52 protein-coding genes (1 of these 52 running past the window's edge) are annotated in these 56,243 nt (G+C 72.0%); 33 read left to right on the forward strand and 19 right to left on the reverse strand.

What is annotated here, in order from left to right:
- The 4 genes from QOZ89_RS27160 to QOZ89_RS27175 form a co-directional block, all read left to right on the forward strand.
- Window positions 1-249 (forward strand): amidohydrolase family protein (locus QOZ89_RS27160; RefSeq protein WP_312626150.1); only part of this gene is annotated, 249 nt, incomplete at its 5' end.
- Entirely contained in the window at window positions 246-1,439 is a 1,194-nt protein-coding gene (locus QOZ89_RS27165) for a thiolase C-terminal domain-containing protein (protein WP_071047586.1), read from the forward strand. The genes QOZ89_RS27160 and QOZ89_RS27165, both read left to right, overlap by 4 nt.
- Complete coding sequence (locus tag QOZ89_RS27170; protein WP_071047585.1) at window positions 1,439-1,885, forward strand: Zn-ribbon domain-containing OB-fold protein; 447 nt, start codon at window positions 1,439-1,441, stop codon at window positions 1,883-1,885. Before QOZ89_RS27165 ends, QOZ89_RS27170 begins: the two co-directional genes overlap by 1 nt.
- 51 nt (window positions 1,886-1,936) lie before the next feature.
- The gene (locus QOZ89_RS27175; RefSeq protein WP_071047584.1) at window positions 1,937-2,731 is read left to right on the forward strand and encodes an alpha/beta fold hydrolase; all 795 of its coding nucleotides are present in this window, start codon (window positions 1,937-1,939) and stop codon (window positions 2,729-2,731) included.
- Between the two features lie 208 nt (window positions 2,732-2,939).
- Here the strand turns inward: QOZ89_RS27175 and QOZ89_RS27180 are convergent, their stop codons facing one another.
- The 4 genes from QOZ89_RS27180 to QOZ89_RS27195 all read right to left on the reverse strand — a co-directional run bounded on the left by QOZ89_RS27180 (window position 2,940) and on the right by QOZ89_RS27195 (window position 7,419).
- A complete protein-coding gene (locus QOZ89_RS27180; protein ID WP_241841575.1) occupies window positions 2,940-3,923 on the reverse strand; it encodes a ferredoxin family protein in 984 nt (327 codons plus the stop codon).
- Window positions 3,924-3,939: 16 nt separating this feature from the next.
- Window positions 3,940-5,034 carry a TIGR03619 family F420-dependent LLM class oxidoreductase gene (locus QOZ89_RS27185; protein ID WP_312626160.1) on the reverse strand — a complete coding sequence of 365 codons (1,095 nt, stop codon included), beginning with the start codon at window positions 5,032-5,034 and terminating at the stop codon, window positions 3,940-3,942.
- Window positions 5,031-6,536 (reverse strand): aldehyde dehydrogenase, encoded by a 1,506-nt coding sequence (locus QOZ89_RS27190; protein WP_071047582.1) that lies wholly within the window; start codon window positions 6,534-6,536, stop codon window positions 5,031-5,033. The genes QOZ89_RS27185 and QOZ89_RS27190 overlap by 4 nt, the downstream gene beginning before the upstream one ends.
- Window positions 6,537-6,657: 121 nt before the next feature.
- Window positions 6,658-7,419: an SDR family NAD(P)-dependent oxidoreductase gene (locus QOZ89_RS27195; protein ID WP_071047581.1), complete on the reverse strand. Its 762-nt coding sequence runs from the start codon at window positions 7,417-7,419 to the stop codon at window positions 6,658-6,660.
- 264 nt (window positions 7,420-7,683) lie between these two features.
- On the opposite strand from QOZ89_RS27195, the gene QOZ89_RS27200 reads away from it, so the two are divergent.
- The 11 genes from QOZ89_RS27200 to QOZ89_RS27250 all read left to right on the forward strand — a co-directional run bounded on the left by QOZ89_RS27200 (window position 7,684) and on the right by QOZ89_RS27250 (window position 17,082).
- Window positions 7,684-8,679 carry a thiamine pyrophosphate-dependent dehydrogenase E1 component subunit alpha gene (locus tag QOZ89_RS27200; RefSeq protein ID WP_083418299.1) on the forward strand — a complete coding sequence of 332 codons (996 nt, stop codon included), beginning with the start codon at window positions 7,684-7,686 and terminating at the stop codon, window positions 8,677-8,679.
- Window positions 8,676-9,665 (forward strand): alpha-ketoacid dehydrogenase subunit beta, encoded by a 990-nt coding sequence (locus QOZ89_RS27205; RefSeq protein ID WP_071047579.1) that lies wholly within the window; start codon window positions 8,676-8,678, stop codon window positions 9,663-9,665. The genes QOZ89_RS27200 and QOZ89_RS27205 overlap by 4 nt, the downstream gene beginning before the upstream one ends.
- Window positions 9,662-9,901: a lipoyl domain-containing protein gene (locus QOZ89_RS27210; RefSeq protein ID WP_071047578.1), complete on the forward strand. Its 240-nt coding sequence runs from the start codon at window positions 9,662-9,664 to the stop codon at window positions 9,899-9,901. The genes QOZ89_RS27205 and QOZ89_RS27210 overlap by 4 nt, the downstream gene beginning before the upstream one ends.
- A 2-nt stretch (window positions 9,902-9,903) precedes the next feature.
- Window positions 9,904-10,779 carry an SDR family NAD(P)-dependent oxidoreductase gene (locus QOZ89_RS27215; RefSeq protein WP_083418298.1) on the forward strand — a complete coding sequence of 292 codons (876 nt, stop codon included), beginning with the start codon at window positions 9,904-9,906 and terminating at the stop codon, window positions 10,777-10,779.
- Entirely contained in the window at window positions 10,776-11,135 is a 360-nt protein-coding gene (locus tag QOZ89_RS27220; protein WP_071047576.1) for a nuclear transport factor 2 family protein, read from the forward strand. The genes QOZ89_RS27215 and QOZ89_RS27220 overlap by 4 nt, the downstream gene beginning before the upstream one ends.
- Complete coding sequence (locus QOZ89_RS27225; RefSeq protein ID WP_071047575.1) at window positions 11,132-12,607, forward strand: amidohydrolase family protein; 1,476 nt, start codon at window positions 11,132-11,134, stop codon at window positions 12,605-12,607. The genes QOZ89_RS27220 and QOZ89_RS27225 overlap by 4 nt, the downstream gene beginning before the upstream one ends.
- A complete protein-coding gene (locus QOZ89_RS27230; RefSeq protein ID WP_071047574.1) occupies window positions 12,604-13,782 on the forward strand; it encodes an aromatic ring-hydroxylating oxygenase subunit alpha in 1,179 nt (392 codons plus the stop codon). Before QOZ89_RS27225 ends, QOZ89_RS27230 begins: the two co-directional genes overlap by 4 nt.
- Window positions 13,779-14,600 (forward strand): SDR family NAD(P)-dependent oxidoreductase, encoded by an 822-nt coding sequence (locus tag QOZ89_RS27235; protein WP_071047573.1) that lies wholly within the window; start codon window positions 13,779-13,781, stop codon window positions 14,598-14,600. Before QOZ89_RS27230 ends, QOZ89_RS27235 begins: the two co-directional genes overlap by 4 nt.
- A 46-nt stretch (window positions 14,601-14,646) precedes the next feature.
- The gene (locus QOZ89_RS27240; protein WP_241841573.1) at window positions 14,647-15,057 is read left to right on the forward strand and encodes a nuclear transport factor 2 family protein; all 411 of its coding nucleotides are present in this window, start codon (window positions 14,647-14,649) and stop codon (window positions 15,055-15,057) included.
- Between the two features lie 143 nt (window positions 15,058-15,200).
- Window positions 15,201-16,442, forward strand: coding sequence for a cytochrome P450 (locus QOZ89_RS27245; protein ID WP_071047572.1), 1,242 nt, complete (start codon window positions 15,201-15,203; stop codon window positions 16,440-16,442).
- Window positions 16,443-16,641: 199 nt separating this feature from the next.
- Window positions 16,642-17,082 carry a cupin domain-containing protein gene (locus QOZ89_RS27250; RefSeq protein WP_083418297.1) on the forward strand — a complete coding sequence of 147 codons (441 nt, stop codon included), beginning with the start codon at window positions 16,642-16,644 and terminating at the stop codon, window positions 17,080-17,082.
- 3 nt (window positions 17,083-17,085) lie between these two features.
- Here the strand turns inward: QOZ89_RS27250 and QOZ89_RS27255 are convergent, their stop codons facing one another.
- Window positions 17,086-17,529, reverse strand: a complete 444-nt coding sequence (locus tag QOZ89_RS27255) for a VOC family protein (RefSeq protein WP_071047571.1) — start codon at window positions 17,527-17,529, stop codon at window positions 17,086-17,088.
- A gap of 176 nt (window positions 17,530-17,705) precedes the next feature.
- On the opposite strand from QOZ89_RS27255, the gene QOZ89_RS27260 reads away from it, so the two are divergent.
- Together QOZ89_RS27260 and QOZ89_RS27265 are read left to right on the forward strand one after the other, a co-directional pair.
- A complete protein-coding gene (locus QOZ89_RS27260; RefSeq protein ID WP_071047570.1) occupies window positions 17,706-18,896 on the forward strand; it encodes a cytochrome P450 in 1,191 nt (396 codons plus the stop codon).
- 71 nt (window positions 18,897-18,967) lie between these two features.
- Window positions 18,968-19,627 (forward strand): TetR/AcrR family transcriptional regulator, encoded by a 660-nt coding sequence (locus tag QOZ89_RS27265; RefSeq protein ID WP_397428850.1) that lies wholly within the window; start codon window positions 18,968-18,970, stop codon window positions 19,625-19,627.
- 87 nt (window positions 19,628-19,714) lie between these two features.
- Here the strand turns inward: QOZ89_RS27265 and QOZ89_RS27270 are convergent, their stop codons facing one another.
- Window positions 19,715-19,906, reverse strand: a complete 192-nt coding sequence (locus QOZ89_RS27270; protein WP_071047568.1) for a ferredoxin — start codon at window positions 19,904-19,906, stop codon at window positions 19,715-19,717.
- Window positions 19,907-20,453: 547 nt separating this feature from the next.
- On the opposite strand from QOZ89_RS27270, the gene QOZ89_RS27275 reads away from it, so the two are divergent.
- The 10 genes from QOZ89_RS27275 (at window position 20,454) to pepN (ending at window position 35,851) form a co-directional block, all read left to right on the forward strand.
- Window positions 20,454-21,530 (forward strand): Zn-dependent alcohol dehydrogenase, encoded by a 1,077-nt coding sequence (locus QOZ89_RS27275; RefSeq protein WP_071047567.1) that lies wholly within the window; start codon window positions 20,454-20,456, stop codon window positions 21,528-21,530.
- Window positions 21,531-21,692: 162 nt separating this feature from the next.
- The gene (locus tag QOZ89_RS27280) at window positions 21,693-22,943 is read left to right on the forward strand and encodes a metal-dependent hydrolase family protein (protein WP_071047633.1); all 1,251 of its coding nucleotides are present in this window, start codon (window positions 21,693-21,695) and stop codon (window positions 22,941-22,943) included.
- A complete protein-coding gene (locus QOZ89_RS27285; RefSeq protein ID WP_312626184.1) occupies window positions 22,940-26,761 on the forward strand; it encodes an indolepyruvate ferredoxin oxidoreductase family protein in 3,822 nt (1,273 codons plus the stop codon). Before QOZ89_RS27280 ends, QOZ89_RS27285 begins: the two co-directional genes overlap by 4 nt.
- A gap of 108 nt (window positions 26,762-26,869) precedes the next feature.
- Complete coding sequence (locus tag QOZ89_RS27290; protein WP_071047566.1) at window positions 26,870-27,586, forward strand: ABC transporter ATP-binding protein; 717 nt, start codon at window positions 26,870-26,872, stop codon at window positions 27,584-27,586.
- 551 nt (window positions 27,587-28,137) lie between these two features.
- Complete coding sequence (locus tag QOZ89_RS27295; protein WP_071047565.1) at window positions 28,138-29,319, forward strand: thiolase family protein; 1,182 nt, start codon at window positions 28,138-28,140, stop codon at window positions 29,317-29,319.
- Window positions 29,320-29,372: 53 nt separating this feature from the next.
- A complete protein-coding gene (locus QOZ89_RS27300) occupies window positions 29,373-30,497 on the forward strand; it encodes a CaiB/BaiF CoA transferase family protein (RefSeq protein WP_071047564.1) in 1,125 nt (374 codons plus the stop codon).
- A 51-nt stretch (window positions 30,498-30,548) separates the two neighbouring features.
- Window positions 30,549-31,664: an LLM class flavin-dependent oxidoreductase gene (locus tag QOZ89_RS27305; RefSeq protein ID WP_071047563.1), complete on the forward strand. Its 1,116-nt coding sequence runs from the start codon at window positions 30,549-30,551 to the stop codon at window positions 31,662-31,664.
- Between the two features lie 12 nt (window positions 31,665-31,676).
- The gene (locus QOZ89_RS27310; RefSeq protein WP_071047562.1) at window positions 31,677-32,570 is read left to right on the forward strand and encodes an SDR family NAD(P)-dependent oxidoreductase; all 894 of its coding nucleotides are present in this window, start codon (window positions 31,677-31,679) and stop codon (window positions 32,568-32,570) included.
- A 76-nt stretch (window positions 32,571-32,646) separates the two neighbouring features.
- On the forward strand, window positions 32,647-33,216 hold the full coding sequence (locus QOZ89_RS27315; protein ID WP_071047561.1) for a flavin reductase family protein: 570 nt from the start codon (window positions 32,647-32,649) through the stop codon (window positions 33,214-33,216).
- Window positions 33,217-33,367: 151 nt separating this feature from the next.
- The gene (gene pepN, locus QOZ89_RS27320; RefSeq protein WP_312626191.1) at window positions 33,368-35,851 is read left to right on the forward strand and encodes an aminopeptidase N; all 2,484 of its coding nucleotides are present in this window, start codon (window positions 33,368-33,370) and stop codon (window positions 35,849-35,851) included.
- 9 nt (window positions 35,852-35,860) lie between these two features.
- Here pepN and QOZ89_RS27325 read toward each other — a convergent pair whose 3' ends face one another.
- The 3 genes from QOZ89_RS27325 to QOZ89_RS27335 all read right to left on the reverse strand — a co-directional run bounded on the left by QOZ89_RS27325 (window position 35,861) and on the right by QOZ89_RS27335 (window position 41,256).
- Window positions 35,861-37,501, reverse strand: coding sequence for an N-acyl-D-amino-acid deacylase family protein (locus QOZ89_RS27325; RefSeq protein ID WP_071047559.1), 1,641 nt, complete (start codon window positions 37,499-37,501; stop codon window positions 35,861-35,863).
- A gap of 141 nt (window positions 37,502-37,642) precedes the next feature.
- Entirely contained in the window at window positions 37,643-40,246 is a 2,604-nt protein-coding gene (locus tag QOZ89_RS27330; protein ID WP_312626193.1) for a CoA transferase, read from the reverse strand.
- Window positions 40,243-41,256, reverse strand: coding sequence for an LLM class flavin-dependent oxidoreductase (locus tag QOZ89_RS27335; RefSeq protein ID WP_071047558.1), 1,014 nt, complete (start codon window positions 41,254-41,256; stop codon window positions 40,243-40,245). Before QOZ89_RS27335 ends, QOZ89_RS27330 begins: the two co-directional genes overlap by 4 nt.
- Window positions 41,257-41,684: 428 nt before the next feature.
- Between QOZ89_RS27335 and QOZ89_RS27340 the strand changes: the two genes are divergently transcribed.
- The 3 genes from QOZ89_RS27340 (at window position 41,685) to QOZ89_RS27350 (ending at window position 44,234) form a co-directional block, all read left to right on the forward strand.
- Window positions 41,685-42,137, forward strand: coding sequence for a Zn-ribbon domain-containing OB-fold protein (locus QOZ89_RS27340; protein WP_071047557.1), 453 nt, complete (start codon window positions 41,685-41,687; stop codon window positions 42,135-42,137).
- Between the two features lie 5 nt (window positions 42,138-42,142).
- Complete coding sequence (locus tag QOZ89_RS27345) at window positions 42,143-43,327, forward strand: thiolase family protein (RefSeq protein ID WP_071047556.1); 1,185 nt, start codon at window positions 42,143-42,145, stop codon at window positions 43,325-43,327.
- Between the two features lie 88 nt (window positions 43,328-43,415).
- Window positions 43,416-44,234, forward strand: coding sequence for an SDR family NAD(P)-dependent oxidoreductase (locus tag QOZ89_RS27350; protein WP_083418295.1), 819 nt, complete (start codon window positions 43,416-43,418; stop codon window positions 44,232-44,234).
- 468 nt (window positions 44,235-44,702) lie between these two features.
- On the opposite strand, the gene QOZ89_RS27355 is transcribed toward QOZ89_RS27350, so the two are convergent.
- The 9 genes from QOZ89_RS27355 to QOZ89_RS27395 form a co-directional block, all read right to left on the reverse strand.
- A complete protein-coding gene (locus QOZ89_RS27355) occupies window positions 44,703-45,950 on the reverse strand; it encodes an amidohydrolase family protein (protein ID WP_071047554.1) in 1,248 nt (415 codons plus the stop codon).
- Between the two features lie 107 nt (window positions 45,951-46,057).
- A complete protein-coding gene (locus QOZ89_RS27360; RefSeq protein ID WP_312626199.1) occupies window positions 46,058-46,936 on the reverse strand; it encodes a TIGR03619 family F420-dependent LLM class oxidoreductase in 879 nt (292 codons plus the stop codon).
- Window positions 46,933-47,862, reverse strand: a complete 930-nt coding sequence (locus QOZ89_RS27365; protein WP_312626201.1) for an alpha/beta hydrolase — start codon at window positions 47,860-47,862, stop codon at window positions 46,933-46,935. The genes QOZ89_RS27360 and QOZ89_RS27365 overlap by 4 nt, the downstream gene beginning before the upstream one ends.
- Window positions 47,859-48,695: an SDR family NAD(P)-dependent oxidoreductase gene (locus tag QOZ89_RS27370; RefSeq protein ID WP_312626203.1), complete on the reverse strand. Its 837-nt coding sequence runs from the start codon at window positions 48,693-48,695 to the stop codon at window positions 47,859-47,861. Before QOZ89_RS27370 ends, QOZ89_RS27365 begins: the two co-directional genes overlap by 4 nt.
- The gene (locus QOZ89_RS27375; RefSeq protein ID WP_312626205.1) at window positions 48,688-48,897 is read right to left on the reverse strand and encodes a ferredoxin; all 210 of its coding nucleotides are present in this window, start codon (window positions 48,895-48,897) and stop codon (window positions 48,688-48,690) included. The genes QOZ89_RS27370 and QOZ89_RS27375 overlap by 8 nt, the downstream gene beginning before the upstream one ends.
- Window positions 48,894-49,784, reverse strand: a complete 891-nt coding sequence (locus tag QOZ89_RS27380) for an LLM class F420-dependent oxidoreductase (RefSeq protein WP_071047551.1) — start codon at window positions 49,782-49,784, stop codon at window positions 48,894-48,896. The genes QOZ89_RS27375 and QOZ89_RS27380 overlap by 4 nt, the downstream gene beginning before the upstream one ends.
- Window positions 49,781-51,097 carry a cytochrome P450 gene (locus QOZ89_RS27385; protein WP_312626207.1) on the reverse strand — a complete coding sequence of 439 codons (1,317 nt, stop codon included), beginning with the start codon at window positions 51,095-51,097 and terminating at the stop codon, window positions 49,781-49,783. Before QOZ89_RS27385 ends, QOZ89_RS27380 begins: the two co-directional genes overlap by 4 nt.
- Before the next feature lie 65 nt (window positions 51,098-51,162).
- Complete coding sequence (locus QOZ89_RS27390; protein WP_071047550.1) at window positions 51,163-51,360, reverse strand: ferredoxin; 198 nt, start codon at window positions 51,358-51,360, stop codon at window positions 51,163-51,165.
- The gene (locus QOZ89_RS27395; protein ID WP_312626209.1) at window positions 51,357-52,568 is read right to left on the reverse strand and encodes a cytochrome P450; all 1,212 of its coding nucleotides are present in this window, start codon (window positions 52,566-52,568) and stop codon (window positions 51,357-51,359) included. Before QOZ89_RS27395 ends, QOZ89_RS27390 begins: the two co-directional genes overlap by 4 nt.
- A 395-nt stretch (window positions 52,569-52,963) precedes the next feature.
- On the opposite strand from QOZ89_RS27395, the gene QOZ89_RS27400 reads away from it, so the two are divergent.
- The 3 genes from QOZ89_RS27400 to QOZ89_RS27410 are packed head-to-tail and all read left to right on the forward strand — an operon-like array spanning window position 52,964 to window position 55,013.
- Window positions 52,964-53,155, forward strand: a complete 192-nt coding sequence (locus tag QOZ89_RS27400; RefSeq protein ID WP_071047548.1) for a hypothetical protein — start codon at window positions 52,964-52,966, stop codon at window positions 53,153-53,155.
- Window positions 53,152-54,759, forward strand: a complete 1,608-nt coding sequence (locus QOZ89_RS27405) for a FadR/GntR family transcriptional regulator (RefSeq protein WP_312626212.1) — start codon at window positions 53,152-53,154, stop codon at window positions 54,757-54,759. Before QOZ89_RS27400 ends, QOZ89_RS27405 begins: the two co-directional genes overlap by 4 nt.
- Window positions 54,741-55,013 (forward strand): hypothetical protein, encoded by a 273-nt coding sequence (locus QOZ89_RS27410; RefSeq protein ID WP_198543132.1) that lies wholly within the window; start codon window positions 54,741-54,743, stop codon window positions 55,011-55,013. Before QOZ89_RS27405 ends, QOZ89_RS27410 begins: the two co-directional genes overlap by 19 nt.
- A gap of 307 nt (window positions 55,014-55,320) precedes the next feature.
- Here the strand turns inward: QOZ89_RS27410 and QOZ89_RS27415 are convergent, their stop codons facing one another.
- A protein-coding gene (locus QOZ89_RS27415) for a DHA2 family efflux MFS transporter permease subunit (RefSeq protein WP_071047545.1) crosses the window boundary here: on the reverse strand, window positions 55,321-56,243 show its 3' portion. The gene runs 541 nt beyond the window's last position; only the last 923 of its 1,464 coding nucleotides appear in the window; its start codon lies off the right edge, out of view; its stop codon occupies window positions 55,321-55,323.

Consider the following 56,243-nt stretch of genomic DNA (forward strand, 5'->3'; position numbering starts at 1 on the left):
TTCCGCCGGCAGATCTACGGCTGCTTCTGGTTCGAGGCCGAGAACGCGCGCTACGCCATCGAGCGGCTCGGCCCGGACAACATCCTCTACGAGACCGACTTCCCGCATCCGACAAGCATGTCTCCGGGGCCGGCCAGCACGGCGGTCGCTCCGAACGAGTTCCTGGACCATTCCTTCGGAGACCTGCCCGAGGCGACACTGCGCAAGATCCTGCACGACAACGCCGCGCGCCTCTACCGCGTCCGATGACGGCGACGAACGAGGAGTTCCAGCACCGAGACCGTTGCGCGATCGTCGGGATCGGCGCCACCGACTACTCGCGTGACGCCGGTCGCAGCGACCTGACCCTGGCGACCCAGGCCGCGCTGGCCGCCATCGAGGATGCCGGTCTGACGCCGGGGGACATCGACGGCATCGTCCGTTGCGACATGGACAGCGTCCTGCACAACGACCTGGCCGACTCGCTCGGGATACGCGAACTCACCTACTGGGCCCAGGTGGGGCCGGGGGGAGTGGCGCCGTGCGCCATGGTCGGGCAGGCGGTGGGCGCCATCCTCTCGGGCCAGGCGACGACGGTCCTCGTCTTCCGGGAACTCAGGGGACGGTCGGGGCGCCGGTTCGGGCTGTCCGCGGCGGCCGACGCCAGGGTGGGTGGATGGGGCAGCTACGACGAGTTCTTCGCTCCGTACGGGCTGCTCACTCCCGGGCAGATTTTCGCCCTCATGGCCCAGCGTCACATGATCGAGTACGGCACGAAGAAGGAGGAGATGGGCCACATCGCGCTCACCTGTCGGGCCAGGGCGAACGCGAACCCGGCGGCCCAGATGCACGCTCGCACCCTCACCATGGAGCAGTACCTGTCGGCCCGCCCGATCGCCCGGCCACTCGGGCTGTTCGACTTCTGTCTCGAGACCGACGGGGCCTGCGCCGTGGTGGTGACCAGCGCCGCCCGCGCCCGGGACTGTCGAAAGCCTCCGGTCCTGATCCGGGCGGTCGCTCAGGGCAGCGTGCCCGATCCGCAGCCCGGAATCCAGTTCCCGACCCTGATGCGGAAGTCGATCACCGAGCTGCCGGCGAGTTCGGTCGCTCGCACGTTGTACCGACGGGCGGGCCTCGGCCCGCAGGACGTGGACGTCGCCCAGATCTACGACTGCTTCACGATCACCGTCCTGCTTCAGATCGAGGACTGGGGCTTCTGCAAGAAGGGCGAGGGCGGGCCGTTCGTGGCCGGAGGCGAGATCGATCTCGGGGGCAGCATTCCGATCAACACCGGCGGCGGTCACCTGTCCGAGGGCTACATCCACGGCATGAACCACATCCTCGAGGGGGTCCGCCAGATCCGTGGGGAGTCGACCTCCCAGGTCCCGGGCGCCGAGGTGTGCCTGGTGACCTCGACCCCGCTGCCGCCGGGCAGCGCGCTGATGCTGCGAGCGGCCTGATGGACCGGATCCGACGCACCCACCTCGTCCCGGTCGACGACGATCCCGACACCGGGGGATTCTTCGAAGCGGCCCGGCGCGAGGAACTGGTCATCCGGGTGTGCGCGGGCTGCGGTGCCGTTCTTCACCTGCCGCGCGCCTACTGCCACACCTGTGGAAGCTGGGACGGCCGTTGGCAGCCGGTGGCGGGTTTCGGAACCCTCTACTCGTGGACGGTCGTCGAGCACCAGGTCCACCCGTTGTACCCGGTGCCCTACACGGTGGTCCTCGTCGAGCTCCTGGACGTCCCGTCCGTCCGGTTCGTCGGCCACCTTCCCGGTGCTCCCGCCCTCGTCGCGGGGCAGCGCATGCGGGTCTGGTTCGACGACGCCGTGGGCGTGGTCGTGCCGCAGTGGCAACCGGTCGGCGACCTCGTCCAGCCAAGCACGACGGCCGGCCGCCGCTAGTCAGAACCATCCGAGACAACCATTTCTCGCGTCCCTTTGGAGGCGTCCGACATGCCATTCGCCGACGTTGACGGAGTCAAGCTGTTTTACTCGGACGACGGTGCCGGGGAGATGTCCTTGTTACTGGTGCATGGTCTGGGCGCGGATTCCCACGACTGGATCTTCAACATCCCTGCGCTGGCGGCGTCCCACCGGGTCATCGCTGTCGATCTCCGAGGGCACGGGCACTCTACGGTTCCAACCTCCGGCTATGCCGTCGGCGACTATGTCACGGATCTCGTCCGCCTGATCGATCATCTCGACATCGACCGGGTGGTTGCCGTCGGTCATTCGCTCGGCGGCATGATCGTGGCGCACCTGGCCGTCGAGCATCCCGACCGGGTCCTGGGCGTGGTCGAGGTGGACCCGGCCTACGGCTACGACCCGTCCTGGCCCGCGGGATTCCAACAGGTCGCGGACGCCATCGATGAGCAGGGCTCGGCGGCCGCCGTGCCCGGCCTGGCAGCGTTCTGGACCGCAGAGACTCCGTTGGCCCTGCGCTGCTGGCACGCACGCAAGGTGCTGACCGCCCCCCCGCACATGCTTGCCGACTCGATGCGGCAGTGGGGCCTGCGGCACCCCGCGACCGTCCTGAGCGACGAGGCGAAGACCTGGCTCACCCGTCGGGCCGTTCCTGTGCTGGCGGTCTACGCCGACCCGACCCGGGTCGTCTGGGAGGAAAAGACCTTCACCACGGCGAACAGCCGCGCGGTCGCCTATCCGGGCGCCGGGCACTGGTTGCACCAGGAACGTCCGGAGGCATTCAACGAACTCCTCCTCACCTGGCTCGACAGCGTGCGGCGCTAAAGTCGGTAGCGACGCGAAGGCCAAGCCAAGGAACTCGCCGCAGGTGCCCTTCGAGTTCATAGCTGCCTGACACGCTTCGCTGAAACGGAAGGACCATCTGCGGGGCGGTGCTCGCACCTAACCCAGGGTTTTCGCGAGCCTGGACCGGCTGGTAGACGAGTTCCGCTGTGCTCGCAGCGGGTCGGCACTCAGGGCGACCGCGGCGGGTTCAGCCGCCACCGCCGATGACGAAGGTGCGCAGGGCGAGGTCCGGGGCGCTCTTCGTGGCGTTCTCGGGGGGCTCGCCGCAGATAAGGACCGGAAGGTCGCGGGCGATCGCGACCGTCGCGGTCGCGCGCCCCGGACCGGATGGGCCGTCCCAGGCAAGCTCGACGGCCGCGGAACGGCCATCGGGCGCCACGTCGGTCGTCGCCGAGGTGAGCCGGTGGTCCAGCCAGACCCAGCCGAAGCGTTCGAAAAGCTCACGTTCGGCGACCTGGCCCCACATCCCCAGGGCGGTGGTGCCGCGGTAGTGACCGCGCAGCGGCGGTCTCCCGGCTCGGCGGACGATCGTGTCGAGCACGTCGGTGTCGAGATAACCCCAGGCCAGCCCGTCCGGCAGCGTGAAGCCGGTGGGGGCGAAGCGGTGGCCGCCGGTGTGACTGCAGCGGCGGATGCGCACGTCCGGCCACGCGCCGGCCTCGTCCAGGGCGAGCCGGGTGCCCAGCCGCCCGCAGCAGGCGTCCCGTGCGCCGTGCCCGCAGATCAGCACCTCCGGCGGCGCGGGCCAGCCCCGCCCGTCCGGTGCCTCGACGAGCCGGGCGATCTCGTCGACGACGTTCACCTGGTCGACGACATGGTCGGTGCCGGTGAAGCTGCCCGTGGGAGAACGCCGCCAGATCGTCACGCCCACCCCGGTGCGTACGCCCGCCGTGAGCTGGGCGGGCGAGGCTGACGCCGGCGGCGGCCCGTCGATCGGCGGGCGCACGGCGAGCAGCCGGGCCGGTGGCAGCCCGCGCCGGGCGAGCTCGGCGAAGACCGGCAGCTCGCCTACGTCGCGCGGCCAGGGCGGCGGAGTCTCGACCAGGATGAACAGGTCGCAGCTGAGCGCCGAGCCGATCGGGTCCGCTCCCTGTGCCCGGGTCCAGGGGGCGCACCGGAAGGACGGGGCGAGCCCTGGGGACGTCATTGGCGACGAGGGGCCGACGGTCACGGCGGTCACCTTCCGTTCAGCCGAGCCCGGCCCGGACGGCGGTGTCTCGGGCCGTGGTGTCTCGGGCGGTGGTGTCTCGGACGGTGGTGTCTCGAACGACGGCGCCCTGGGCTCTGGTGCCCGCGAGGGCCGTGGCGGCGAGGCCGCCGCGGTCTTCGGCCCCGCCGTCGCCGGTCATTTCCTGAAACCTACTTACCCACAGGGTGAGGTAGGCCTCCGCCGCGGATGTGTCATCCGGCACTGGCAGCTGGAGGCGCACGTCGGTGACCCCGGCCGCGAGCAGCGCCGGAAGGCCGTCCAGCGTCGCGCCCGGGTCCGGCGTCCCGTCCCGGCCGGGCACGTTCGCGAGCTTGCCGGCGATCCCGAGCTCCAGCGGGTCGCGGCCGAGCGCGGCGACGGCGTCGCGCATCCGGGGGATCGTCTCGACCAGGTCGGCGGCGCGGTCGGACGCCGGCCCCCAGGGGATCCAGCCGGCGCCGAACCGGGCGAGACGGCGCATCGCGCCGGGGTTGACCGTCCCGCTGACCCAGATCGGCACGCCACCCGGCTGGACCGGCTTCGGGTTGAGGTGGATGTTCTCGAAGGACAGCTCGGGGGAGTGGTAGCTGGCCCGGGGTTCCCGCCACAGCAGCTGGCAGACCTCGAGGGTGTGGTCGAGTAGCCGTCCGCGCCGGGAGAACTCCAGCCCGGCGGCCTCGTACTCCTCGCGCTGCCAGCCGATGCCGACGCCGAGGTCGAGCCGGCCGCCGGAGAGCACGTCCAGCGTGGCGGCGCTCTTTGCCAGCACGATCGGCCGGCGCAGCGCGGCGAGCAGGATGCTGTTGGTGAGACGCACCCGCGACGTCATGCCGGCCAGGAACGACATCGTCGTCATCGGCTCGAGGAAGTGGCCGTCCGGCCCGGTCGGCTGCCCGCCGCCGGCCCGGCCGCCGATCTCGGGCCGCGCGTAGTCGTCCATGTGCTCGCCGAAGACGACGTGCTCGCCGGAGAGCACCACCCGGTCGACGCCGGCCCGGTCGGCGGCGACGACCCGGTTGAGCAGCGGTCGCCACGAGCCGGGGTCCGCCGGCGCCAGGGCCAGGTAACGGATCGAGAACTGGGCGGCGCTCACGCGTCGCCGCCCGGCGCGGTCGACGTCGGCGACGCGGCCAGTGACTCGGCCAGCGATACCGGCAGGCCGATGCTGCGGGGCTCCAGGAAGCTCGCGAGCCCCTCCGGTCCGAGCTCACGGCCGAGCCCGGACTGCTTGAATCCGCCGAAGGGCACCAGCGGGAACGGGGGGAAGTCGGCGTTGATGTTCACCGCGCCGGTGCGCAGGCGGCGCGCGACCGCGAGCGCCCGCGCCGGGTCCGCGCTCCAGACGCCGCCCGCGAGCCCGTACGGCGAGTCATTGGCGATCCGGACGGCCTCGTCGGCGTCGTCGAACGGGATGACGCACAGCACCGGGCCGAAGATCTCCTCCCGGGCGATCCGCATCCCGTTGTCGACGTCGCCGAGGATCGTGGGCTCGACGTACCAGCCCTTCGGCGGGTCGGCGGGCCGTCCGCCGCCGGTGACGACCCGCGCGCCGTGCTCCACGGCGTCGCCGATGTAGCCCTCGACGCGGGCGCGCTGCCGCTCGGCGACCAGCGGGCCGATCACCGTCGCCGGGTCGTGCGGGTCGCCGAGCGGGATCGCCGCCGCGGTGACGCCCGCGGCCTCCAGCGCCTCGGCGTAGCGGGACCGGTGCACGAGGATGCGGGTCTGGGCGGCGCAGACCTGGCCGGAACGGTTCATCCCGATGCCGACGACCGTCGGCACGATCGCCGCCACGTCGGTGTCGTCGAGCAGGATGCAGGCGGACTTGCCGCCGAGCTCCAGCGACACTCGTTTGATCTGTTCACCGCACAGGCTCATGATCCGCTTGCCTGCGGCGGTCGAGCCGGTGAAGGCGATCTTGTCGGTGCCGGGGTGGGTGACGAGGCGTTCGCCGACCTGCCGGCCGCCGGGCACCACGTTGACGACGCCGGGCGGGATGCCGGCGTCGCGCAGCGCCTCGGCGAGCACGAACGTGGACAGCGGCGCCTCCGGCGGAGGCTTGATCACCACCGTGCAGCCGGCGGCCAGCGCGGGCGCCGACTTCCAGGCGGCCAGGGTGACGGGCGCGTTCCACGGCACGATCGCGCCGACGACGCCGACCGGCTCCTGGGTGACGAGGCCGGCACGAGGGCCGGCCGTGACGGTCCGCTCGAAGGGGAACGTCGCCGCCAAGCCCGCGTAGTAGTCGAACACCGGCCCCACCAGCCCGGTCTGCGATGCCGGGTTGCTCACCGGGCAGCCGATCTCGTCGACCGTGACGGCGGCGATCTGGCCCGCGCGCTCGGCCAGCAGCTTCGCGGCGCGGGCGAGGACCTCGCCGCGTTCCGCGGGCGTCATCCGCGGCCACGGGCCGTCGTCGAACGCGGCCCGGGCGGCGGCGACCGCCCGGTCGATGTCGCCGCCCGTCGCGAGCGGAACCTCGCCGACGACGTCCTCGCTCGACGGCGAGATGACGCCGAACCGGTCCGGCCCGCTCGGCGCGGCCCAGCCGCCGTCGATGAAGAACGCGTCCCGGTACATCAGTCGCTGGTCCACGCCTGATCGCTTCCCTTCGTCGTCCGCCCGCCGAACACCGGGCCCGCTGAGCACGTCGCCCGCTGAAACGCTGTCTGCCGAACGCCCTGCCCGCCGCCCGGCGCCGCGCCGGGTGGCGCGGTCAGCCGAGCATGTTGATGCCGCCGTCGACGATGATCGTCTGCCCGGTGATGTAGCTGGCGCCCTCCGAGCACAGGAAGCCGACGACCGGGGCCAGGTCGGCCGGGTGGCCGATGCGGCGCAGCGCCGCGTTGCCGAGGCCCTTCTCCAGGACCTCGCGAGGTACCACCTTCAGCGTCGCCTCGGTGTCGATGACGCCCGGAGCGATGGCGTTCACCGTGATGCCGAACGGGCCCAGCTCGCGGGCGAGCGTCTTCGTCATCGTGATGACGGCGGCCTTCGACATCGAGTAGTGCAGCGAGCGGGGAACGGTCGCGTAGACCGAGGCGGAGCTCTGGTTGACGATGCGGCCGAAGCTCTGCCCCTTCATGTGCGGGATCGCCGCCCGGCACATGAAGAACGTGCCGCTGACGTTGATGTCGATCATCCGCTGCCACATGCCGAGGTCGATCTCCTCGGCGATCGCGAAGTCGCGGTTCGCGTAGAGCGCGGCGTTGTTGACGAGGAAGTCGATCGACGAGTGCTCGGCGACGACCCCGTCGACGGCGGCGCGGCAGGCGTCCGCGTCGGAGATGTCCAGGACGAGGGTGCTGGCCGACAACCCGGCCGATAAGAGCTCCTTGGTCATGGTTTCGGCCGCCGGACCGTCGATGTCGGCGACGACGACGTGGGCGCCGCGGCCGGCGAAGTGCCGCGCGTACTCCGACCCGATGCCGTGCGCGGCGCCGGTGATGACGGCCACGCGCCCCGTGAAGTCAGTCATGGGAACCTCTCTCGCTGCCGGCCAGACAGAATGCAAGGGTACCCTTGCATAGAAACCGCCTGCAAGGGATGATGCGTCCCGGCGGGCGACGCGAACCACTGACGCGGCGCGGTCACCGGCCGCGCCGGCCCAGCCCCGCCCGCGACGGATGGCCCGGAGACGGCATCGCCGGGAGCCTGCCTCGCGGCTGGCGGCTCGCGAGTGCCGTCGCTCATGGACCGGGCGGAACCCTGAGCCGTGCACACGGGGAAAGAAGCAGGGTTGATGAACAGAGAGCAGGACCTCGAGGCGTTACGCCGGATGCTGCGAATCCGCCGTTTCGAGGAGGCGGCTATGGACATCGTGCGCAAGGGCCAGGGCATAGCCGGCTCGGTGCACATCTGTATCGGCCAGGAGGCGGCGATCGTCGGATCGTGCCTGGCGCTGCGCGACGACGACTACATCGTCGGCTACCACCGCTCCCACGGCCACCCGATCGCCAAGGGCGCGCCGCTCGGCCCGCTCATGGCGGAACTGATGGGCCGGCGTACCGGCGTCTGCCACGGCAAGGGCGGCTCGATGCACCTCGCCGACTTCGGCGTCGGCAGCCTCGGCGAGACGGCGATCATCGGCGCGGGCATCCCACAGGCCGTCGGCGCCGCGTACAGCGCCCGCGTGCGCGGCACGGACCAGGTGGCGCTCGCGTTCTTCGGCGACGGCGCCGCCAACATCGGGTCGTTCCACGAGGGGCTGAACCTCGCCTCGGTGTGGGGCCTGGGCGTCGTTTTCGTCTGCGAGAACAACCTGTACGCGATGTCGACGGCGCTGGCCGACACGATGGCGAGCGAGAGCATCGCCGCCCGCGCCGCCGCCTACCGGATGCCGGGTGTCGTCGTCGACGGGCAGGATGTCGCCGCCGTGTTCGACGCGGTGGACGCAGCCGTCGAGCGCGGGCGTTCCGGCGGTGGCCCGACCCTCGTCGAGGCGCGGACCTACCGCTACCGTGACCACGCCGAGTACGGAAACATGGACCTCTCCCACCGCCCGCCCGACGAGGTCGAGCACTGGCGGTCGCGCGACCCGGTCGAGCTGTTCCGCGCCCGGCTGCTCGCGGACGGCGTCGCCGAGGACCAGCTCGCGGCGGTCGCGGAATCCGCCGCGGGCGAGGTGCGCGCCGCGGTCGCCTTCGCGAAGAGAAGCCCCCAGCCGGCGCCGGAGGAACTGTTCGAGGACCTCTGGGCGACGCCGCTCGACGCCGCGCCGGCGGAGGCTTCGCGATGAGGACGATGAGCTACCGCGAGGCATTGCGCGAGGCGATGCTCGAGGAGATGCGGCGCGACCCGGCCGTCGTCGTGTTCTGCGAGGACGGCCGGTTCTGGACGATGCCGACGAACGGGTTCGTCGACGAGTTCGGCCCGGACCGGGTGCCGGTCATGCCGATCTCCGAGGAGGGCTTCACCGGCGCCGCGATCGGCGCCGCGATGACGGGTCTGCGCCCGATCGTCGACTACACGATCGCCAACCTGATGTACGTCGCGTGGGACCAGATCGTGAACCACGCCGCGAAGAACCGGTACCTGTTCGGCGGCCAGGCGAGCGTGCCGATCGTGTTCCGCGCCGCGATGAAGTACGCGAACGCGACCGCGGCCCAGCATTCCGACCGGCCCTACCCGCAGCTCATGAACGTCCCCGGGCTGAAGATCGTGGTGCCGACGACGCCGGCGGACGCGCTCGGGCTGCTGAAGTCGGCCATCCGCGACGACGACCCGGTCGTCTTCTTCGAGCCCCTGCGGCTGTGGGGCGTGAAGGGCGAGGTGCCGGACGGCGACCATCTCGTCCCGCTCGGGAAGGCGGCCATCGCCCGCGAGGGGCGGGACGTCACTGTCGTCGCGATCGGCGACGCCGTGCCCGCGGCGCTGAAGGCCGCGGCCGAGCTCGCGAGACAGGGCGTCGAGCTGGAAGTGATCGACCCGCGCACGCTGGTGCCGCTGGACAAGGGGGCGATCCTGGCCTCGGTCGACAAGACCGGCCGGCTCGTCATCGCCGACCCGGCGCACAAGACCTGCGGGGCGGCGGCCGAGATCGCGGCCATCGTCGCCGAGGATGGTTTCTCCTCGCTGCGCGCCCCGATCGCCAGGGTCGTCGCCCCGGACGTCCACCCGCCGTTCAGCCCCGCGCTCGAACGGCTCATGTACCCGACGCCGGAGCGGATCGCCGCCGCCGCGACCGCGCTCGTCGGCTCGCCGAAGGAGCTCGCCGTCCCATGACCACCGAGGTGAACCTGCCCCAGTTCGGGATGGGGATGACCGAGGGCACCGTCCTGCAGTGGTTCAAGAACGAGGGCGACCCGGTCGAGGAGGACGAGGAGATCGCCGAGATCGAGGCCGAGAAGACCACCGTCGTCGTGGTCGCGCCGGCGACCGGCGTCCTGTCCCGGATCCTCGTCCAGCCCGAGGAGACCGTTCCCGTCTTCACCCCGCTCGCGCTGATCGAAGGTGACTGACCGTGACTGTTCTGGAGGAGTCGGGGAACGCGGCGGAGCCCGGCCGCGGGCGGGTCGCCGGCAAGGTGGCGATCGTGACGGGCGCAGGCCAGGTGCCGGGGCCGGGCGTCGGCACCGGCAAGGCGACCGCGCTGCTGCTCGCCCGGCACGGCGCCGCCGTCGTGCTCGTCGACATCACCCCCGACCGCGCCGAGGTGACCCGCAAGGAGATCGAACAGGTCGGCGGCCGTGCCGTCGTCGTCGCAGGCGACGTCACCGTCGCGGCGGACGGCGAGCGCTTCACCCAGGCGGCGCTCGACACGTTCGGCCGGCTGGACATCCTGGTGAACAACGTCGGCGTCTCCCGTCCCGGCAGTGTCCTCGACACGGCCGAGGACACCTGGGACGACCTGCTGCGGATCAATCTGAAGTCCGTCTACCAGGTGTCCCGGTTCGCCATCCCGGCGATGGCCGCCACCGGCGGCGGGTCGATCGTCAACATCTCCTCGATTGGCGCGCTGCGCGCGATCGGGTTCGCCGCCTACTCCGCGGCGAAGGGCGGGATGATCTCGCTGTCCCAGGAGATGGCCGCGGCGCACGGACCGCTGGGCATCCGGGTGAACGTCGTCGTTCCCGGCTCGGTGCAGACGCCGCGCACCCAGGGCGCCGCCGAGAAGCTCGGCCAGGACCTCGGCGAGATCCAGAAGACCGCGGCCTCCGTCCTGCCGCTCGGCGCGGTCACCCACGGCACCGGCTGGGACGTCGCGTACGCGGCGCTGTTCTTCGCCAGCGACGAGTCCAGCTGGATCTCCGGCCAGGTGCTCGCCACCGACGGCGGCGCCAGCGTCACCCTGCCCGCCGTCGCCCTCGCCGGCCTGCGCCGCGGGAGCGGGCAGTGACCCCCGAGGAGCTGTTCACCGAGTGGACGGCGGCCTGGGTCACCCGCGACCCGGCCGAGCGGCTGCGCCACTTCGAGGCCTGCTGCGCCGACGAGGTGGAGTTCGTCCCGCCGGACGAACGGCCGGTCGTGCGCGGGCGCCGCGCCCTCGCCGACCACGTCACCGAGTACACCGCCGCCTGGCCGGACGGGGTGACAGTGGCGCTCGCGGCGCCGCCCGAGAGCCATCACAGCTGGAGCCGGGCCTACGTCCGCTGGATCTTCCCGACCGCCGTCGCGGTCGGCCTCGACATCATCCGCGTCGAGAACGGAAGGATCGCCACCATGCTCGTCTTCGCCGAGGGGGCTCCGCGATGACCGGTCAGTCGACCAGCGCCCGGCGCGTCCGGGCGGACCTCGGCCACGTCATCATCGACGCCGACGCGCACCACGTCGAGATCAGCGTCGCGTTCGCCGACTTCGTGCGGGACAACGGCGGCGGGCACCTGCTCGACGACCCGGCGGTGAAGGCCCTCGGCCTCGCCGACGGGTCCGGCGAGCGCGTGCCGTCGCTCGCCGAGCGCCGCCGGCTGCACCTGTCGGCCCGCCCGGTGTGGTGGACGCCGAGCGACACCCTCGACTACGCGACCGTCGCCATGCCGTCGCTGTACCACGAGCGGCTCGGCGAGGCCGGGATCGACTTCGCCGTCGTCTACCCGTCGCGCGGCATGGTGCTGCTGTCGCTGGAGAACCCCGAGACCCGGGTCGGGCTCGCCCGGCTCTACAACGCCTACGTCGCGCAGGCCTACGCGCCCTACCGGGACCGGCTCGCCCCGGTCGCGGTCATCCCCGCGCACACCCCCGACGAGGGGATCGAGGCGCTGGAGCACGCGGTGTCGCTCGGGCTGCGGGCGGCGCTGATGCCGTCGTTCGTCTGGCGGCCGATCCCGGCGTTCGCCGACGCGCCGCCCGAGTACCGGTCGCGGCTGCAGCGGATCGACAACTTCGGGCTGGACAGCGACCACGACTACGACCCGTTCTGGGCCAAGGCGGTCGAGCTCGGCGTCCCGCTGTCGTGCCATTCGAACGGCTTCAGGTTCACCGGCCATTTCTCGCCGTCCAACTACTCCTACGCCGCCGGGCATTTCGCCGCGGTGGGGGAGGCGACCGCCAAGTCGCTGTTCCTCGGCGGGGTCACGACGAGGTTTCCCGACCTGCGGGTCGCGCTGCTCGAGGGCGGCGTGGCGGGCGGCGTGCGGGTCTACGGCGACCTGGTGTCGCGGTTCGAGAAGCGCGGCAAGGCGGGGCTGGGCCGGCTCGACCCGGCCCGGCTCGACCCGGCGGAGCTTGCCCGGCTGGCGACGAGGCACGCCCCCGAGCTCGCCCACTACCGGCCGGAGCAGCTCGTGCCCGGCGTGTCGGCGGCGGACGGCCAGGTCGACGACTTCGCCGCCAGCGGGGTCACGTCGGTCGAGGAGATCCGGGACGCGTTCGTCCGCGGCTTCTACTGGGGATGCGAGGGCGACGACCCGCTGGTGGGCCTCGCCTACGACAGGCGGGTCAACCCGCTCGGTGCCCAGCTGCGCCCGATGATGGGCTCCGACCTCGGGCACTGGGACGTCCCGTCGTTCACCCACCCGCTCCTCGAGGCCTATGAGCTGGTCGAGGACGGCATTCTCACGCCCGCGCAGTTCGAGGAGTTCACCTGCGTGAACGCGGTGCGGTTCTACGGCGGCACCTCCCCCGAGTTCTTCGCCGGCACCACCGTCGCGGCGGACGCCGAACGGATCCAGGTGGCTGACCGGGCCGCCGGCGAGCCAGGAGCGAGGGAACTGGAGCGGACCGCATGAACGCACAGATGCAGCGCGAGTTAGGCCGGCGGACCCTGGATCTGATCGACCGGCGGACGACCGACCTGGCCGAGCACACCATGGAGGAGCCGCTGGACGGCTACCGGTCGTCCGAGCAGTTCGAGCTGGAGCGCCGGATCGTCTTCAACCGCTACCCGATGTTCGTCGGCCTCACCCGCGACCTGCCCGAGCCGGGGTCGTGGATGACGTTCGACGCGACCGGCACGCCGATGCTGCTCACCCGCGACGCGTCGGGCCGGGTGCGGGCGTTTCTCAACATGTGCCAGCACCGTGGCGTGCGGGTCGTCGAGCCGGGGTGCGGGACGGGCGCCCGCCGGTTCACCTGCCCGTTCCACGCGTGGGTGTACGACCTGGAGGGCCGGCTCGTCGGCCTGCCGGGCGCCGAGGGGTTCTCCGACATGCGCCGCGAGGACCGGGGGCTGATCGAGCTGCCCGCCGAGGAACGCCACGGCATGATCTTCGCGTCGGCCAACCCCGACGCGCCGTTCTCGGTGGACGAGTACCTCGCCGGCCTCGGCGAGCAGTTCGCCTCGTTCGGCTTCGGGACCTGGCACGCGATAGCCGCGACCCATCCGCACCCGGTGGCGACGAACTGGAAGGTCGTCTGGGGCACCCACTGCGAGACCTACCACTTCGCCCACCTGCACCGCGAGACCGCTCGGCCGCTCGTCTACAGCAACACCTCGATCGCCGACTTCTACGGCGAGCACGCACTGATGACCTCGACGATGCGCACCGTCGACAGGCTGCGCGAGGTGCCGGAGGAGGACTGGCGGCCGGTCGACGACGGCCAGATCAACCTCAACTACCGGCTCTTCCCGAACCTGAGCTTCTCGGTCGTCGGCGACCGGCTGGAGATCTTCACGATCTACCCGGGCCAGGGCCTGCACGAGACGGTGGCGCTGCACTACGCCTACCGCCGCGAGCTTCCCGACTCGCCCCAGGAGGCGAAGGAGCTGGAGGAGGCGGTCCGCTGGGCGTGCCAGACGGTCGTCGACAAGGAGGACTACGAGATGGCGACGCGGGCCGGCCTCGGGCTGCGCTCGCCGTTCGTCCCGAAGACGCTGGTGTTCGGCCGCAACGAGCCAGTGATGCAGCACATGGCGCGCACGCTGCGTCAGGTCCTGGGATCGGCCGGGGAGCAGCCGGTATGACCGGGACCGAGGAACCGACCGGTGCGGCCCACGCCGTCGGCGGTTCGACCGGCCCGCTCGCCGGACGGGTAGCCCTGGTGACGGGAGCGGCGCAGGGGGCCGGGCGTGGGTATGCCCGCGCCCTGGCGTCCGCGGGCGCCTGCGTCGTCGTCGCCGACCGGTTCGCCGATGCGGGGGAGGAGACGGTCGGCCTCATCGAGAAGGACGGTGGGACCGCCCGGTTCTGCCATCTCGACGTCACGGACGAGGCCAGCGCCCAGGGCGCGGTCGCGTTCGCCATGGCGGAGTTCGGCCGGCTCGACGTGCTGGTGAACAACCCGAACCGTTACCGGGACACGACGTACACGCCGCTCGCCCAGATGACGACCGAGCACTGGGACACGACGATGGCGGTGATGGTGCGCGGGACGTTTCTCCTCTGCAAGGCCGCCGTCCCGGAGCTCGCCAGGTCGCCGTGCCCGGCGATCGTCAACCACACCTCGTCGGCCGCCTACGGCGTGCGCAACTGGCTCGACTACGGGACGGCCCGCGGCGCGGTCATCGCGATGACGAAGTCGCTGGCCAAGGAGCTGGCCTCGCTGGGAATCCGGGTCAACGCCCTGTCGGTCGGCTCGATGGCGGCCGAGGCGATCGCGCTTGGTGTGCTGGAACGCGAGGAGCAGATGACGGGTACCCCGGAGTTCCGCATGCAGCTCATCGGGCGGGTCGCCACGGAGGACGACGTGGCCGGCCCGGTGGTGTTCCTCGCCAGCGACGCCTCCCGATACATGACCGGCCAGACCATCTCCTACGACGGCGGCAAGTTCTTCCTCGGTTAGGACGGGAGGCCGCCAAGCCGGCGCCGAGGACGGAGGGGGTACTTCTGTGGGGCTGACGGCGGCGCAGGTGATGGAGACGCTCGCGGCGTCCTGGAAACCGGACGCGATGAGCGACCCCGCGACGGCCGAGCGCTGGGCGACGCTGTTCGCGGACGACATCGTGCTGGTGGAGCCGGCGTCGCTGCCGCACGGCGGCGTCCACGAAGGGCTCGACGCGTTCCGCGCCGTCCAGACGGGCATGCGCGAGCACTGGGAGCAGCGCATCGAGGGAACCGAGTACTGGCGGTGCGCGGAGGACCTTTACGCGCTGCGGATCGTCATCCGGTGGACGGCGCGGGCCACCGGCCGATCGGTCGTCCTCCCGATGATCGACCTGATCCGGATCCGCGGCGGCCAGATCGTCGAGGTCGAGGCCTTCGTCCACGACACGAAGGCCCTGCTAGGCACGCTGGGATAGCGCCGCCGCCACGCCCCGTGGCCATCCCCGGCGCCTCATGTGCTGGGCGAACGCTAAACGAGCGCTCACTTATTGCTATTCTTCTCGCGGAATGGCCGAGGACCCGTTGGTAGTCCAGGCCACTGACGTTCGTGAGGTGGGAGATGGACGTGACGGCGACGCCGCCTGGCCCGGCCGAGGCCGCGATCGACGACGAGTGGGTCGAGCACCACTTCGACCACCAGTCGGCCGCGTTGGCCCAGGACTTCCACCCGACGCTGGCGCGCGCCCGGTCGCGCTGCCCCGTCGCGCATAGCGACCAGCACGGCGGCTTCTGGGTGGCCACCGGCTACGAGCAGGTGCTCGGCGTCGCCCAGGATTGGGAGACCTTCAGCTCCGCCGACGGCATCACGATCGCGGCGACGGAAAGGCACACGATCCTTCCGGTCACGATCGACCCGCCGCTGCAGCGCGAGTTCCGCCGCGTCATCAACCCCTCCTTCCGGCCCGTCGTCGTCGCCGAATGGGAGAAGCAGACCCGCGACCTGGTGAACCGGCTGATCGACGGTTTCATCGAACGCGGCGAGTGCGACTTCATCGCCGAGTTCGCCCGGCCGCTGCCGGGGCTGGCCTTCTTCGACTTCGCCCTGCACGCGCCGAAGGAGGACCTCGCCCAGGTCAACGAATGGGCGATCACGACCGCGCAGCCCGTCCCCGAGGCACGCGAGTGCATCTTCAAGCTCGCCGGCTGGATCGCCGAACGCATCGCCGAGCGGCGCCAGACAGGACCGCGCGGCGACGTGATCGACGCGGTGCTCGCCGCCGAGATCGAGGGCCGGCCGATCACCGACGCGGAGGCGATCGGCACCATCCACCTGCTCATTCTCGGTGGTCTCGACACGACGGCCGGCGCACTCGGCATGTCGATGCTGCGTTTCTGCGAGCACCCCGAGATTCCGGAGCTGCTGCGTGCCCGGCCGGAGCTGATCCCGAACGGGGTGGAGGAGCTGCTGCGCCTCGACAGCTCGTTCATCTCGGTCGCGCGCACCGCCCGGCACGACACCGAGGTGAACGGCCAGCAGATCAAGGCGGGCGAGCAGATCCTGCTGTACTGGGCCGCGGCCAACCATGACGAGAACGAGTTCGAGGACCCGGAGACGTTCGACGCCGAGCGGCCCCGCAACCGGCACATCGCCTTCGGCGCCGGCCCGCACCGTTGCGCCGGCTCGAACCTCGCCCGGATGAACCTGCGCATCGCCGTCGAGGAGCTCGTCAACCGCCTGCACGACATTCGGCTGGCGCCCGGCGCCGAGGTCGAGTTCCACTCGACCTACAACCGTGCCCCCCTCACCGTGCCCATCACCTTCACGCCGGGTGCCCGGCTGTCGCCCGCGGAGCCCGAGTAGGCAGGGCTCCGGTCGGCTCCGTCGGGCGCCGGGCCGCCGGGCCGCCCGGCCGCCCGGCGGCGCGGCGGCGCGGTGAGCGATCAGTTGCCCGCGGCGGAGGGCGGGGCAAGACTTCCCTTGCGCCCGCTGGGCGAGAGCACTGTGACCCAGGTTCGGCCACCGTGTGGTCGCGGCTGGGGCCGTGGGAGGTGGATGCGGCGTGAGTGAAGCGTCCGAGGAGCGTGCCGGGCACCCGAACGAGGGCGTGCCGGGGGATGGCGCGCGGATGTTCTTCTACGACTCGAACACATTGCCGTACCGGAGCAACCAGGAACTCTCCGAATGGTTGCCGGAAGAGCAGCGGGAGGTCTTCCTCGACGCCGTCGGGCGCGACATGCTCTCGACGACGATCCTGCTGTCGCCGACCATGACGGTCGTCCGGTCACGGGTCGGTCCCGGTGCCCAGGTTCGGCCGCACCGGCACGGCACGCACCAGATCACCTATGTGCTGTCCGGCGAGCTCCGTTACGGAAGGCGGGTCACCCGGGCGGGCCAGGGTGTTTTCACGCCGAACCAGAAGTACACCTGGGTCGCCGGCCCGGAAGGCGCCGAATGGATCGAGATCCACGACGGCACCCCCAAGCCGTACGACCTGGACTGAGTCTTACTCGCGGAGGCGGGCGGCGTAGTCGTCGCGGCCGGCGGCGTCGATGAGTTCCAGGCGGAAGCCGTCGGCGCGGACCAGGTAGGCGAAGAGGGTGGGGCGGCCGTTCTCGTCCGGCTTCGTCATTTCGAGGCGCCAGCCTTCGCTTGTAAGGCGAATGACGTCGGCCGCCAGGTCGTCGGTCCAGTAGGCGAAATGGTGCAGCCGCGGCCCGGCGGTCTCCCAGATGGTGCCGGGTTCTCCCTTGATGAGGTCCACGTGGATGGGGCCCTGTCGGGAGATACAGGACGTCGGCCGGGGCTGCGGGACGTCGTCGACGGTGTGGAACAGGCCCTCGCCGGCGGTGGGCGCGGTCCAGGTGACGCCGAGGGCCCGCGTGAGATCCCGCATCGAGGCGCCGAGATCGTTGGTGGTGATGCCGATGTGGAAGGGCACCGCGTCCATGACCGCTCCCAACTGAGACCTGCGCCAGCCACGGCGCGCCGCCGTCCCGGGTATGGGCGGCCGCAGGCCGCCGTCGGCTGCCGTCACGGTGGGCGTTGACCGCGCCGAAACGTCGACGTTATTTTTCCTCCCATTGAATGCAAGAGTACCCTTGCATCTCTGTTTGGGAGGCCTGGATGGCGCCGTACCCGACCTCGACGTTCGACCACCTGTCACCGGCGGTCGCCGGCCCGGCGTACTGGGACGCGGTCCGGGAGCTTGCCGGGCTTGGCCCTCTGACCTGGGTCGAAAGCGGTCACGGCTACTGGGCGGCGACCTCATGCGACCTGGTGCTGCGCATCGCGCAGGACTGGGAGACGTTCACCTCTACCGAGGGTGTGTCGATCACCCGTCCGGGGTTCGACCTGATGCCGCGGCTGGTCCCTATCGAGCTGGACCCGCCACGCCAGCGCGCCTATCGCCGCCAGGTGAACCCGCACCTGACGGTGACGTCCCTCGCCCATCTGGAAGACCCGATCAGGAGCGTGGCCGACGAGCTGATCGACACCTTCGTGGACGCGGGGGAATGCGACCTCGCGGTGGACTTCGCCCGCAAGCTGCCGGGCACCATCCTGTTCCGGTTGCTGTTCCACGCGACCGACGAGGACTTCCGCGCCGTCGAACCCGCCGCGCGCGCCATCAGCTTCGAGTCCGACCCCCAGAAGACGGCCGCGGGCGCGGCGACGTTGCGGGCCTGGGCCGCCGGCGTCTTCGAGAGCCGGAAGAACGGCCAGGCGAAGCGCGACGACGTGGTCAGCGCCGTCCAATGCCTGAACGACTCGGGTGAGACGTTCGTCGACCACGAGTTCCTGTCGGGCCTGCAGCTGCTCATCCAGGGCGGGATCGGCACGTCGGCGAGCGCCATCGGCGCGACCATGCGGATCCTCGCCGAGAACCCGCGTCTGCAGGCGGCGGTCCGCGCCGACCTCTCGCTGGTGCCGGCGCTGGTGGAGGAATGCCTGCGGCTGGAGACCCCGCTCCCGCTGATGTTCCGCACGGCGACCAGAGACGTCGAGATCCTCGGCCGGCCCATCAGGAAGGGCGACAAGGTCGGCCTGTTCTTCGGCGCGGCAAACCGTGACCCCGAGGTCTTCGAACGACCGGACGAGGTCGTTCTCCACCGGCCGCGCAACCGGCATCTGACGTTCGGCGCCGGGCCGCACCGCTGCGTCGGCTCGAACCTCGCCCGGCTGCAGGTCCGGGTGGCGATCCGCCGGCTGCTGGAAAGGCTCGGCCCGTTCCGCGTCCCCGGCGGCGCCGAGATCACCTACTTCAGCCTGCAGGCCCGGGGGCCGGCATCCATCCCGCTCGTGTTCGAGCCCGCGTGACGCGCGACCATTTGTGCACGGACGGCGCGCACAGGGCCGGTGCCCGCGTCCCGGCTGCGTAGGCTGGCGCCGTGACGGCGAGCCGGGGGACCGCGAATCAGGAGACCTCGCGCCCAAAGGCCACAACCAGGGCCACCCGGCCCGCTGGATCGCGGCGGACGACCCGCGACCGGATTCTCGAAGCGGCGATGGATGTGTTCGCCGAGGCCGGGTTCACCGGCGCCACGATCAGCGAGGTGGAGCGGCGCGTCGGCCTGGCGGTGGGCACGGGCAGCCTGTACCGGCATTTCCCGTCCAAGGAGGCGCTACTGACGGCGGCCGTGGACCGCGAGGTCAGCCGCCTGCGTGCCGAGATGGCCGAGAGGCGCGCGGCGATTCCCCCGTCGGCGGACGCGGTGGAGCACCGCCTGCACGTGTGCGAACAGCTGCTCGCGGACATCCGCCGTTTCGACCGGTTGTTCCGGCTCATGCTCAATGAGGGTGACCGCGTCCCCGAACTGCGCGAGGCGATCTGGACCGCGCTGCAGCGGCCAGTGCTCGCCGAGCCGCGGGAGGAGGACGTGGTCGACGCGATCGCGGTCGCCGCGCTCGGTGGCTACCACCTGTTCTCGACGATGCAGGGGCACCCGTTCAACGGCGTCGGCCAGGAGCGGTTCCTGCGCATCCTGGTCGACCTCACCCGACCGGGCGCGCGGGAAGCGGCCGTGCCCGCCGCCGAACAGGACGAGTAGCCCGCGTCGCCCGGGACGTCCCCGGTCCTACCCGCCCGTGACATTCCCGGTCAGACCGTCCGGGGCGTCCCGGTGGGACGGCCTCCCTCAGGAGGAAACCGTGATGGCGCGCTCGGGGCAGTTGTCGGCGGCCTCGCGGGCCTTCGCCTCGAACTGCGGCGGGACGTCGGGGATCGGGACGAAGCCGTGGCCTTCCTCGTCAAGCGAGAAGACCTCCGGGCAGATGTCCCAGCAGCGGGCGTGCCCCTGGCACAGGTGAGGGTCGACCTCGGCCTTCATGGGAGCCTCTCCTTCGCTTCGTCGCGTTCTTCGCCGGTGGCATACCCCGGCCGGCCCGGTCAGGGACGCAAGGTCAGAACGTAGCGGAAACGGCCCACGGGCCGTCCGGGAAGGGGCGGCCGAGCAGGTCCATGCTGTAGACGATCCGGCCAGGGGCTCGCCGGCACGGCCGGCGGGCCTCATGCTAACAGAGCGCTCACATACTTACCCGAGCTGGGCATGGCCGCGACCGCTGCGTGCGACACCGTCGCCCTCTTGTGAAGATGGTTTCGGGTGGACGCGACCCGCACCGGGCCGCGCTGGGGGTGTGCTTCCGGTTGTGGAGTGAGCGGTTACTGAGCTAGTGTCCAGCCACCGGCCGAGCGCGCCTGGCGTGCTGCTCGCCCGCAGCCGGCGGCGCGGCACCGCGTCACCGACAGCGCACGTCACCCGGCGTCGCACGTCGACGGCGGGTGACATCAACGGCGGGGCACGTCAACGGCGGGACACACCCGGGCAGGGCACCGCGGCGCGCCGCGCCGCCAGCACGGACAGGAGATGGGCCTCGATGAGGGTCGCCGTCGCGTATGAGCCTGGCAAGCCGCTCGTCCTCGAGGACCTGCCGGTCCCCGCCGTCGGCCCGCGCGACGTGCTCGTGCGCATCACCGCCAGCGGCATCTGCCACACCGACCTCAACGTCATCGAGGGCCACTCGGCGCTGCAGCTGCCGATCGTCCCAGGCCACGAGGCCACCGGGACCGTCGAGGAGGTCGGCGCCGAGGTCCGCCGGGTCCGGCCGGGCGACCGCGTGCTGGCCTCCGTCTCGCCGGCCTGCGGCTCCTGCTGGTGGTGCCAGAACGGCATGACCAACCACTGCGAGCGCGGGCCGCTCGTCCAGGCCGCGACGCGGTTCACCCTCGCCGACGGCCGTACGGCGCGCGCGGTCTGCGGCTGCGGCTCGTTCGCCGAGGCGATGGTCGTCGACGAGGCGAGCGTCGTCGCGGTCGAGACGGACCTGCCGGACGAGCAGCTGGCCCTGCTCGGCTGCGGGGTGACCACCGGCGTCGGCGCCGCGCTGAACACCGCCCAGGTCTCCCCGGGGTCGACCGTCGCGGTGATCGGTTGTGGAGGCGTCGGGCAGTCCGTCATCCAGGGTGCCCGGATCGCCGGCGCGGCCGTGATCATCGCGATCGACCCGGCGTCGTCGCGCCGCGACGCCGCGCTGCGCGCCGGCGCGACCCACACTGTCGACCCGACCGCCGACGACCCGGTCGAACAGGTCAGGGCGCTCACCGGTGGGCGCGGCGCGGACTACAGCTTTGAGGTCGTTGGTTTCCCCAAGCTGATGGAGCAGGCGTTCGCGCTGGCCCGGATGGAGGGGACGGTGACGCTCGTCGGCATGCCGGCGGTGGGCGCCACGATCACCCTGCCCGCGATCGGGGCGGTGTTCTCCGGCAAGAAGCTGGTCGGCTCGCCCGTCGGCGGCTCGCAGATCCTCCGCGACTTCCCGCGCTTCATCCGGCTCGCCGAGAGCGGCCGGCTCGATCTCGGGCAGATGGTCTCCCAGCGGATCAAGCTGGCGGAGATCAACGAGGGCATCCGGCTGACGGCTGGCGCCGAGGGCACGCGCACCGTCATCGTCTGAAGGGGCCAAGGGAGGTGTGAAAATGATCTTTCTTCGTGCCTCCAGCGGCCCATCCTCGAAGTACTGGCGGGGCGAGCCGTGGCCAGGGAGCGGGCCGACGAAGAGCTCGCGGCGGCCCGGCTGGCCCGCCGGCCCGGTAAGCGGCCTGACAAGGAGGAGCGCATGACCGCGCGGACACTGATCAGGAACGCTCGAGTGCTCGCCTGCACCGGCGATGCGAGCGAGCGGCCGTTCGACGGCGACATCCTCGTCGAGGGCAACCGCGTCGAGCTGGTGACGCCCGGCCGCCTCGACCTGGACGCGGTGTCGGCCAGGGTCGTCGACGTGCGCGGGGCCACCGTCCTGCCCGGCCTCGGCGACGCGCACACCCACATCAGCTGGCCGCTGGACTTCGTCTTCGACCATGCCGGCGTCGCCGCCTCACCACCGGCCCAGCACGCCCTGGACGTCGCCGCCGTCGTGCGCACCTTCCTGGAGAGCGGCTACACGCTCATCGTCAGCGCGAGCGTCCTGCAGCCGCAGGACGACGTGGTCGCGCGGGACGCGATCGAGCGCGGCCTGATCCCCGGCCCGCGGATCGTGCCGGGCAACCTGCTGGTGACCTCGCCGGGGGCGATCAGCGACGGCACCCCGATGTCGGTGGTCGCGGCCGACGCCCGCGAGCTGCGCGCGATCGTCGCCCGGCAGTGCGACGCCGGCGCGCGGGCGATCAAGCTGTTCATCTCCGGCGACGGCATCGTGCCCGAGTTCCCGTCCGACGACGTGTACATGAACGACGAGATGCTCGAGGCCGCCGTCGACGAGGCGGCGAAGTACGGCGCCTTCATCACGGTGCACGCCCGTGGGTCCGCGAGCGTCGCCATGGCCGCGCGCACCGGCGTGCGGCTCATCCACCACGCCTGCTTCCTCGACGACGAGGCGCTGCGCGCCCTGGAGGCCCGCCGCGACGACGTCTGGGTCTGCCCGGGGCTGCACTACCTGTACGCGGTGGTCAACGGCCACGCCGAGCCGTGGGGACTCTCACCGGAGAAGGTCGAGCTGTCCGGCTACCGGGACGAGCTGAAGTCCCAGGTCGAGGGGTTACAACGGCTGCGGGAGTCCGGGATCCGGATCGTCGCCGGTGGCGACTTCGGCCACCAGTGGACGAGGCACGGCACGTACGCGGCGGAGCTCGAGCGCTACGTCGACCTGGTCGGCATGACGCCCGCCGAGGCCGTGCACACCGCCACCCGGGACATGGGCCCGCTCGTCGGCCTGGAGACCGGCCAGATCCGTGAGGGCTACCTGGCCGACCTGGTCGTCGTCGACGGCGACCCGACCGAGGACATCTCCGTCCTGCGCGACCCGGCCCGCCGCCGGCTGGTCTTCAAGGATGGCGAGGTCGCCTACGTGAACCCGTCGGTCTACCTGTGAGCGGGGCCGTCACCGAGCACGCCGGCGGCGCCGGCGCGGCCGGGCCAGACCAGGCGGCACCGGCGCCGGTCGCCGCCGAGCCGGCGCTGCTCTCCGGCGTCGAGGCGCTCGCACGGCTGCTGGTCGTGCGCGCCGAGCTGGACGCGCGCGACGGCCTCACGACGGCGACCATGGTCTCCGGTTACCCCGGCTCGCCGCTGGGCACCTTCGACCTCACCATCGAGCGTGCCGCCGCCCTGCTCACCGAGCATCGGGTGCTGCACCGCCCCGGCCTGAACGAGGAGCTCGCGGCCGCCACCGTCTGGGGCAGCCAGATGGGCGCCGGCCGGTCGCTGCTGGCCCCGGGCAGCGCCGAAGCGGGCCCGGGCGAAACGGCGGCGCCCAGCGCCCCCGCCGGCGCCGCCGCGCGTGCTTCCGCGGATGACGGCTCCGCCCCGCGAGGGGCCGCGCTCCCGGAAGGCGGCGCGCTTGACGGCGTGGTGGGGGCCTGGTACGGCAAGACCCCGGGCCTGGACCGCTGCGGCGACGTCCTCAAGCACGCCGGCGCGATGGGCACCGGACCGAACGGCGGCGTCGTGATGTTCTGCGGCGACGACCCGTCGGCCAAGTCGTCGACCCTCGCCTGCGACAGCCAGTACACCTTCGAGGACGCCTGCGTCCCGGTGCTCGTCCCCGGCGACCAGCAGGACATCCTCGACCTCGGCGTCCACGCCTTCCGGATGTCGCGCTACAGCGGTGCCTGGGCCGGCCTGAAGATCGTCACCTCCGTCGCCGACGGCATCGGCACCGTCGACGCGGGCGTGGACCGGCACACCCCGAGCGACCCGACCGACCACGCGGTCGACGGCCGGCCGTGGCGGCACATCCCGTCGACCGCGGTCGGCCCGCACGCCGCCCCGGGCCAGGAGGAGCAGGTCATCGACCTGCGGCTGCGGGCCGCCGAGGCCTACGCCCGGCACAACCGGCTCGACCGCGTCGTCGGCGCCCCGGCTGGCGCGCGCCTCGGCGTCGTCTGCGCGGGCAAGACCTACTTCGACGTCGTCCAGGCGTTCGCGGACCTCGGCGTCGGGATGGACCGGCTCGCCGACGTCGGAGTCCGGGTGCTCCGGCTCGCCGTCACCTACCCGCTGGGGCGCGAGACCGTCCTCGAGTTCGCCCGCTCCGTCGACGAGATCGTCGTCATCGAGGAGAAGCGGCCGTTCGTCGAGACGCAGCTGCGCGCGATCCTGCACGAGGCCGGGCTCACGACCCGCGTCGCGGGAAAGCGCGACCGCGACGGCCGCCCGCTCGTGACCACCCCTGGCGAGCTGGACGCGTCGAAGGTCGCCGCGGTCCTGCGGAGGGTCCTGCCTGACCTGGTGGCCGCCAGGGCGGCGGCGACGGCGAACGGCGCCTCGAACGGTTCCCCGGCCCGGCGGCTGCTCCCGGTCGTCACGGCCTCGGCGCCGGCGCCGGTCATCACCCTGCCGCTCGTCGACCTGCCCGCGCGCCCGCCGGGTTTCTGCAGTGGCTGCCCGCACAACCGCTCGACGGTCTTCCCGGAGGGCGCGCTGGTCGGCGGCGGGGTTGGCTGCCACGGGATCATGTACTTCGAGGCCCGCCACCTGGGCATGAAGAGCCTCCCGCCGACACCGATGGGTGCCGAGGGCGTGCCGTGGCTGGGGCTGTCGCCGTTCGTCGACGAGCCGCACCTCATCCAGAACCTCGGCGACGGGACGCTGTCGCACTCGGGCATCCTCGCGATCCGCGCGAGCGTCGCGGCCGGCGTCAACGTCACTTTCAAGATCCTCTACAACACCGCGGTCGCGATGACCGGCGGCCAGGACGTCGTCGGGCTCATGGACGTCCCGGCGATGACCCGGGCACTTGAGGCCGAGGGCGTCACCCGGGTCGTCGTCTGCGCCGAGGACCCGAAGCACTACGGCCGCCGCGCCCGGTTCGCCCCCGGCGTCCGGGTGCTCGGGCGCGACCACCTGGAGGAGGTCCAGGAGGAGCTGCGCTCCGTCCCCGGGGTTACGACGATCATCTACGACCAGCGCTGCGCGGCCGAGTCGCGCCGGCTGCGCAAGCGCGGCCTGCTGCCCGAGCCGCCGCGGCGCGTCGTCATCAACGAGGCGGTGTGCGAGGGCTGTGGCGACTGCTCGGTCAAGAGCAACTGCCTGTCCGTGCTGCCGCACCACACCGAGTTCGGCGAGAAGCGCCGCGTCGACGACCTGTCGTGCAACCGCGACTACACCTGCCTCGAGGGCGACTGCCCGTCGTTCGTCACGATCACGCCCCGTAAGCCAGGCCCGCTCGCGCGGCTCGGCGCCGGTCGGCGGGCGGGACAGCCGGCCGGCAAGAACGCGGCTTCGCACGTCCGTCCCCACCTGCCAGCCGGCGACCTCCCAGCGCCGGACGTCCAGCCCATCACGGAGAGTTTCGGCGTCTACTTCACCGGCGTCGGCGGCACCGGCGTCGTGACCGCCAACCGGGTGATCGCGGCGGCGGCGCAGGCCGCGGGGCTCGCGGTCGCCGGCCTCGACCAGACCGGCCTGTCGCAGAAGGCCGGCGCCGTCGTCTCCCACCTGAGGCTCTCGCCGAAGCGGGCCGGGGGTGCCGAGGCGGCGGGCGCGTCCACCGTGGGCGAGGGCGGGGCCGACCTGTACCTGTCCGGTGACATCCTGCAGGCCGCCGCGGCCAAGCACCTCGCGACGGTCCGCCCCGGCCGGACGGTCGCCGTCGTCGACGTGACCGTCACGCCCACCGCGGCGATGCTGCAGCGCGACGTCGCCGCGCCGGACGAGGCGGTCATGCGCGCGGCGGTCTCCGAGCGTGTCGGCGACGACCGAGCCCTGTTCCTGGACAGCAAGCGGATCGCCGAGCAGGTGTTCGCCAACCAGCTGCTGGGCAACATCGTGCTGCTCGGCGCCGCCTACCAGCTCGGCGGGCTGCCGCTGCCACTGGCCGACCTCGAGAAGGCCATGGGCCGCAACGGCAAGGCGGTGGCCGACAACCGGGCGGCCTTCGCCTGGGGCCGGTGGGCCGCGCATGACCCGGCCGCCGTCGAGGCCGCGCTCGCGGCCACCGCCGGCGCCGATACCGGCGCCGCCGCGACCGCGGTCGCGAAGCCGAGCATCTTCGACCCGTCGCCCGGCGCGTTCGCGACCGCCGGCCGGCTCGTCGCGGAGAGCGACCTGCCGGCCGGTCTGCCCGACGACCTGCGTGCCCTGCTCGTCCGCCGCGCCGCCCAGGCCATCGACTACCAGGACGCGGGACGGGCGGCCCGCTTCCTCGGCCTGGTGGCGACCGCCGCCGGGCAGGACGGCGCCGGCCACGGATGGGCGCTCACCCGCGCGGTGGCCGAGAGCTGGTTCAAGCTGCTCACCTACAAGGACGAGTACGAGGTCGCCCGCCTCCACCTGCTCGCCGACCACGCCCAGACCGCCGCCGACCTCGGCATCGAGGGCCCGTACAAGGTGACCTACCACCTGCACCCGCCGTCGCTGCGGCGCATGGGGCTCAAGCACAAGCTGCCCGCCGCGCGGCCGTGGGCGGTCATGTTCCACGGGCTGCGCACGATGCGCCGGCTGCGCGGCACCCCGTTCGACGTCTTCGGCCTCGACCGGGACCGCCGCCTCGAGCGGGCCGTCATCAGGGAGTACGAGGCGCTGGTCACCGGGAGCCTGGCCGCGGGGCGGCCCTACGCGGATCTGGTCAGCCTCGCGGAGTCCGCACAGATGATCAAGGGCTATGAGTCGATCAAGGCGGCGGCTGTCGAGCGCTGGCGCGCCCAGGTCGCCCCTGGCGCGTCGGCCACCGCTGGCGGGGACGCATGAACAAGCTGCTCCGGTTCGCGCGCGGCGACGCGGCGCGCGCGGGCTGACCGGCGCCCCGCGGGCCGGGCACGGACCACCCAGAAGACGACCGAGAAGGCGGAGGCGTTGATGGCGCAGGAGACGGGGACGGCGGCGTTAGAGGTGCGTGGGCTGACCGCGGGCTACGGGGCGCTCGCGGTGATCCACGACGTCACGTTCACGGTCGGCAAGGGTGAGATCGTCGGCCTGCTCGGCCGCAACGGCGCCGGGAAGACGACCACACTGATGGCGATCGCCGGCTTCCTCGGGAAGTACACCGGCGAGGTGCTCGTGGGGGGCGTCCCGCTGACCGGCCCGTCCTACCGGCGCAGCCGCGGCAAGATCGGGATCATGGTCGAGGGTCGCAGCGTGTTCGGCACGCTGACGGTCCGCCAGAACCTGCAGATGGCCGGCGTCGATGTGGACGAGTCGGTCGAGCTCTTCCCCGAGCTGCGCCCGAAGCTGCCGCTGCGGGCCGGGGTGCTCTCCGGCGGCGAGCAGCAGATGCTGGCGCTCGCGCGTACCGTCGGGCGCCGCCCGTCCGTCCTGCTCATCGACGAGCTGTCGTTCGGCCTTGCGCCGGCCGTCAGCGAGCGCATCCTCGAACGGCTGCGCCTGGTGGCGACGGCGCTGTCCGCGGGCGTCGTGCTCGTCGAACAGCACATCCACTTCGCCGCGAGCTTCGTCGACCGGGCATTGATCATGAACGAGGGCCTGGTGCGCGCGGAGATCCCGGCGTCCGAGCTGGTCGCCCGTGAGTCCGAGATCGAGCGCCTGTACCTCGGCGGCGTCGACGAGGCCGCCTGACCGCCGCCGCGCCGCCCCGATCACAGAACGCGTCTGTGCGTGTGCGGCTGAGCGGGCCGCTGAGGCGCTGAGGCCGGCGGAGTGGAGGGACGGCCTCCCCCCACCGCACCTGCCCTTCTCGTCTGCCTAAACGGAATCTCGAACCGTGTTGGATGGGCCTGTCTATAGGCTTGCCCATCCAACACACCTCAATGGCCGCGTCGCGAAGTGTGTCGGCTCAGCCTGTCTATAGGCGGGCTCATCCAACACGGTTCGATCAGCGCGTGGTTCACGGCGCCCACCACTTCCGGCCAGTGGGCAAGTAAACGAGTGCTCGTTTATTAAGGCTGCCGCGGCGTCCGGTCAAGCTGCCCGTTCGGCGGGTGGATTACGCCCCGCCGCTGCGGACGGATCGCTCCGATGGGTCGCGTCTGGGCCGCGTCTGTCTGGTTGCGCGGCCTCGTCTGGCTGCTTATGGTAAGTGAGCATATACTTTGTCATCTATGATCTTTCGGGCCGCCGGACCGGCCGGCGGGTCCAGATGGCCTGTCCAGGACCAGGAGGAGCGCCCAGTGGATGAGGCGGTCATTGTCTCGACGGCTCGGACGGCGATCGGGACGGCGTTCAAGGGCACGCTCACCGAGATGAGCGCGTTCGAGCTCGGCACCCGGGCGGTGGCCGAGGCGCTCGGGCGGTCGGGGATCGACCCGGCGCTCGTCGACGACGTCGTGCTCGGCGAGTCGCTGTACGGCGGGGGAGACCTCGCCCGGTACGCGGCGGTCAACGCCGGCATCCCCAACGTGCCGGGCGTCGCCCACAACCGGCACTGCGCGTCCGGGCTCGCCGCCGTGCAGAGCGCGGCGGCGTCGATCCGGTCGGGGATGGACCGAGTGGTCATCGCCGGTGGCGTGCAGTCGGCCTCGACGAAGCCGCGCGCGCGTTGGCGGATCCCGGGCACCGACGACTGGGACGAGGACTGGCTCGCGTACAGCCACCCCGAGACGCCGGACGCGCCGTGCCGGGACATGTCGATCACGGTGGGCTGGAACGCCGCGGTCCAGGCGAACCTCACCCGGGAGGAGATGGACGCGTGGGCGCTGCGGTCGCATCAGCGCGCGATCGCCGCTATCGACGCCGGCAGCTTCACTGAGGAGATCTTCCCGATCGACGTGCCGCGGCGCGACGGCACCACCGTGAGGTTCGCCGTGGATGAGCACCCGCGGCGGAACACCTCGCTGGAGCGGCTCGCCGCCCTGAAGCCGATCCATCCGGAGATCGACGGCTTCAGTATCACGGCCGGCAACGCGTCCGGTGTCAACGACGGTGCCGCGGCGATGGTGCTCACCGACAGCGGGTTCGCCGAGCGGCACGGGCTCGAGCCGCTGGCTGTCATCCGCGCCTGGGCATCGGTGGGCGTACCGCCGGCCGACACGGGCCTCGCGCCGACGCTCGCGATCCCGAAGGCGCTGGAGCGGGCCGGGCTCACGATCGGCGACGTCGCGCTCTGGGAGATCAACGAGGCGTTCGCCTCGGTCGCCGTCGCCACCACCCGCATCCTCGGGCTCGACGAGACCCTGGTGAACGTCGCCGGCAGCGGCTGCAGCCTCGGCCACCCGGTCGCCATGAGCGGCTCGCGAATGATCATCACGATGGTGCACGAGCTGCGCCGTCGAGGGGGCGGCACCGGCGTGGCCGCCATGTGCGCGGGCGGCGGCATGGCCACCGCCGTCGTGTTCGACGTCGCGGCCCCGTGACGAACGCTTCCGCCCTGGTGGAGTGAACGCACGCTTATCAGGGATACTGAGGTATGACTGGCGCGCTCAGGGGTTACCGGGTCGTCGAGCTGGCCGGCATCGGGCCCGGGCCGTTCGCCGCCATGATGCTGTCCGACATGGGCGCGGAGGTGCTCCGCGTCGACCGGGCCGACGCCGTCGGCCTCGATGCGCCGCTGTGGGACGTGAACGCCCGCGGTCGCCGCTCGGTGGGTATCGACCTGAAACACCCCGACGGGCGGGAAGCCGTGCTCCGGCTGGTCGAGCGGGCCGACGTGCTCATCGAGGGGTTCCGTCCCGGGGTGACCGAGCGGCTCGGGCTCGGGCCGGACGACTGCCTGGCCCGCCAGCCGCGGCTCGTCTACGGGCGCATGACGGGATGGGGACAGGACGGCCCCTACGCGCAGGCGCCCGGCCGCGACATCAACTATGTCGCGCTCTCCGGCACCCTGGGCATGATCGGCCCCGCGGGTGCGCCGCCGGTGCCGCCGCTCAACGTCGTGGGCGACTTCGGCGGGGGTGGCCTGCTGCTCGCCTTCGGCATCGTGTGCGCGCTGCTCGAGGCCGGCGGCTCCGGCCGGGGCCAGGTGGTCGACGCCGCGATGGTCGACGGCGCGGCCCTTCTGGCCGGGATGATCCATGGGCTGCGGGCGGCCGGCGACTGGGGCGGGCGGGGGACCAACCTGCTCGACGGCGGCGCCTGGTTCTACGACGCCTATGAGACGGCCGACGGCAAGTACGTCTCGGTCGGGGCGATCGACCCCCGGGCCCGCCGGCAGCTCGCCGAGCTGACCGGGGTCGATCCCGGCCCGGACGACGACCGCTCGTCGTGGCCGGACACGAAGGCCCGGCTGGCGGCGGCGATCCGGGCCAGGACCCGGGACGAGTGGTGCGCCGCACTCGAAGGCACCGACGTCTGCTTCGCCCCGGTCCTCGATCCGGACGAGGCGCCGGCCCATCCGCACAACCGCCACCGCGGGACCTTCACCGAGGTCGGCGGAGTGGTGCAGCCGGCTCCGGCGCCACGTTTCAGCCGAACCCCGCCGGCGGTCGCCGGCCCGCCCCCCGCCCCTGGGCAGCACACCGACGAGGCCTTGGCCGACTGGGGGTTCTCGGCGCAGGAGGTGTCCCACCTGCGGACGGCTGTCGCCGTCCGGTAACTCGCTGCGAGGGCTAGCGCCTGATCGGCCGACCGTATAAAGTGAGCGCTCATGCACATAGGACTTGGCCTCCAGTTCGCGGCTCTTGATCGCGACGTGGCTGACGCGGACGTGTACCGGACGGAGCTGGGCCTCGCGTCCCGCGCCGAAGAGGTCGGTTTCGACTCGGTCTGGCTGTCCGAGCACCATTTCTCCGACTACCAGCTCACCTCGCAGCAGTCGATGGTGCTGGCGTGGTTGGCCGGTCAGACCAGCCGGGTGAAGCTCGGCACGATGGTCACCGTCCTGCCGTGGAACGACCCGGTGCGGGTGGCGGAGAAGTTCTCGGTGCTCGACCACCTTTCCGGCGGACGGGCCATCCTCGGCCTCGGGCGCGGCCTCGGGCAGAAGGAGTTCGTCGGCTTCCGGGTGCCGATGGGCGAGTCCCGCCGCCGCTTCAAGGAGTACAGCGCCGCGCTCCTCACCGCCTTGGAGACCGGCGTGATGGAGTGCGACGGCGAGCTCTACCAGCAGCCGCGGGTCGAGATCCGGCCCCGGCCCCTGGCGAGCTTCAAGGGCCGCACGTTCGCCTCCGCGGTGTCGCCGGAGTCGATGGAGATCATGGCCGGCATGGGTGTCGGGCTGATGGTCATCGCCCAGAAGCCCTGGCCCACGGCCATCGAGGAGCTCAAGAAGTACCGCGAGCGCTACTTCGAGCTGAACGGCACCGAGGCGCCGAAGCCGGTCCTCGTGATCGTGGCTGGCGTGAGCGACAAGCAGGCGCAGGTCGACAGGATCCGCGACGTGTACCTCCAGCGCTGGGCCCGGTCGACGGTCGAGCACTACGAGTTCGACAACGTCGGCTTCGCCCAGATCGAGGGCTACGAGTACTACGCCGGCCTGGCCGCCAACATCCAGAGGCACGGGCTCGAGAAGTTCAACGGCTTCCTCGCCGACCTCCAGGTCTGGGGCAAACCGGCGGAGGTCACGGAGAAGCTGCTCGAGTACGCGACCATGACCGACGCGGGCGGCATTGTCGTGCCCATGTGCTTCGGCGGCATGCCGGCCGAGGAGGCTCAGGACAGCTTCGAGCTGTTCGCCTCCGAGGTGCTCCCCGAGCTGCGACGCCACGACGTCGGCGGTGACATCGGCGTGACCTACGACGCCGCGCCGACGGCCGTCTCCTGAGAGCGCGCCGCTATGGGCCTGTGTGATGGACGGGTGTGCCTCGTCACCGGTGCCGGCCAGGGGATCGGCCGGGCCTACGTCGAGGCACTCGCCGCCGAAGGTGCGCTGGTGGTGGTCAACGACGTCGCCGCCGACGCGGTCGCCGACGTCGTCGCCGCGGTGCGGGCGGGCGGCGGGGGAGCCGTCGGACACGTCGGTGACGTGTCGACCGCGGCCGGCGCCGACGGTCTGATCGCCACCGCCACCGACACCTGGGGCGGCCTCGACGCCGTCGTGAACAACGCCGGCATCGCCCGCGACAAGATGCTGGTGAACATGGCCGAGGCCGACTGGGACGACGTGCTGCGCGTGCACCTCAAGGGCACGTTCCTGGTCACCCAGCGGGCCGCCCGCCACTGGCGGGAGCGGTCGAAGGCGGGCGACGCCGTCGACGCCCGCGTCATCAACACGGTCTCGTCGGTGGGCCTGTACGGCCACGTCGGCCAGGCCAACTACGCCGCGGCCAAGGGCGCGATCGCCTCGTTCACCCTCGTCGCCGCCATGGAGCTCGGCCGCTACGGGGCGACCGTCAACGCCGTCTGCCCGACGGCGCTGACGCCGATGACCGAGGCCGTGGGCCTGGGCGACAGCGAGGCCGCCCGCGAAGGCCGGCTCGATCCACGGTGGGTGGCCGCGGCGCTGGTGTGGCTCGCCTCGCCGCTGGCGGCCGACGTCACCGGCCGGGTGATCGTCGCCTCGGGTGTGCGCATCGCGATCGCCGAAGGCTGGCACCGCGGGCCCACGGGGACGCCGGTCGACGACCCCGCCGCCGTGGACGCCGTCATCCGGCCGCTGCTGGCCGCCGCCGCCCCCAACGCCGACGTCCAAGGAGACATCCCACGATGGTCGACGAGCGCACTCTCCTGAAGCACGCCGCCGTCCGTGCCCGATCTGGTGACCCGGCCGAGCGGTTCGCCGGAGGCGGCACCGGACTGGAAGAGCGATGACCGCCCCCGGACTCGTCGCCTACGGTGCCGAGGCCGACAACGTCGATCCGACCACCTTCCGCAAGGTGCTGGGCCACTTCTGCACCGGAATAACGATCGTCACCGGCCTGGATGGCTCCGGGTCTCCGTTCGGACTCGCCTGCCAGTCCTTCACCTCGCTCTCCCTCGACCCGCCGCTGGTGCTCATCTGCCCGGGCCGGAGCTCGACGAGCTGGCCGCGCATCGAGCAGACCGGACGGTTCACCGTCAACGTCCTGGCCGAGGACCAGCAGGATGTGTCGACGGCCTTCGGCTCCAAGACCGCCGCCAAGTTCGACGCCGTCCCCTGGCATGCCACCGACCGCGGCGCGGTCGTCCTGGACAACGTGCTCGCCTGGGTCCACTGCGACATCGATGCCACGTACGACGGTGGCGACCACCAGATCGTCGTCGGCGCGGTCCGCCAGATGCACATCCTGCGAGACCACGGACCGCTGCTGTACTTCCGCGGCGGCTACGGCCTGCCGGCCCGTCCCGACCAGAACGGCACCTCCACCGTCTCGGCGGTGGAGGACCGGTCAACGTGATCGGCCCGAGGCCACACCATCCCGACCGCCGGTGATTTCCCCGGTCCGCGATGACCGAGGCGGCAATCCGGCGCGACTAGGTCCTGTCTGACGGCCTCCGGCCACGCGAGGCTTCGCCATCATCGCATGGCCTTTGGCCTAGGGTGGACCAATGGTGGCATTGACCAGGCCGGAGGCGGTACGGCGAGCGGATTCGGTCGACGTCGACCGCTACGCGATCGAGCTGGATCTCACCGAGCCGGGCGACTTCTTCGCCTCCACCACGACGATCACCTTCACCGCCCGTGAACCGGAGACGTTCGTCGAGCTGTTCTGCGAGGAACTGTTCGAGGTCGTTCTCGACGGCGCGGTCCAGCCGGTCGAATCGTTCGAAGGCGGCCGACTGCCGGTACATGGCCTGGGCGGGCGGCATGAACTGCTTGTCAGGGCGCGCATGCGCTACTCGCATGACGGTGAGGGCCTGCACCGGTTCGTCGACCCGGCCGACGGAGGCGTCTACCTGTGCGCGACGTCGTCGGTCGACAACGCGAAGCGGTGGTTCGCCTGCTTCGACCAGCCGGACCTGAAGGCCCGCGTCAGCATGCGGGTCCAGTGCCCGCCGGACTGGACGGTCGTCGGCAACGGCGCGGCGACGCGGACCGGGCCGGGCGCCTGGGAGCTGGCCGAGACCAGGCCCATCTCGACCTACCTCGTCACCCTGGTGGCCGGGCCGTGGCATTCGGTGCGCGGGGAGCACGACGGCATTCCGCTCGGCCTGCACGTCCGGCGCTCCCTGTCGGCTGAGCTCGACCGTGACGCGGCCGAGCTCCTGCGGCTGACCGCCGATTCCCTAGACGCCTTCCACGAGCTGTTCGAGGTGCACTACCCGTTCGGCGAATACCACCAGGCCTTCGTCCCGGAGTTCAACTGGGGCGCGATGGAGAATCCCGGCTGCGTCACCTTCCGCGACCAGTTGATCTTTCGGTCGCGGCCGAGCGAGGCGGAGCTGCTCGGCCGGGCGAACACGATCGTCCACGAGATGGCGCACATGTGGTTCGGCGACCTGGTGACCATGCGCTGGTGGGACGACCTGTGGCTCAACGAGTCCTTCGCCGAGTACCTGGCCCGCCGCGTCACCCCGCTGGTGTCGGGCATGCCGGCGGGACCCGACTTCGCCGCGGCGCGCAAGAGCTGGGGCTACGCCGCCGACCGCCGCGCCACCACCCATCCGGTCGCCGGCAACGGCGCCACGGACGCCCGCTCCGCGCTGGACGACTTCGACGGCATCTCCTACGCCAAGGGCGCCAGCGTGCTGCGGCAGCTGGCTGCCTACCTGGGCGAGGACATGTTCCTGGGCGGGTTGCGCGAGCACGTCCGTTCGCACGCCTACGGCAACGCCACGTTCGCCGACCTGCTCGCGTCCTGGTCCGCCCAGGCGGGCCCCGGCACGCCCACCGGCACCGACCTCTCGCGGTGGGCCCACGAGTGGCTGCGTCTCGCCGGCGTCGACATCGTCGCCGTCGAGACCGGGCCGTCCGGGGCCGTCCTGCGCCGCCAGCCGCCGGTGTTCGGGCCGGCGGCCGACCGTCCCCATGCCATGACCGTCGCCGTGCTTCCGGGCGGCGGCACGCCGACCGAGGTCGTCCTCGGCCGCGCGCCGGTCCTGGTCCCGGCGGCCGGTCCCGGCGAGATCGTGCTTCCTAGCGCCGGCGACGAGACCTGGGCGACGATCCGGCTGGCCGCCGGCCAGTGGGAACGTCTGCCCGCCGTCATGGCCGTGGCCGGTGACGCCGTGGCCCGCTCGGTGGCGTGGAACGCGCTGCGTACCGGCCTGGCCGACGGGCTCGTGTCGCCCGAGCTCGCGGTGCGGACGGTCGCGGCCGGCATGCCGAACGAGCTCGATGTCGTCACCGCGCGGCTGCTGCCGTGGATCACCGCCGCGGTGTCCCTGTACCTCGCGCCGGGCCCGGAGCGCGCGGCGGCGATCACCGTCCTCACCGACGCGACCGAGGCGTTGCTCGCGGACGCGAAACCTGGCGGCAGCGGTCAGCTGACCGCTGCCCGCGGCTGGGTCGGGCTCACCGACGACCTCGACGCCCTGCGCGCCTGGCGTCCAGGTGGCGAGCCGTTCGCGGGCCTGACCGTCGACGACGAACTGAGCTGGCTGGTCCTGGAACGACGAGCCGCCCTCGGCGACCTCACCCTCGACCAGATCGAGGCGGCCTACGCTGCGGACCGCACGGCGTCCGGCCTGGTACACGCGACCCGCTGCCGGGCGCTGCGCCCCGACCCGGACGCGAAGGCGGCGGCGTGGGCGGAGCTCATCGACCCGGCCAGCACGATGTCCCACTATCAGCTGTCCGCGCTGGCCGGCGGGATCTGGGTGGCCGGGCAGGAGGACCTGGCGGCGCCCTACGCGCGGCGGTGGTTCGACGACCTGCCGGCAACCGCCCAGTTCCGGGGCACGATGTCGCTGGCGAGACTCGCCGAGCTGTGCTTCCCGGCGCTAGCCGTCGCCCCGGAGACCCTCGCCTGGGCCGAGCGGTTCGCGACGCGCACCGACGTCCCGTCCGGCCTGCGCCGAACCGCCTCCGACGGCGCCGACGACCTCCGCCGCGCCCTCGCCCTCCGCGCCGCGGCCACCAAGGGAACCTGACCACCCGTCCTAAGCACGTAGGAGGCGGCCGGGAGCGGTGTCGGGGATCTCCTCGCCGGCGGTGCGGGTGGCGACGCCGTTGACCCAGAGGTGCTCGACGCCGGTGCTGCGGACCAGCAGGCGGTCGGCGCCGCCCGGCTGGTCGTGGGCCCGCACGATGGGAGTCGTACCGACGGTGTCCGGGTCGAAGGCGACGAGGTCCGCGTAGAAGCCAGGCTGGACGAGCCCGCGGTCGGCGACACGGAAGACCTGGTGCGGGTGCCCGGTGAGCCGCCAGACGGCCTCCTCCAGGCTCAGCGCCTTGCGCTCGCGCACCCAGTGGCCGAGCAGGTGGGTCGAGTAGCAGGCGTCGCAGAGCTGGCTCGCGTGCGCGCCGGCGTCCGACAGGCCCAGCAGGGTCCGCTTGTCGGCAAGCAGGTCGGCGAGCTCGGCGTCACCGTCGTTCTCCAGGACGACGCGGAAGCGGGTCGTGCCGGTGTCGGCGAGCGCCAGGTCGATCATCAGGTCGAACGGTGTGGTGCCGCGCTCGCTGGCCAGCCGGTCCAGCGGGATGCCGACGAGGCCGTGGTGGGTCTCGGTCTCCTCGACGTCGATCTTGTGCCAGCGGTGGCCCCAGGCCGCCAGCGTCGCCGGGCGCGCCCGGTCCCGCCAGGAGGCGTCCCGGTACAGGTCCGCCCGCCGCTCCCGCGGCAGGGCGAGCACCTCTTTCCACTCGTCCACGGCGGCGAGCGGGGTCGGGTCGTCCATGGTGGTCTGCATGACGATCGGCCGGCAGGCGATCTGTGGGTAGACCTCGCCGGGCAGCGCGGCGCCGCGCTCGACGGTGCGCAGCGCGGCGCCCGGCTTCTCCGGCCGGGTGACCAGCGCCGTCCACGTGACCGGGATGCCGTAGCGGGTGGCGATCTCGGAGAACTGGTCGACGAACAGGCCGGGCCCGATCGAGACGGCGAGCACGCCCTTGCCGGCCTCGCCCAGGACCTCAGCCAGCTGGTAGACCTCGTCGACCTCGGCGAACCGGCTCGGCACGGGCCGGCCGTAGGCGCCGGAGTGCGCGGGCTGGCGGGACGTGGAGAACCCGATCGCGCCGGCGTCGAGCGCCTCCCGCACGAGCCGGCGCATCGTCGCCAGCTCGTCGTCCGTGGCCGGGCGCTCCTCGCCGCCGGTGACGAACAGCCGCAGCGGGGAGTGGCCGATGAAGACGCCGACGTTGAGGCGCTTGGCGCGGGCGTCGAGCGCGGCAAGATATTCGGGGAACGTCTCGAAGCACCAGTCGATGCCGGCGTTCAGCGCCTCCATCGACATGCCTTCGACGTTCTCCAGGAGCCGGACGATCAGGTCGCGGTGCTCCGGACGGGTCGGGGCGACGCCGAAACCGCAGTTGCCCATGACGACGCTGGTGACCCCGTGCCAGCTCGACGGGGTGAGGTCGCCGTCCCAGAGGATCTGGGCGTCGTAGTGGGTGTGCACGTCGATGAAGCCGGGCGCGAGCACCAGGCCGCGCAGGTCGACGATCTCGGTGCCTGCCTCGGGCACGAGCTCGCCCGGCTCGGCGACGGCGGCGATCCGGTCACCGGTGACGGCGACGTCCGCCGGCCGGGCCGGCGCTCCGCTTCCGTCGATCAGCGTGGCGTTGCGCAGCAACAGGTCCATCGAGGCTCCATCGGTCATCCGGCGAACCGAGCACACACAAATTAGCAAACACTCGCTCACTTATCGACCGATGCGTGCTCGTCACGGGCCGGCGGCTGTCTCCGGCCGCCATCCGTGGGGTGGACGTTCGCTGCCGCGGGGCTAGAGCTGGCGGACGATCTTGGCGGCCAGCAGGGCATCGACGTCCTGCGCGGGAAGGCCGAGATCGGACAGAATGGCGATGCTGTGCTCGCCGATGCCGGGAAGCGCCAGGGTGGGACCACCCGACGGCGGCTGACCGAGGCGGGGGAGCGGGCCGATCTGTTCGAAATGGCCCCAGTCGGCGACCTCGTAGGCGGCGACGCGGCCCAGCTGCCGGTTGAGCGGGTCGTCGAGGATGCCACGGCGGAAGTCGTCGCGACTCGTCGGCCGTACCAGCTCCGCCAGCAGGCCCTCGGCGCGCAGGCGGGCCACCCAGGCCGCGGCCGTGCCGCCCGCGAACGCCTTCTCCAGGAGCGTCTCGGCCTCGCGGGCCGCCGTGTCGTGGGCGCCGCCGCGCAACGGAGCGTAGGTCGCGAGCCGGCCTCCGGCCGGCGGGGGCTCGCCCCCCGCCAGCACCGCGCGCAGGCGCGTCCAGGAGCGCTCGTCCGGCAGCACCAGCGCGAACCACTCCCCGTCACCGGCCTGGTAGAGGCGGTAGCCGGGGCCGTAGCCGGTCTGCTCCTGGTCCAGGGCGGGGCCGGCGACGAGGGAGCCGTCGCGCAGGAAGGACCCGCTCTGCAGCAGCATCCCGGCGCCGAGCAGGCTGGTCGCGACCTGCTGCCCCTCGCTTCTCACGGCCTGGGCGTACAGACCGGCGAGGATCCCGGCCGCCGCCACCCAGCCACCGGTCACGTCGATGGGGATCCAGGTCGCCGCGATCGGCTCGTTGCCGTCGCCGCCGATGGCCCGCTCCAGGCCGGTGACCGCCTGCATGAGCGCGTCGTTGCCGGGCTGCTTCGCCCGTGGGCCGGTGGGCCCGAAGGCGCTGGCGTGGCTGTAGACCGCGCGCGGGTTGAGCCGGGCGACGTCGGCGGCGCCGATGCCGAGCCGCTCGGCGACGCCGACGCGGAAGTTGTGCAGGACGACGTCGGCCCAGCGGATCAGCCGCTCGACCACGGGCCGGGCCTCGGGGGCGGTGATGTCGATCGCGATGCTGCGCTTGCCTCGCTGGCAGGCCGCGACCGCGTAGGCGGCGGCGCGCATCGCCTCGCCCTCGGGCGGCTCGACCTTGATGACCTCGGCACCGAGGTCGGCGAGCACCTGGGCGGCGAGGGGCCCGGCGACGAACGCGGAGAAGTCGACGACCCGCACGCCGCGCAGCGGCGCCGCGTTGCCGGCGGCCGCATCGTTGGCAACGCCGTCGTCCGCGTCGTTGGCCGCGGTGTCGCCGGCGGCGTTGAGGTTGGCGGCGTTGAGGTTGGCGTCGGCGGAACCGTCTCCGGGCGGCGTCCCGGCCGCTGCCCGGGCCACCGGCCGCTCCTGCGTCCACGGGCCGGCCGGGGTCTCGGGACGGGGCAGCGGGCCGACCGCGATCGGGGAGCCCAGCATGACCTCGGGATGGCCGTCGTGATCGCGCGCGACGGCCAGGCCGATCTCGGCCAGGTGCGGGTCGCGTAACGCCTCGCCAGGGCCGAGGACCGGTTCGCAGGCGACGCCGGCTTCGCGCAGCCGCTCGATCCAGACGTCCCTGGGCCGCAGCGCGAACGGGGCGCGCCAGCGCTTCGCGCGGTCCTGCAGCTTCCCGGTGGCCTGGTCGGTGTAGTAGCCCTCGACGCTCGGCTCGTCGCCGAGGACCTCGATGAGCTTGGCGTACATGCCCTTACCGCCGAACCAGACCTGGATCAACTCGCCGTCCGCGCAGCGGTAGAGGAAGTTCGGGAAGGTCGAGCCGAGCTCCCAGTAGCCCTCGATCTCGGGCCGCGCCCGCTCGGAGCGCCCGATCATGCAGCCCAGCGTCGCGAGCATGCCGTCGTAGAGCGACGTCTCCACCCAGCCGCCGCCGCCCGTCGTGGCCCGGCGGCGCAGCAGCGCGAGCACGGAGGCGGTGAGCAGGGCGGCGGTCCCGATTCCGGGCGCGCGGACGTCGACGAAGATCGGCCCTGGCCGGTGGCCGGCGAGCTGGGTGCAGAAGCCGGAACGGGCCTCGACGAGCAGGCCGTAGTCCTCGACGGCTCCGGTCGAGGTCCGGCTGGGGCGGCAGCGGGCGTAGACGAGGCCGGGGTTGGCGGCGCGCAGGTCGAGGTGGCCGAGCCCGCGGCCCTCCACCAGCGCCTCGGGGCCGTAGACGAGCGCGGCGTCGGCCTCGGCGAGCAGCGCCCGCACCGGCTCGGCGTCGTCGGTCCCGACGATCCGCTTGTCACGGTGCCAGGCCTCGCCCCAGGGCACGTCCGCGTCGATCCCCGGGCTCGTCTGGCCGACGACGCGGACGACGTCCGCGCCGAGATCCGCGAGCAGCCTGCCCGGCACGCCGCCGGCGAGGCCGAGGCCGAGTTCGCTGGTCCCGACGGCAACCTCGACGACCCGCAGCCCGGTCAGAGGGCCGGCGGCCTTTGTCTCCGGGGTCGTCTGGCCAAAGGGTGCGCGAAAATGCTCTTCCTTCGCGTGCCCGGCGGCCTTTGTCTCCGGGGTCGTCTGGCCAAAGGGCGCGCGAAAATGCTCTTCCTTCGCGTGCCCGGCGGCCTTTATCTGTGGGGTCACTGAGGGCCGGGTAGCCGCCGCCGTCATGGCGACACCAGCCCGGAGGGCGCCGCGACCGGGCTGCCCGAACCGGCTGGCGCCGGCGGCGCGGTGGGCAGGGTCAGGCGAGGGAGGACGTCCTCGGTGGCCAGCTGGACGACCTCGAGGGTGTTCTCGTGCGCCGCCGGCGAGATGATGAAGTGGCGCACGCCGGCGTCGACGTACTGCTGCAGCCGGGCGGCCACCTCGGCCGGCGTGCCGGCGGGGGCGATCCGGTCGAGCATCGCCGACGGCTTGTCGCCGTAGGCGCCGCCGAGGAACGAGGCGACGTCGGCCCGTGCCCGGTCGCCGTCGCGGCGGACCGAGCAGTAGACGTACATCATCCACTCGAAGCCGCCCAGGTCGCGGCCTATGGCCGCCGCCTCGGCGCGGATCGTCTCGACCGAGCGGACGTACGCGCTCGGTGACATGAGGTACGGCATCCAGCCGTCGCCGAGCCTGGCCGCGCGGCGCATCGCCGGGGCCTTGCGGCCCGAGACCAGAAACGGCGGGCCGCCGAGCTGGCCGGTGGTCGCCATCCTGTCCCCGGGCGGCGGGGCGACCGGGCGCAGCGTCACGTTGTCGACGTCGAAGAACCGTCCGTGGTGGCTGACCTGGCCGCCGCCCCAGAGCGTGCGCAGCAGCGTCATCGCCTCGTCGGTGCGCGGGCCCCGTTCGCCGGGTGGCACCCCGACCGACTCGAACTCGTGCGGGAACTCGCCGCCGACCCCCACGCCGACCGAGACCCGCCCGCCGGAGCGGGCGTCTAGGTCGGCGAGCTGCTTGGCCAGCACCACCGGCTGGTAGAGCGGCAGCACCAGGATCGCGGTGCCCACTCGGACCCGCTCGGTCCAGGCCGTCATCAGGGCCAGCCGGGTGATGGCCTCGCCGGTCCCGGTGGGCGGAAGGATGTGGCCGCCCTGCCAGACGGACTCGATCGGCAGGCGCTCCACGGCCTCGAGCCAGCCTCGCTCGGGCTCCGGTAGGGCAGCTGCGCCGAAGACGATGCGGTCAGGCAACCGGGGCTCCTTCGCGACATGCCGGCGCGGCGGCTCGCGGGCCGCCGGCCCAGCGGTGCTCTGTGGTGAAGCGGCTCTATGGTGAAGCGCCGCCGGGCGGGCACGCCAGGGCAAGGCCGTGCCCGGGGCGCCGGCCTGGCGGGAATCCCGCGCGTGGACCGGCGGCGTGGCGCTAGATTGCGAAGTGAGCGTACACTCCGCAAGTCGTCCCCGCTACTGCTCCGGCCGGCGGGATGACCAGGGCGGAGGGCCGGCGCGACTGGTCGGTGCCGTGGGCGCCTGGACCGCGCCCGGCCGTGTGTACCTCCGAGCGGCGCCGTGGCCGCGCGGGCCACCACCTCGCGGCCCAGCACGTGCACCGGCACCGGCAGCACTGGCCGGCAGTACTGGTAGGCCCTTGCAGACCCAGCACCGACCAGAGGGGACCCGTGACCGCGACCGTAGGCATACCGCCCGCCGTCACCGAGGAGACCGCCGCCTTCTGGGAGGCGGCGGCCGAGGGCCGCCTGCTCGTGGAGCGCTGCGCCGGCTGCGGGGCCGAGTCGTTCCCGCCGTACGGGATGTGCCGCGCCTGCCGGAGCCGCGCCGTGGAGCACGTCGAGATCACCGGGCGGGGCCACGTCTACAGCTTCACCGTCAACTACCAGCGCTGGATGCCGGGGCTCGAGGTGCCGTACGCGTTGGTGCTGGTCGAGTGGGCCGACCACCCGGGCGTGCGGGTGTTCGGCCGGCTGCGCGGCTGCCCGCCCGAGGACGCGGCGGTCGGGATGACCGTCGAGGTCGGTTTCGAGCCGGGGCCCGGCGGCTACGCCGTCCCCAGCTTCGTCGCGGTGGCCGACGTCGGCGATGGCATCGGCGGCACCGGCGACGGTGGGGAGTGAGCGGGATGGGCGGCGAACTGTTCGAGCGGCGGGCGGTCATCTCCGGCGTCGGCCAGTCGGCGATCGGGCGCCAGGTCGACCGCTCGGGGTTCCAGCTGACCCTCGACGCGATTCTCGCGGCGGTCGCGGACGCTGGGCTGACTCTCGACGACGTCGACGGGCTGGCGATGTTCCCCGGCGGCGGCAAGGCCAACGTCCCCGGCTACGCCAACGGCGACCTCTACGAGATCCAGGACGCACTGCGGATCACGACGTCCTGGCGGCAGGGGATCGTCGAGGGGATGTGCCTGCCGTTCTATGGGCCGGCCATGGCGGTCGCGACCGGCCAGGCCCGCCACGTCGTCATCTGGCGCACGGTCAAGGAAGGCAGCGCGGCCCGCAACGCCGGCGGCCGCCCGGCGTACGGCTCGACGAACCCGACGGCCGCGGGGCCGCTGGCCTGGCTGCTGCCGGTCGGCGCGCTCTCGCCCGTCTGCCAGATCGCCCCGTACGCCACCCGGTACATGCACGAGTACGGCGTCACTCGCGAGCAGCTGGCCTGGATCCCGGTGACCCAGCGTGCGCACGCCGCGCTCAACCCGGACGCAGTTTACCGCTCGCCGCTCACCGTCGAGGACTACCTGGCGTCCAGGATGATCTCGACGCCGATCTGCCTGTACGACTGCGACGTGCCCGCCGACGGCGCCACCGCGATCGTCGTGTCCGCCGCCGAGACGGCCGCGGACCTGCGGGCGCCGGTGGCCATCGAGGCGATGGCCGGCGTCGTCGACGGGCGGCCGAGCTGGGAGCAGTGGGAGGACATGGGCCGGGTCGGCTACGCCACCGCGGCCGCGATGTGGGCGCGCACCGACCTGCGGCCGGCCGACGTCGACGTGGCCGAGATCTATGACGGCTTCGCCATCGAGGCCGTGTGGTGGCTGGAGGCGATGGGCTTCTGCGGGCCGGGGGAGGCCGGCTCGTTCGTCGAGGGCGGTAAGCGGATCGGGCTCGGCGGGGAGCTGCCGATGAACACCTGGGGCGGCCAGCTCTCCGGTGGCCGGCTGCACGCCGCGTTCGGCCACACCGCCGAGGCGGTCCGCCAGCTGCGTGGTGAGTGCGGCGAGCGGCAGGTCGCGGGCGCGCGGGTCGCCGCCGTCACCAGCGTCGGCGGCTACGAGGCCGGCGCGGCGCTGCTCACCCGGATGCCGTAGGGCGCGCGCCGCGTACGGGTCGGCAACGGAGACGACGGGCGGTGCTCAGCCGCCGTCCGTTCGAGATATCGAGGAAGGGGTGCGACAGATGGCCGGTCGGGTCGAGGGCAAGGTCGCGATCGTGACGGGGGCCGGCTCGACGCCCGGCCCGGGCGTCGGCACGGGCAAGGCCAGCGCGGTGGTGCTCGCGCGCGAGGGTGCGAGCGTGCTGCTCGTCGACCTGTTCGCGGACCGGGCCGAGGAGACGAAGAAGCTGATCGAGTCCGAGGGCGGGAAGGCGGAGGTCTTCGCCGGCGACTGCACCAAGGCCGCCGCCTGCGAGGCGATGGCGAAGGCCGCCGTCGACGCGTTCGGAACCATCGACATCCTGGTCAACAACATCGGCATGGCCTCGGTCGGCACGGTCATCGACATCACCGAGGAGGCCTGGGACAAGGCGCTGGACATCAACCTGCGCACGATGTTCCTGGCCTGCAAGTACACGCTCCCGGTGATGGCGGCGCAGGGCTCCGGCTCGGTTGTCAACATCGCGTCGATCTCCGGGCTGCGCGGGGACGGCACGATCGCCTACTCGGCCGCCAAGGGCGCCATGCTCGCGATGACCGTCGAGATGGCCTACGCCCACGGCCGCCAGGGCATCCGGGTCAACGCCATCGCCCCCGGCCACATCGTCACGCCGATGGTGCTGTCGATCCCCGGCCAGTCCTCGGACTACGTCGACACGCTGCGCAAGGAGGCCGGCCTGCTCGGCACGGAGGGCACCGGCTGGGACGTCGCCGCGGCGGTCGGCTTCCTCGCCAGCGACGACGCCCGCTGGGTCACCGGCGTCACCCTGCCCGTCGACTCCGGCGTCCTGACCGTCACCCCGCTTGCCATGGCCCGCCACCTGCGCGCGATCCCCGACTGAGGTTCAGGTCGGGCCCGCGGTCGGCAGGCGGCGGGCGGCGGCCCCCGACAGTCCGCGTCGGCGGACTGTCGGGGGCCTTCCGGATCCTGTCAGCCCTCGATCGGGGACTGGCCGATGGGCTTGTAACGGTGGGTACACCCTTGTCGTCCAGGACTGTGATCAGTCCGCCGCGCACGCACACGGCCGGCGGTGTCGGCCTTTCCGTCGCCTCCGCAGCCGGCGGCCAGGAAGGTGACCGCGGCCAAGGGCAGGGTTAAGAGCACCACCTCCGGGCGGTGTCGGAGTCGTCTATGGGGCGTGCCGATACGGGAGGTGTCGAGACGCTGCATGGTCGTCCTATCTCGCGGGTTGTCTCGGTGCGCGAAGCGGGTGCGCGGCTTCGGTCTGAGGGGGCGCCGGGAAAAGTGCCGGGAGGCCGACAGGGGAAGTGGCCAAGCCGCTGGCGCGTCCGGAGGCCCGATCCAGGACTCAGGCCGGGCTTGGGGCGTGCAGGCCGAGCAGCCCGCCCAGCGTGCCGCCGAGGATCGCCTGGCGCTCCTCGGGCTCGACGTCCTTGAACAGGTAGTCGATGACCTGGCGGCTGCGCCCGAAGGTCCCTTCGGCATGCGGGTAGTCCATGCCCCACAGCAGCGTGGAGATGCCGGTGACGTGCCGGCAGGCGATCGCCATGGGGTCCTCCTGGAAGGAGACGTGGATCTGGCGCTGGACGTACTCGCTCGGCATGAGCGGGTACGGCCAGCGCTCGTTGAGCCGGAACAGCTGGGCCATGCCCGGCTGGTCGTCGGCGGCGCGGGCGTCGTCCCACGTGCCGGCCCAGAAGTCGCGGTTCTGCCCGACTCCGAGCGTCCAGGCCTTGTCCATCGCGGCCATCGTCGAGACGAGCCAGTTGGCGTTGAACTCCACCAGCAGGAAGTGAAGATCTGGGAACCGCTCGAGCACCCCGGCACCGACCAGCGACACGACGATCCGCTGTGCGGCCACGGGGCCCAGCACGGCCGCACCCATCAAGCGGTCGACGATTAGCTGGTCGTCCAGCACCTCGCGGTTCTGGGCCTGAGCAGTGGCAATCATCGCCTGGAGTGTCGGCGCCGCGTCCTTGCGCACCTTCACGCCGCCGGTCGCCACGTGGAAGGCGATGACCATCCCGTGGGCCTGCGCCGCCGCCCACACCCGGTCGAGCGCTCGTGAGGTGTACGGGATCGGCGACGTCGCCGGAAGGATGAGCGCTCGTGCCCCCAGGGCGGCCACCCGCTCGATCTCGGCGACGGCGTCGTCGAGATCGCTCATCGGGATGGGCATGGTGGTGATCACCCGATCGCGGTACGGCCCGAAGACCTCCGCCGCGTAGTCGTTGTAGACCCGGGCGTGCGCCATCGACAGCTCGTGATGGTCGTGGGTGAACAACCCGAACAGCGCGTGGTTGGGATGCATCAGCGTCGCCCGGACGCCCTCGTGGTCGAGGTCCTCGATGATCCGGGCGGGGTCGCCGTACTGCGGCGTTCCGTCGTGGTGACGGTAACGGGCGTATGCCCAGCCTTCGAAGCCCGGCGTGTGCAGCTTCCGGAAATGGTGGTTTCCATCTTCCCCGAGCGGCTCGATCTCGAAGTCCTCCTCCCAGACCGCGAGTTCCCGCAGGTGTTTCGGAAGACGGCTGGTGAACAGATCCGTGGGCTCGACGAAATGCCCGTCCGCTGAGAGGATGATGTCCTCGACCATGAGTGGTCCCTTCCTGTTTGATCCCAGTCCTGTGTCATTCCAGCCCTGTTTGATTCCAGCCCTGTGTGCCGCCAGGTCCCGTGCCCTGACTCGTCGCGGGGTCAGGATCAGCCGGCGTTCGTCGCGATCAGCTTCGCGTAGCGATCGAGAACCGGCAGAATCTCGTCCTTGTCCACCGTGTCGAAGGCGACCACAACTTCGGCGACACCCAGTGATGCAAGGCGTTCCAGCCGGGATTGGAACCTGTCGTCGTCAATGGGGTCCTGGACCACCCAGATGACTGGGCCGGACTCTGGGCGTCCGGCCTCGGACCACCGGCGTCGAAGCTCCACGAGCCGGTTCGCGATCCAGCTGATGCTTCCGCCCGGCATCCAGCCGTCGGCCCACTGGACGATCGCCTCCATCGCGAGGCCGCGCCCGGCGGCGCCCAGGAGCACCGGGATCGAGGACTGCGCCGGCTTCGGCCAGGACCAGCTGCGCTCGAGGTTGGCGTACTGGCCGTGGTATTCGGCTTCGGTCTCGGTCCACAGCGCCCGCATGAGCTCGACGTGTTCCCGCACGATCGCCCGCCGGTTCTTCCACTCGTGCCCGTGGCTGACCAGCTCGTCGGCGTTCCAGCCGTATCCCACGCCGAGCGTGAGGCGCCCCCCGGACAGGTGGTCGAGCGTCGCGAGGGCCTTGGCCAGGGCAATCGGGTCGTGCTGGGCGGGAAGGGACGTACAGGTCGCAATCTTCATGGGAGTCCGCGCGGCGACGAACGAGAGCGCCATGTACGGGTCGAGCAGCCGCGGGTAAGTCGGAGGGATGGTGTCCCCGGCGCCCGGAAAGCAGGCGGGGTCGGAGCTGAGGGGAATGTGGGTGTGCTCACCGAGGACGAGTGAGGTGAAGCCCCGATCGGCGGCGGCGTAGGCGAGCTCGAGGAACGGCATCTGGTCCGTCGCGCGATAGAGCACGCCGACGCCCGGGAACGTGGCCGCGCCTGTCATGAGGTTTCCCTTTCTCGCAGGTACTCGCCGACGCGGGCGACGGCGTCGTCGGCCTCGGGGATGGTGCCCGCCCACAGCTGATGCGCGTGCGGCATCTCTGGGAAGAGATCGAGGCGGACGTCGACCCCGAGGCGCCGGGCCTTCTCGGCCAGGCGATGCGCGTCGTCGACGAGCGTGTCCCAGTCGCCGGCCTGGATGTACAGGGGCGGCAGGCCGGTGAGGTCGGCGTAGAGCGGCGACGCGTAGGGGTCACGCGGGTCCTGACCGGCGAGGTACTGGCCCGCGCACCACCGCGTCTCGGCGGGGCTCTGGCGTACGTCGACGTCGGCTCGGCTGGTCAGGCTGTCGGCCGTCATGGCGAGGTCGACCCAGGGCGACAGGAGCACGGCGCCCGACGGAAGCGGCAGGCCCTCGTCCCTCGCCCTCAGCAGGAGCGCGACGGCGAGCCCGCCGCCGGCCGAGTCACCGGCGACGGCCAGGTGGGCGGGGTCGAGGCCTTGTTCGAGGAGCCACCGGTAGGCGGTCAGGGCGTCCGTCACGGCGGCGGGATGGGGGTGCTCGGGCGCCAGCCGGTAGTCCACGCTCAGTGCCTGGCGGCCCGCCGCCCTGGCGAGGTGCCCGACGAGCCTGCGGTGGGAGCGGACCGAGCAGAAGCAGTAGCCGCCGCCGTGGAGGTAGAGGAGCACCCTGTTCGTCGGCGCGCCGTCGGGCCGCGCCCACTGCGCGGGCACCCCGCCAGCGTCGACATCCTCGAACGTCACCCCGTCCGGCTCGGACGTGCTGTTGCCGATCTCCTCGGCCATGGCGAGCTGCGCGGCGCGTGACGGAGGGGCCGACGCACGGGCGGCGCCGCGCTGGTCACGCAGCATCCGGTGCACCGCCCGGGCCTGCTCGCTCGCCGCCGCCATCGCCCGCGGCGAGCTCATGTGTCGGCCGGGGTGGGCCGGGCAGGCCTGCCGGCCGCGCCGGGCATGTGGGCCAGCAGGCCGCCGTTGACGTCGATGGTGGCGGCCTGCAGGTACCTGGCCTCGTCGGAGAAGAGGAACGCGACGACGGGGGCGATGTCCTCGGGCAGCGCGAGGCGGGGCATGCACACGTCGTCCAGCGCGCGGTCGAACAGCTTCTGCTGGCTGTCGGTGTAGTTGTCCTCGCCCGTCCAGCCGGTCCCGATGGTCCAGCCGGGCACCAGCGTGTTGCACCGGACGCCGGACTTGCCGTACTGGGTGGCGATGTACTTGGTCAGCATGACGCTGCCGGCCTTCGCCGCGCCGTAGGCCGCGGCGCCCGCCGCGCCGGCCAGCCCGTTGCCGGAGGACACGTTGATGATGGATCCCTCGCCGCCCCGCAGCATGTGGGGGAGCGCGGCGCGGCAGCACAGGAACTGGCTGGTCAGGCACGTCCGGATCGTCCAGTCCCACGCCTCCAGGGTCGTGTTGACCAGGTCGACCGCCGCTCCCGGATGAACCGCGTAGGCGTTGTTGTGCAGGCCATGCACCGTGCCGAACCGAGCGACCGCGGCGTCGACGAGCGCGGTCACCTCGTCCTCGACGGTCAGGTCGACGCCGAAGTCGAGCGCCGTACCGCCGGACGACTCGATCTCGCCGGCGACGGCGGCCGCGCCGTCCGCGTTCAGGTCGGCGGCGACCACCGCCGCGCCCAGTTCGGCGCACCGGACCGCGGCCGCCCGTCCCATCCCCGAAGCCGCGCCCGTGATGATGACGACCTTGCCGCTCAACGTGCCCGCTGGCTGCTCAGACATCGTTACCCATGCCTCCTGTGATCGTGATGGAGTACGTCGGGCACTGTTTGACCGCCAGGCGGACAGCTGCCTCGTACTCGGCCGGGACCTCGTCCACCCGCACGACGGAGTAGCCCTCGTCGGTCAGCTCGAACACGTCGGGAGCGTGGCCCACGCACACGCCGTGGCCGGCGCAGGCGCTCGCGTCGACCTCCGCCCTCATCGGTGGCCCCATTCGGTCGTGACGACCTTCGCGTAGCGGTCGAGCAGCGGCAGGATCTCCTCGCGGGTGGTGGTCGGGATGTCGAGAACGACCTGGTCGACCGCGAGCTCGTGGAAGCGCTCGAGCTGGACGCGCAGCCGGTCGTCGTCGACCACGTCCTGCATCGGCCACACGATGGGGCCGGACGCGGGACGGCCGGCGTCGACCCACCTGCTGCGCAGCTCGCCCAGCTTGGCGGCCAGCCACCTCCCGTGGCTCCCGCCGGGCAGCCAGCCGTCGGCCCAACCGATGATCGCCTCGAAGCCGCGGTCGCCGCCCTGGACGCCGAGAAGCACGGGTACCGAGCCCTGCGCGGGCTTCGGCCAGGACCAGCTGCGCTCGAGGTTGGCGTGCCGGCCGTGGTACTCGGCCTCCTCCCGCGTCCACAGCGCCCTCATCAGCTCGATGTGCTCGCGGACGATCTCCCGGCGGTCGGTGAAGTCCTTCCCGTGGTTGGCGAGCTCCTCCTGGTTCCAGCCGAACCCCACGCCGAGGGTGAACCGCCCGCCGGACAGATGGTCGAGCGTCGCGATGGTCTTCGCGAGCGCGATCGGGTCGTGCTGGGCGACGAGGGCGATCCCCGCGGCGATCCGCAGCGAGGTCCGCGCGGCGATGAACGCGAGCGCGACGTACGGGTCGGGGAAATGGGGGTACGCGTCCGGCAGCTCGCCGTCGATGGTGCCGGGGAACGGGGACATACGGCTTACCGGGATGTGGGTGTGCTCGCCGACGACGATGCAGTCGAAGCCGCGTTCCTCGGCGGCGCGGGCGAGCTCGACCAGCGGCATCGAGGTGTCGGTCTGCCGGTAGAGAAGTCCGACCCGCGGCTGACGGACAGGGTCCGTCATGCGGCGGCGCCCCGCGGGTCGAACTCAAGCGTGAGGCCGGTGAGGCCGCGCAGCACGAACGAGGGAACGTAGTTGAACCGGCGCGCCCCGGCGGGGCCGTGGATTTCCTCCGAGAAGCGGATGTCGCTGGTACGGGCGAGGAGCTGCTCGATGGCGACGGCCGCCTCGCTGCGCACGAGCGGGGCACCCGGGCAGGTGTGCACGCCCCGCCCGAAGGCGAGGTGCTGGCGCGCGTTGGGGCGTTCCAGCTGGAACTCCGACGGGTCCTCGAACTTCCTGGGGTCCCGGTTGGCCGCTCCGTGCAGCAGGAACACGTGGCTGCCGGCGGGGATCTCCGTCCCGCCGACCTCCGTCGGGACCCTGGCGAGCCTGAAGTCGCCCTTGACCACGCTCTCCATGCGCAGGGTCTCCTCTATGAAGTTCGGGATGAGCCCTGGCTCGGCGCGCAGCCTGGCCTGGACCTCCGGCTCCTCGGCGAGAATCCTGAACGCGCCGGAGAGGAAGCGCGTGCTGGACTCGTGGCCGGCCGCGAAGATGATCGCGGCGATGCGCACGACGTCCATGACCTCGGGCAGGGAGCCGTCCTTGAACGTGGCGGTCGCCAGACCGGTGAGCACGTCGTCCTGCGGGTTGCGACGGCGGTCCTCGACATACGTGGCGAACTTCTCGTAGAGCCAGGCGAGCGGGTTGGCGCCCATCGCTTCGCCCGTCGTGCTGCCGACGCCACCGCCCGTGGGCTGGGACATACCCTCCAGGAACCCGTCCCGGTCCTCCGGGGGAACGCCGATCAGATCCGCGATGATGAGCAGTGTGAACGGAGTGGCGAAGTCACGGATGAAATCACACCCGCCCTTGTCGATGAACGTGTCGATCTGGCGCTCGGCGACCTGACGCATGTACGCCTCGTTCTCCCGCAGGCGCTTCGGCGTGATCAGCCGCATCAGCAGCCCACGATGGGCCGTGTGCTCCGGCGGGTCGAGGCACAGCAACATGTCACTGAACGGCAGCTCGTAGCGATGCGCCTCGATCAGCGCGCTGACGTCGTCGCCCTCGAGCGGCACCGGGAACGGGAACAACGGGCCGGCCACCGAGTTGCACGAGGAATACCGCTCCGCGTCGTTCTGGATCTCGACGGCCTCCTCGAAACCGGTGACCATCACGACGCCGTGCTGGCTCTCCCGGTGCACGGGGCACTGGCCACGCAGGTACTCGAAGTACGGATACGGGTTCTCGACGAGATCCGGGCCCAGGAAGAAATCGGTCGTGCCGTAGTCAGGCATTGCTTCGGTCGTCTCCTTCTCGTTCTTCGGCATCAATCGCCCCAAAAGGGCATCTCCCGCGCCCGCGCGAGGTAGCCGGCTAATTGATGTCCCAGTCCTCAGTTCGAGAGGACGACCGCGCCTTCCGGGCACACGCTGGCGGCCTTGCGGGCCTGCGCCTCGAGCTCAGGGGGAATGTCGGCGCCGGGGGCGCGCACGACGCCGCGCCCGTCCTCGTCGTCGACGAGGAGGTCGGGCGCCGTCTCCCAGCAGCGGGCGTGCCCGGCACACAGGTCGGAGTCGATACAGATCTTCATGACGTCGCTCCTGCCGGCCAGGCGAGCCGCAGGTGGTCGACGCCACGCAACAGCGAGCTGTTCCATTCCACGTCCGTGCCCGGCTGTAGCGAGTACTCGGGGATTCGCTCGTGCCAGACCCGCACCACCGTGCGCAGCTCCATGCGCGCCAGATTTGATCCGAGGCAGCGGTGCGGTCCGCCTCCGAACGCGAAGTTGCGCATCTCGCCGCGCCGCACGTCCACCTCGTCGGCGCCTGCCAGCCCGTCCGGGTCGACGTTGGCGGAGGCGAGCATGAGGTTGACGTCCGTCCCCTTGGGGATCACGGTGCCGTCCCGGAGCGTGATGTCCTGGGTGGCCTGGCGCCCGACCGCCTGCACCGGCGTCTCCCAGCGCAGGAGCTCCTCGATGAGGTCGACCTCCGAGCCCGGCTCCTCGACCAGCATCCCGCGCGCGTCGTCGTGGCCGGCGAGGAAGGCGAAGATGCACTCCAGGGAGATGGTCACGGTGTCCAGCCCGGCGGACAGCTGCAGGAAGCAGATGCGCACTATCTCGCTGTCGGTGAGTTTCTGCCCCTCGACCTCCGCCTGCGTGAGATAGGTGATCAGGTCGTCACGCGGGTTCGCACGGCGGTCGGCCATCTCCTCGGTGAACCGGCCGTAGATCTCCATGGCCGTTTCGAGCTGGAGCTGCTGCGCCTGGCTCGGATCTTCGGCGACGACGTCTGGGCGGATCATGATGTCTTTCCAGCGCACCAGCGCGTCGCGCTGTTCCAGCGGCAGGCCGAAAAGGCTCAGGAACGTCGAGCACGGCAGCGGCACCGCGACCTCCTGGGAGAAGTCGCAGCCGCCGCGGTCGATGAAGGCGTCGATCAGGTCGTTCGTGTGCTTCTCCACCGCGGGCTGCAGCGCCTTCATCCTGCGCGGCCCGAAGTAGGGGTCGAGCAGCCGGCGGTACTTCGCGTGCAGCGGCGGGTCGACATTAAGGGGGATGAGCGGCTCCTCGCTCCCCATGACCCCACCGAAGTCGGACGTGAAGTCCTGCCAGTTCTTCAGCGCGTCTTCGACGTCGCGGCGGCCCAGCAGACAGGTGATGGTGTCGTTCTCGAGCAGCGGCGTCGTCGGCCCCTGGGCCCGAAGCGCGGCGAAGTGCTCCCGAGGGCATGCCGCTCGCTCGTGTAAGAGGCGACGACGTTCCTCGTCGACGGGTGCCCGTTCGCTGTACGACATGTCGACCTTCCACGTTTGATCGAAGGTGGCAACTTCTGTGTCTGGCCAGGCAGGTGGAACAGCTGGTTCGGGCGGCCTCCGTCCCCAGAGGCGTTACTGGCCGGGCCCGTTCGGCCACTTGGCCATGGATCCCCCGTCGATCGGGATGCTCGTGCCGGTCATGCGGACGTTGCGGATCTTGCCGAACGTCACCTCGACCACCGTGTGATCTCGGTGTCGATCTCGGATGGCACACATAAACATCTGACGAGGCTGGCCGTCAAGCCTTGGTTTCCCGCACATGGCGACGACCTGGGCCGCTCTGCGAGCGGCAAACAGTTGACGAGGTGCCTCGTCTGCGGTTGTCTGCTGGTGTCGACGGGAAAGACGGGCGGGGCAGACGTGGAGACCTGGCAGTGACGAACCAGCGGCCGCGGCCGTGGCCGGACGACATCTCGCGCTTCTACAGGGACGGCGCCGCCGCGGGGCGGCTCATGCTGCAGCGCTTGAGGGGCCGGTGCGGCCAGCGGCAGGTACCGGGCGCCGAGGTCGCGGTCGTCACCAGCGGGCTCTACCCGCAGTGCGGCGCGATGGTACTGACCGCATGATCGCCCAACCCGCCGACGTCGGCTCGGCAGGCGCCGACAGGCCGGCACGGGCGCCGCGCGAGGCGAAGGTCTCGCACCTCGTCGCGATGGAGCTGCGGCGGCAGATCCTGTCCGGTGAGCTCGTCGCCGACCAGCAGCTGGCGACCGAGGCGGAGCTCACGGCCACCTTCGACGTGTCGCGGGAGACCGTGCGCGAGGCGCTGCGGGTCCTCGAGTCGCAGTCGCTGGTCGAGGTCCGGCGCGGCCGCGGTGGCGGCGCCGTCGTCCGCCGCCCCGGGCTTGCCTCGATCGGCCGCTACCTCGCGCTTCTCCTGCAGTTGCGGGGAACGACGCTGGCGGATCTGGAGGAGGCCCGGGCGGTGCTCGAGCCGCCACTCGCCGAGCGGTTCGCGGTTCGCTGCTCCGCCGCGGACCTGCACGCTCTCGGGCGGCTTCACGACCAGGAACGCACGGCCGAGGATGATCCGCTGGCGTTCGTCATGGCCGCGGCGGGGTTCGACACGGCGGTCACCGAACGGTCTGGCAACCGCTCGGTCGGGCTCGTCGCCGGAATCTTCCGCGATGTCTACGCGGGACAGGTGTACGCGGCCGTCGCCCCCTCGGGCCCGGCGTCAGCGGAGGAGATCGCGCGGACGGTCACCGCCTGCCACAGCGCGTTCCTGGACGCCGCCCGGCGGCGCGACGGGGCGATGGCGAGAAGGGCGTGGGCCGACTACCTGGCCGTCACCAGCCCGCTCCTCGTCGACCGGGGTCGCAGCCGCCAGTCGATCGACGTCGTCCCGCTGTGGCGGCCGCGGAACGACTCCGCCGCGGCGGGGCAGTCCTCGAAGCCAGGGCAGCCGAACCGGTTGGCCGCGACGGTCGCCGACGAGATCAGGGCCCGTATCGCCGAGGGGCGGCTGGGCGACGGGGACAGGCTGCCGGGTCTGCCGGACCTGGCCGCGCAGTTCGGGGTCTCGCGGCCGACGTTGCGGGAGGCGCTCCGGACCCTGGAGATGGAGTTCCTCGTCGACCTGCGTGCCGGCGACCGCAACGGGCCCCAGATCCGGCATCCGTCGCCGCGGGTGGCGGTGCAGCTGGCCAGCACGGTCATGCAGGCCCGGCACGCCACGATGGGAGACTTCTTCCGCGCCGTCGCGATGATCGAGCCTTCCATGATCGAGCTGGCGGTGGCCAGGATGGATCCGGCCTCGCTGGCTACGCTACGGTCGTTCGCCGCGGACCTGGCGGCACGGCCGCGGGACGCCTCCGACCTGTCGGAGGTCTGGACGACGGCACGCAAGGTCATCTTCGGCGCCACGAGAAATCCGGCGCTCGCCGTCATCGCCGAAGTCCTGCAGTGGGTCCGCACGGACGCCCAGGCGAACCCCGCGGGCTCGGCCATCACCGACCCGGCGTGGCTCGCGGAGACACATCGCCTTGTCGCGCTCTTCCCGGAACTGGTCGCCGCGTTCGAGGCCGAGGACGGCGTCCGCGCCGCGCGCATCTGGGCGCAGTCCCTCGACGCCAACTCGCCGGACATCGAGTCCTCCGAGCTCGGCCGGCGGCTTGTGATCGACCTCATCGGTGAGAAGGAAGGTGTCCCGTGGACGTCGCTGACTTAGTCATGGTGAGCGTGGACGACCACGTCGTCGAGCCGGCCCACCTCTTCGAGGGCAGGCTGCCGGCGCGGTACCGGGAGAAAGCGCCGCGGTTCGTCCGTCGCGACGACGGGACGATGTCCTGGCTCTACGGCGACCAGGTCATCACCAATGTCGGGCTGAACGCCGTGGCCGGCCGTCCGCCCGAGGAGTTCGGGTTCGAGCGACGTGCATCGAGGAGATCCGGCCCGGCTGTTATGACATCCACAGCCGGGTGATGGACATGAACGCGAACGGCCTGCTCACCATGGCCCGCCACCTGCGCGCCATCCCCGACTAGTTGTCGCGTGCCCCGGGGCGCGCCTGGTGAGACAGGTCAGAGCCCCGTCCCGGATCTGCCGGGTACGGGGCTCTGACCTTCTCGAGATCTGTACCGGAGGTGGGAACGGTCGGCTCTCGCTGGCCTGGGCCGGACCCTCGCTCGGCACCTTCAGTGCCATCGGTTGGCTTGCGCGGGTGGATCGGGGTGCCGTCCGTCGCCCGGCCGCCCTTCGAAGGGGCCGAAGAACCTCCGCAGCGGGACGGTCAGGACTTGGCGGGCTCGAGGTCGAGGCGGAGGGCCGGCGCGGGTTCAACGGCGTCGCCGTCGGCGAGCTCGGTGACGGCGGCCGTCTGTCGCCGGGGCACGAGCAGGGAGCCAAGCGCTCCGGCCCCGGTGACGGCCGCGCCGACGAGAAGGGCGACGTGCAGCCCGTGGGTGAAGTCGATGGCGCTGGCGTAGCCGCCGGCCGCGGCGAACACCGAGGCCAGGACCGCGATTCCGAACACCCCGCCGACCTCGCGGACCGCGTTGTTGGTCCCGGACGCGACCCCCTCGTACTCGGGCGGCACGGACCCCATGACCACGTTGGCGACGGGGACGAAGAACAGGGCCATGCCGATGCCGGCGATGATGAAGGCGGGCACCAGGGCCAGGAACGTCGTGTCGGGGGCCAGTTCGGCGCGCATCCACAGCAGCCCGCCGGTCATCATGGTCAGTCCGGCGATCATCAGCGGGCGCCCGCCGATGCGGTCGGACAGCGGGCCGGCGATCGGCGCCACGATCAGCGGCATCGCGGTCCAGGGCAGGGTGCGCAGCCCGGCGCCCAGCGGCGAGTAGCCCATGACGTTCTGCAGGTACTGGGAGAGCAGGAAGATCGAGCCGAACATCCCGAAGGAGAAGAAGACCGAGACGGCGTTGACCGCCGCGAACCCCCGCCCGCGGAACAGGCTCAGCGGCAGCATCGGGGCGCGTCCGGCTCGCTCGGACCGCAGCTCCCAGGCGACGAAGGCGGCGAGCCCCGCCACGCCGGCGACGATGGCGCCGAGGACGCCGGCGCTGGTCCAGCCATGGTCCTGGCCGCGGACCAGGCCGAGGACGATCCCGAACAGCCCCAGGCTGACCAGGACGGTACCGGCGATGTCCAGCCGGCTTTCGGCCCCGCGGCTCTCGGTGAGGCGGGCGAACG

It is taken from the genome of Pseudofrankia coriaricola, assembly GCF_032027725.1.
GTDB lineage: Bacteria > Actinomycetota > Actinomycetes > Frankiales > Frankiaceae > Pseudofrankia.

What these genes read in the sequence shown, in the direction of transcription:
- QOZ89_RS27375 (WP_312626205.1), bottom strand. Translation starts at nt 48,897, where the DNA reads ATGAGGGCGGAGGTCGACGCGAGCGCCTGCGCCGGCCACGGCGTGTGC.
- QOZ89_RS27290 (WP_071047566.1), top strand. Translation starts at nt 26,870, where the DNA reads ATGGCGCAGGAGACGGGGACGGCGGCGTTAGAGGTGCGTGGGCTGACC.
- QOZ89_RS27235 (WP_071047573.1), top strand. Translation starts at nt 13,779, where the DNA reads ATGACCGGGACCGAGGAACCGACCGGTGCGGCCCACGCCGTCGGCGGT.
- QOZ89_RS27165 (WP_071047586.1), top strand. Translation starts at nt 246, where the DNA reads ATGACGGCGACGAACGAGGAGTTCCAGCACCGAGACCGTTGCGCGATC.
- QOZ89_RS27330 (WP_312626193.1), bottom strand. Translation starts at nt 40,246, where the DNA reads ATGACGGCGGCGGCTACCCGGCCCTCAGTGACCCCACAGATAAAGGCC.
- QOZ89_RS27325 (WP_071047559.1), bottom strand. Translation starts at nt 37,501, where the DNA reads ATGGACCTGTTGCTGCGCAACGCCACGCTGATCGACGGAAGCGGAGCG.
- QOZ89_RS27170 (WP_071047585.1), top strand. Translation starts at nt 1,439, where the DNA reads ATGGACCGGATCCGACGCACCCACCTCGTCCCGGTCGACGACGATCCC.
- QOZ89_RS27365 (WP_312626201.1), bottom strand. Translation starts at nt 47,862, where the DNA reads ATGAGCTCGCCGCGGGCGATGGCGGCGGCGAGCGAGCAGGCCCGGGCG.
- QOZ89_RS27345 (WP_071047556.1), top strand. Translation starts at nt 42,143, where the DNA reads ATGGGCGGCGAACTGTTCGAGCGGCGGGCGGTCATCTCCGGCGTCGGC.
- QOZ89_RS27395 (WP_312626209.1), bottom strand. Translation starts at nt 52,568, where the DNA reads ATGTCGTACAGCGAACGGGCACCCGTCGACGAGGAACGTCGTCGCCTC.
- QOZ89_RS27315 (WP_071047561.1), top strand. Translation starts at nt 32,647, where the DNA reads ATGACCGCCCCCGGACTCGTCGCCTACGGTGCCGAGGCCGACAACGTC.
- QOZ89_RS27225 (WP_071047575.1), top strand. Translation starts at nt 11,132, where the DNA reads ATGACCGGTCAGTCGACCAGCGCCCGGCGCGTCCGGGCGGACCTCGGC.
- QOZ89_RS27355 (WP_071047554.1), bottom strand. Translation starts at nt 45,950, where the DNA reads ATGGTCGAGGACATCATCCTCTCAGCGGACGGGCATTTCGTCGAGCCC.
- QOZ89_RS27205 (WP_071047579.1), top strand. Translation starts at nt 8,676, where the DNA reads ATGAGGACGATGAGCTACCGCGAGGCATTGCGCGAGGCGATGCTCGAG.
- QOZ89_RS27275 (WP_071047567.1), top strand. Translation starts at nt 20,454, where the DNA reads ATGAGGGTCGCCGTCGCGTATGAGCCTGGCAAGCCGCTCGTCCTCGAG.
- QOZ89_RS27245 (WP_071047572.1), top strand. Translation starts at nt 15,201, where the DNA reads ATGGACGTGACGGCGACGCCGCCTGGCCCGGCCGAGGCCGCGATCGAC.
- QOZ89_RS27350 (WP_083418295.1), top strand. Translation starts at nt 43,416, where the DNA reads ATGGCCGGTCGGGTCGAGGGCAAGGTCGCGATCGTGACGGGGGCCGGC.
- QOZ89_RS27310 (WP_071047562.1), top strand. Translation starts at nt 31,677, where the DNA reads ATGGGCCTGTGTGATGGACGGGTGTGCCTCGTCACCGGTGCCGGCCAG.
- QOZ89_RS27370 (WP_312626203.1), bottom strand. Translation starts at nt 48,695, where the DNA reads ATGTCTGAGCAGCCAGCGGGCACGTTGAGCGGCAAGGTCGTCATCATC.
- QOZ89_RS27305 (WP_071047563.1), top strand. Translation starts at nt 30,549, where the DNA reads ATGCACATAGGACTTGGCCTCCAGTTCGCGGCTCTTGATCGCGACGTG.
- QOZ89_RS27260 (WP_071047570.1), top strand. Translation starts at nt 17,706, where the DNA reads ATGGCGCCGTACCCGACCTCGACGTTCGACCACCTGTCACCGGCGGTC.
- QOZ89_RS27300 (WP_071047564.1), top strand. Translation starts at nt 29,373, where the DNA reads ATGACTGGCGCGCTCAGGGGTTACCGGGTCGTCGAGCTGGCCGGCATC.
- QOZ89_RS27230 (WP_071047574.1), top strand. Translation starts at nt 12,604, where the DNA reads ATGAACGCACAGATGCAGCGCGAGTTAGGCCGGCGGACCCTGGATCTG.
- QOZ89_RS27255 (WP_071047571.1), bottom strand. Translation starts at nt 17,529, where the DNA reads ATGGACGCGGTGCCCTTCCACATCGGCATCACCACCAACGATCTCGGC.
- QOZ89_RS27195 (WP_071047581.1), bottom strand. Translation starts at nt 7,419, where the DNA reads ATGACTGACTTCACGGGGCGCGTGGCCGTCATCACCGGCGCCGCGCAC.
- QOZ89_RS27380 (WP_071047551.1), bottom strand. Translation starts at nt 49,784, where the DNA reads ATGACGGACCCTGTCCGTCAGCCGCGGGTCGGACTTCTCTACCGGCAG.
- QOZ89_RS27270 (WP_071047568.1), bottom strand. Translation starts at nt 19,906, where the DNA reads ATGAAGGCCGAGGTCGACCCTCACCTGTGCCAGGGGCACGCCCGCTGC.
- pepN (WP_312626191.1), top strand. Translation starts at nt 33,368, where the DNA reads ATGGTGGCATTGACCAGGCCGGAGGCGGTACGGCGAGCGGATTCGGTC.
- QOZ89_RS27390 (WP_071047550.1), bottom strand. Translation starts at nt 51,360, where the DNA reads ATGAAGATCTGTATCGACTCCGACCTGTGTGCCGGGCACGCCCGCTGC.
- QOZ89_RS27405 (WP_312626212.1), top strand. Translation starts at nt 53,152, where the DNA reads ATGATCGCCCAACCCGCCGACGTCGGCTCGGCAGGCGCCGACAGGCCG.
- QOZ89_RS27280 (WP_071047633.1), top strand. Translation starts at nt 21,693, where the DNA reads ATGACCGCGCGGACACTGATCAGGAACGCTCGAGTGCTCGCCTGCACC.
- QOZ89_RS27210 (WP_071047578.1), top strand. Translation starts at nt 9,662, where the DNA reads ATGACCACCGAGGTGAACCTGCCCCAGTTCGGGATGGGGATGACCGAG.
- QOZ89_RS27385 (WP_312626207.1), bottom strand. Translation starts at nt 51,097, where the DNA reads ATGCCGAAGAACGAGAAGGAGACGACCGAAGCAATGCCTGACTACGGC.
- QOZ89_RS27360 (WP_312626199.1), bottom strand. Translation starts at nt 46,936, where the DNA reads ATGACAGGCGCGGCCACGTTCCCGGGCGTCGGCGTGCTCTATCGCGCG.
- QOZ89_RS27175 (WP_071047584.1), top strand. Translation starts at nt 1,937, where the DNA reads ATGCCATTCGCCGACGTTGACGGAGTCAAGCTGTTTTACTCGGACGAC.
- QOZ89_RS27200 (WP_083418299.1), top strand. Translation starts at nt 7,684, where the DNA reads ATGAACAGAGAGCAGGACCTCGAGGCGTTACGCCGGATGCTGCGAATC.